The sequence below is a fragment of the Nocardioides renjunii genome (genome assembly GCF_034661175.1).
Lineage (GTDB): Bacteria > Actinomycetota > Actinomycetes > Propionibacteriales > Nocardioidaceae > Nocardioides > Nocardioides renjunii.
In genome coordinates, this window is sequence record NZ_CP141058.1 from 844884 (window position 1) to 899333 (window position 54450).

General features: G+C 71.9%; 60 protein-coding genes (2 of these 60 running past the window's edge). 41 read left to right on the forward strand and 19 right to left on the reverse strand.

What is annotated here, in order from left to right; translation table 11 throughout:
* From rplV to SHK17_RS04045, 19 genes are all read left to right on the forward strand, one after another.
* A protein-coding gene (rplV, locus tag SHK17_RS03955; RefSeq protein ID WP_172269877.1) for a 50S ribosomal protein L22 crosses the window boundary here: on the forward strand, positions 1–141 show its final stretch. Its footprint begins 303 nt before the window's first position; only the last 141 of its 444 coding nucleotides appear in the window; the start codon falls outside the window, past its left edge; it ends in the stop codon at positions 139–141.
* Positions 141–959: a 30S ribosomal protein S3 gene (gene rpsC / locus SHK17_RS03960; protein ID WP_322921139.1), complete on the forward strand. Its 819-nt coding sequence runs from the start codon at positions 141–143 to the stop codon at positions 957–959. The genes rplV and rpsC overlap by 1 nt, the downstream gene beginning before the upstream one ends.
* A 4-nt stretch (positions 960–963) precedes the next feature.
* Entirely contained in the window at positions 964–1383 is a 420-nt protein-coding gene (gene rplP, locus SHK17_RS03965; protein WP_172269881.1) for a 50S ribosomal protein L16, read from the forward strand.
* Positions 1383–1625 (forward strand): 50S ribosomal protein L29, encoded by a 243-nt coding sequence (rpmC, locus tag SHK17_RS03970; protein WP_322921140.1) that lies wholly within the window; start codon positions 1383–1385, stop codon positions 1623–1625. Before rplP ends, rpmC begins: the two co-directional genes overlap by 1 nt.
* Positions 1622–1915, forward strand: coding sequence for a 30S ribosomal protein S17 (rpsQ, locus tag SHK17_RS03975; protein ID WP_172269883.1), 294 nt, complete (start codon positions 1622–1624; stop codon positions 1913–1915). The genes rpmC and rpsQ overlap by 4 nt, the downstream gene beginning before the upstream one ends.
* 121 nt (positions 1916–2036) lie before the next feature.
* Positions 2037–2405 (forward strand): 50S ribosomal protein L14, encoded by a 369-nt coding sequence (gene rplN, locus SHK17_RS03980; RefSeq protein ID WP_056599693.1) that lies wholly within the window; start codon positions 2037–2039, stop codon positions 2403–2405.
* A 3-nt stretch (positions 2406–2408) separates the two neighbouring features.
* On the forward strand, positions 2409–2762 hold the full coding sequence (rplX, locus tag SHK17_RS03985) for a 50S ribosomal protein L24 (protein WP_216652108.1): 354 nt from the start codon (positions 2409–2411) through the stop codon (positions 2760–2762).
* 1 nt (position 2763) lies between these two features.
* Entirely contained in the window at positions 2764–3330 is a 567-nt protein-coding gene (rplE, locus tag SHK17_RS03990) for a 50S ribosomal protein L5 (RefSeq protein ID WP_172269887.1), read from the forward strand.
* Position 3331: 1 nt separating this feature from the next.
* The gene (locus SHK17_RS03995; protein WP_056151931.1) at positions 3332–3517 is read left to right on the forward strand and encodes a type Z 30S ribosomal protein S14; all 186 of its coding nucleotides are present in this window, start codon (positions 3332–3334) and stop codon (positions 3515–3517) included.
* A gap of 86 nt (positions 3518–3603) precedes the next feature.
* Entirely contained in the window at positions 3604–4023 is a 420-nt protein-coding gene (gene rpsH, locus SHK17_RS04000; RefSeq protein ID WP_322921141.1) for a 30S ribosomal protein S8, read from the forward strand.
* A gap of 34 nt (positions 4024–4057) precedes the next feature.
* Positions 4058–4600: a 50S ribosomal protein L6 gene (rplF, locus tag SHK17_RS04005; protein ID WP_172269890.1), complete on the forward strand. Its 543-nt coding sequence runs from the start codon at positions 4058–4060 to the stop codon at positions 4598–4600.
* 1 nt (position 4601) lies between these two features.
* Complete coding sequence (rplR, locus tag SHK17_RS04010) at positions 4602–4985, forward strand: 50S ribosomal protein L18 (protein ID WP_172269892.1); 384 nt, start codon at positions 4602–4604, stop codon at positions 4983–4985.
* A 46-nt stretch (positions 4986–5031) separates the two neighbouring features.
* Positions 5032–5652 (forward strand): 30S ribosomal protein S5, encoded by a 621-nt coding sequence (rpsE, locus tag SHK17_RS04015; protein ID WP_172269894.1) that lies wholly within the window; start codon positions 5032–5034, stop codon positions 5650–5652.
* Positions 5652–5834: a 50S ribosomal protein L30 gene (rpmD, locus tag SHK17_RS04020; protein WP_172269896.1), complete on the forward strand. Its 183-nt coding sequence runs from the start codon at positions 5652–5654 to the stop codon at positions 5832–5834. The genes rpsE and rpmD overlap by 1 nt, the downstream gene beginning before the upstream one ends.
* Position 5835: 1 nt before the next feature.
* Entirely contained in the window at positions 5836–6276 is a 441-nt protein-coding gene (gene rplO / locus SHK17_RS04025; protein WP_172269898.1) for a 50S ribosomal protein L15, read from the forward strand.
* 194 nt (positions 6277–6470) lie between these two features.
* A complete protein-coding gene (secY, locus tag SHK17_RS04030; RefSeq protein ID WP_172269899.1) occupies positions 6471–7766 on the forward strand; it encodes a preprotein translocase subunit SecY in 1296 nt (431 codons plus the stop codon).
* Positions 7767–8342 carry an adenylate kinase gene (locus SHK17_RS04035; protein WP_172269901.1) on the forward strand — a complete coding sequence of 192 codons (576 nt, stop codon included), beginning with the start codon at positions 7767–7769 and terminating at the stop codon, positions 8340–8342. It begins immediately after the preceding gene.
* A gap of 7 nt (positions 8343–8349) precedes the next feature.
* Complete coding sequence (map, locus tag SHK17_RS04040) at positions 8350–9174, forward strand: type I methionyl aminopeptidase (RefSeq protein ID WP_172269903.1); 825 nt, start codon at positions 8350–8352, stop codon at positions 9172–9174.
* Positions 9175–9393: 219 nt separating this feature from the next.
* Positions 9394–10425, forward strand: coding sequence for a TerC/Alx family metal homeostasis membrane protein (locus tag SHK17_RS04045; RefSeq protein ID WP_172269905.1), 1032 nt, complete (start codon positions 9394–9396; stop codon positions 10423–10425).
* A 15-nt stretch (positions 10426–10440) separates the two neighbouring features.
* On the opposite strand, the gene SHK17_RS04050 is transcribed toward SHK17_RS04045, so the two are convergent.
* Complete coding sequence (locus tag SHK17_RS04050; RefSeq protein ID WP_322424884.1) at positions 10441–11847, reverse strand: serine/threonine-protein kinase; 1407 nt, start codon at positions 11845–11847, stop codon at positions 10441–10443.
* Positions 11844–13004: an FHA domain-containing protein gene (locus tag SHK17_RS04055; RefSeq protein WP_322424883.1), complete on the reverse strand. Its 1161-nt coding sequence runs from the start codon at positions 13002–13004 to the stop codon at positions 11844–11846. Before SHK17_RS04055 ends, SHK17_RS04050 begins: the two co-directional genes overlap by 4 nt.
* Before the next feature lie 193 nt (positions 13005–13197).
* Between SHK17_RS04055 and SHK17_RS04060 the strand changes: the two genes are divergently transcribed.
* The 11 genes from SHK17_RS04060 (at position 13198) to rplQ (ending at position 28432) form a co-directional block, all read left to right on the forward strand.
* Positions 13198–19464 carry an Ig-like domain-containing protein gene (locus tag SHK17_RS04060; RefSeq protein ID WP_322921142.1) on the forward strand — a complete coding sequence of 2089 codons (6267 nt, stop codon included), beginning with the start codon at positions 13198–13200 and terminating at the stop codon, positions 19462–19464.
* 85 nt (positions 19465–19549) lie between these two features.
* Positions 19550–20521 (forward strand): AAA family ATPase, encoded by a 972-nt coding sequence (locus SHK17_RS04065; RefSeq protein WP_172269913.1) that lies wholly within the window; start codon positions 19550–19552, stop codon positions 20519–20521.
* 8 nt (positions 20522–20529) lie between these two features.
* Positions 20530–21711, forward strand: a complete 1182-nt coding sequence (locus tag SHK17_RS04070; RefSeq protein WP_172269915.1) for a DUF58 domain-containing protein — start codon at positions 20530–20532, stop codon at positions 21709–21711.
* Complete coding sequence (locus SHK17_RS04075; RefSeq protein WP_322921143.1) at positions 21708–24260, forward strand: transglutaminase-like domain-containing protein; 2553 nt, start codon at positions 21708–21710, stop codon at positions 24258–24260. The genes SHK17_RS04070 and SHK17_RS04075 overlap by 4 nt, the downstream gene beginning before the upstream one ends.
* A 202-nt stretch (positions 24261–24462) precedes the next feature.
* The gene (gene infA / locus SHK17_RS04080; protein ID WP_056599768.1) at positions 24463–24684 is read left to right on the forward strand and encodes a translation initiation factor IF-1; all 222 of its coding nucleotides are present in this window, start codon (positions 24463–24465) and stop codon (positions 24682–24684) included.
* Between the two features lie 63 nt (positions 24685–24747).
* A complete protein-coding gene (gene rpmJ / locus SHK17_RS04085) occupies positions 24748–24861 on the forward strand; it encodes a 50S ribosomal protein L36 (protein ID WP_004008316.1) in 114 nt (37 codons plus the stop codon).
* 244 nt (positions 24862–25105) lie between these two features.
* Complete coding sequence (gene rpsM / locus SHK17_RS04090) at positions 25106–25480, forward strand: 30S ribosomal protein S13 (RefSeq protein WP_172269919.1); 375 nt, start codon at positions 25106–25108, stop codon at positions 25478–25480.
* A gap of 73 nt (positions 25481–25553) precedes the next feature.
* Positions 25554–25949 (forward strand): 30S ribosomal protein S11, encoded by a 396-nt coding sequence (gene rpsK, locus SHK17_RS04095; RefSeq protein ID WP_056906616.1) that lies wholly within the window; start codon positions 25554–25556, stop codon positions 25947–25949.
* A 28-nt stretch (positions 25950–25977) separates the two neighbouring features.
* Positions 25978–26586: a 30S ribosomal protein S4 gene (gene rpsD / locus SHK17_RS04100; protein WP_172269921.1), complete on the forward strand. Its 609-nt coding sequence runs from the start codon at positions 25978–25980 to the stop codon at positions 26584–26586.
* A gap of 128 nt (positions 26587–26714) precedes the next feature.
* Complete coding sequence (locus SHK17_RS04105) at positions 26715–27731, forward strand: DNA-directed RNA polymerase subunit alpha (RefSeq protein ID WP_121141540.1); 1017 nt, start codon at positions 26715–26717, stop codon at positions 27729–27731.
* Between the two features lie 83 nt (positions 27732–27814).
* The gene (gene rplQ, locus SHK17_RS04110; RefSeq protein WP_172269923.1) at positions 27815–28432 is read left to right on the forward strand and encodes a 50S ribosomal protein L17; all 618 of its coding nucleotides are present in this window, start codon (positions 27815–27817) and stop codon (positions 28430–28432) included.
* A gap of 149 nt (positions 28433–28581) precedes the next feature.
* Here the strand turns inward: rplQ and SHK17_RS04115 are convergent, their stop codons facing one another.
* From SHK17_RS04115 to SHK17_RS04135, 5 genes are read right to left on the reverse strand one after another with little or no spacing between them, the layout of a single operon-like run.
* Positions 28582–29538 (reverse strand): ketopantoate reductase family protein, encoded by a 957-nt coding sequence (locus tag SHK17_RS04115; protein WP_322921145.1) that lies wholly within the window; start codon positions 29536–29538, stop codon positions 28582–28584.
* 49 nt (positions 29539–29587) lie between these two features.
* Positions 29588–30187 carry a dihydrofolate reductase family protein gene (locus SHK17_RS04120; RefSeq protein ID WP_322921146.1) on the reverse strand — a complete coding sequence of 200 codons (600 nt, stop codon included), beginning with the start codon at positions 30185–30187 and terminating at the stop codon, positions 29588–29590.
* Complete coding sequence (locus SHK17_RS04125) at positions 30184–30762, reverse strand: DinB family protein (protein ID WP_322921148.1); 579 nt, start codon at positions 30760–30762, stop codon at positions 30184–30186. The genes SHK17_RS04120 and SHK17_RS04125 overlap by 4 nt, the downstream gene beginning before the upstream one ends.
* Positions 30762–31283, reverse strand: a complete 522-nt coding sequence (locus SHK17_RS04130) for an SRPBCC domain-containing protein (RefSeq protein ID WP_322921149.1) — start codon at positions 31281–31283, stop codon at positions 30762–30764. The genes SHK17_RS04125 and SHK17_RS04130 overlap by 1 nt, the downstream gene beginning before the upstream one ends.
* The gene (locus SHK17_RS04135; RefSeq protein ID WP_172269931.1) at positions 31280–31651 is read right to left on the reverse strand and encodes a metalloregulator ArsR/SmtB family transcription factor; all 372 of its coding nucleotides are present in this window, start codon (positions 31649–31651) and stop codon (positions 31280–31282) included. The genes SHK17_RS04130 and SHK17_RS04135 overlap by 4 nt, the downstream gene beginning before the upstream one ends.
* A 138-nt stretch (positions 31652–31789) precedes the next feature.
* On the opposite strand from SHK17_RS04135, the gene truA reads away from it, so the two are divergent.
* Both truA and SHK17_RS04145 read left to right on the forward strand, forming a co-directional pair.
* On the forward strand, positions 31790–32626 hold the full coding sequence (gene truA / locus SHK17_RS04140) for a tRNA pseudouridine(38-40) synthase TruA (protein ID WP_322921150.1): 837 nt from the start codon (positions 31790–31792) through the stop codon (positions 32624–32626).
* Positions 32619–33215: a class I SAM-dependent methyltransferase gene (locus SHK17_RS04145; protein WP_172269935.1), complete on the forward strand. Its 597-nt coding sequence runs from the start codon at positions 32619–32621 to the stop codon at positions 33213–33215. The genes truA and SHK17_RS04145 overlap by 8 nt, the downstream gene beginning before the upstream one ends.
* On the opposite strand, the gene SHK17_RS04150 is transcribed toward SHK17_RS04145, so the two are convergent.
* The 3 genes from SHK17_RS04150 to SHK17_RS04160 are packed head-to-tail and all read right to left on the reverse strand — an operon-like array spanning position 33212 to position 36222.
* Positions 33212–34144: a phosphotransferase family protein gene (locus SHK17_RS04150; protein WP_322921151.1), complete on the reverse strand. Its 933-nt coding sequence runs from the start codon at positions 34142–34144 to the stop codon at positions 33212–33214. The genes SHK17_RS04145 and SHK17_RS04150 overlap by 4 nt on opposite strands.
* Positions 34145–34186: 42 nt before the next feature.
* The gene (locus tag SHK17_RS04155) at positions 34187–34933 is read right to left on the reverse strand and encodes a sortase domain-containing protein (RefSeq protein WP_322921153.1); all 747 of its coding nucleotides are present in this window, start codon (positions 34931–34933) and stop codon (positions 34187–34189) included.
* Positions 34934–34977: 44 nt separating this feature from the next.
* On the reverse strand, positions 34978–36222 hold the full coding sequence (locus tag SHK17_RS04160) for a cytochrome P450 (protein ID WP_322921154.1): 1245 nt from the start codon (positions 36220–36222) through the stop codon (positions 34978–34980).
* A 98-nt stretch (positions 36223–36320) separates the two neighbouring features.
* On the opposite strand from SHK17_RS04160, the gene mgrA reads away from it, so the two are divergent.
* The 4 genes from mgrA (at position 36321) to SHK17_RS04180 (ending at position 40745) form a co-directional block, all read left to right on the forward strand.
* Positions 36321–37355: an L-glyceraldehyde 3-phosphate reductase gene (gene mgrA / locus SHK17_RS04165; RefSeq protein ID WP_322921155.1), complete on the forward strand. Its 1035-nt coding sequence runs from the start codon at positions 36321–36323 to the stop codon at positions 37353–37355.
* Complete coding sequence (locus SHK17_RS04170) at positions 37352–38731, forward strand: FAD-dependent oxidoreductase (RefSeq protein ID WP_322921156.1); 1380 nt, start codon at positions 37352–37354, stop codon at positions 38729–38731. The genes mgrA and SHK17_RS04170 overlap by 4 nt, the downstream gene beginning before the upstream one ends.
* 43 nt (positions 38732–38774) lie before the next feature.
* The gene (locus SHK17_RS04175; protein WP_322921157.1) at positions 38775–39509 is read left to right on the forward strand and encodes an N-acetyltransferase; all 735 of its coding nucleotides are present in this window, start codon (positions 38775–38777) and stop codon (positions 39507–39509) included.
* Positions 39510–39641: 132 nt separating this feature from the next.
* Positions 39642–40745: a hypothetical protein gene (locus tag SHK17_RS04180; protein ID WP_322921158.1), complete on the forward strand. Its 1104-nt coding sequence runs from the start codon at positions 39642–39644 to the stop codon at positions 40743–40745.
* A gap of 75 nt (positions 40746–40820) precedes the next feature.
* On the opposite strand, the gene SHK17_RS04185 is transcribed toward SHK17_RS04180, so the two are convergent.
* Both SHK17_RS04185 and SHK17_RS04190 read right to left on the reverse strand, forming a co-directional pair.
* The gene (locus SHK17_RS04185) at positions 40821–42080 is read right to left on the reverse strand and encodes an Nramp family divalent metal transporter (RefSeq protein ID WP_322921159.1); all 1260 of its coding nucleotides are present in this window, start codon (positions 42078–42080) and stop codon (positions 40821–40823) included.
* 54 nt (positions 42081–42134) lie between these two features.
* Positions 42135–42365 (reverse strand): hypothetical protein, encoded by a 231-nt coding sequence (locus SHK17_RS04190; protein ID WP_322921160.1) that lies wholly within the window; start codon positions 42363–42365, stop codon positions 42135–42137.
* Positions 42366–42482: 117 nt separating this feature from the next.
* On the opposite strand from SHK17_RS04190, the gene SHK17_RS04195 reads away from it, so the two are divergent.
* Positions 42483–44171: an ABC-F family ATP-binding cassette domain-containing protein gene (locus tag SHK17_RS04195; protein ID WP_172269953.1), complete on the forward strand. Its 1689-nt coding sequence runs from the start codon at positions 42483–42485 to the stop codon at positions 44169–44171.
* A complete protein-coding gene (locus tag SHK17_RS04200) occupies positions 44168–45205 on the forward strand; it encodes a GNAT family N-acetyltransferase (RefSeq protein WP_172269955.1) in 1038 nt (345 codons plus the stop codon). Before SHK17_RS04195 ends, SHK17_RS04200 begins: the two co-directional genes overlap by 4 nt.
* 21 nt (positions 45206–45226) lie before the next feature.
* Here SHK17_RS04200 and SHK17_RS04205 read toward each other — a convergent pair whose 3' ends face one another.
* The 5 genes from SHK17_RS04205 to SHK17_RS04225 are packed head-to-tail and all read right to left on the reverse strand — an operon-like array spanning position 45227 to position 49991.
* Positions 45227–46564, reverse strand: a complete 1338-nt coding sequence (locus SHK17_RS04205; protein WP_322921161.1) for an ABC transporter substrate-binding protein — start codon at positions 46562–46564, stop codon at positions 45227–45229.
* Positions 46561–47634 (reverse strand): branched-chain amino acid ABC transporter permease, encoded by a 1074-nt coding sequence (locus tag SHK17_RS04210; protein WP_322424864.1) that lies wholly within the window; start codon positions 47632–47634, stop codon positions 46561–46563. The genes SHK17_RS04205 and SHK17_RS04210 overlap by 4 nt, the downstream gene beginning before the upstream one ends.
* The gene (locus SHK17_RS04215; protein ID WP_322921162.1) at positions 47634–48512 is read right to left on the reverse strand and encodes a branched-chain amino acid ABC transporter permease; all 879 of its coding nucleotides are present in this window, start codon (positions 48510–48512) and stop codon (positions 47634–47636) included. The genes SHK17_RS04210 and SHK17_RS04215 overlap by 1 nt, the downstream gene beginning before the upstream one ends.
* Before the next feature lie 13 nt (positions 48513–48525).
* The gene (locus tag SHK17_RS04220; RefSeq protein WP_322921163.1) at positions 48526–49230 is read right to left on the reverse strand and encodes an ABC transporter ATP-binding protein; all 705 of its coding nucleotides are present in this window, start codon (positions 49228–49230) and stop codon (positions 48526–48528) included.
* A complete protein-coding gene (locus SHK17_RS04225) occupies positions 49230–49991 on the reverse strand; it encodes an ABC transporter ATP-binding protein (RefSeq protein WP_322921164.1) in 762 nt (253 codons plus the stop codon). Before SHK17_RS04225 ends, SHK17_RS04220 begins: the two co-directional genes overlap by 1 nt.
* 148 nt (positions 49992–50139) lie before the next feature.
* Between SHK17_RS04225 and SHK17_RS04230 the strand changes: the two genes are divergently transcribed.
* Together SHK17_RS04230 and SHK17_RS04235 are read left to right on the forward strand one after the other, a co-directional pair.
* A complete protein-coding gene (locus tag SHK17_RS04230) occupies positions 50140–51339 on the forward strand; it encodes a helix-turn-helix domain-containing protein (RefSeq protein WP_172269967.1) in 1200 nt (399 codons plus the stop codon).
* A 310-nt stretch (positions 51340–51649) separates the two neighbouring features.
* Positions 51650–52606 carry an FAD-dependent oxidoreductase gene (locus SHK17_RS04235; RefSeq protein ID WP_322922010.1) on the forward strand — a complete coding sequence of 319 codons (957 nt, stop codon included), beginning with the start codon at positions 51650–51652 and terminating at the stop codon, positions 52604–52606.
* A 28-nt stretch (positions 52607–52634) separates the two neighbouring features.
* Here SHK17_RS04235 and SHK17_RS04240 read toward each other — a convergent pair whose 3' ends face one another.
* The gene (locus SHK17_RS04240; protein ID WP_322921165.1) at positions 52635–53351 is read right to left on the reverse strand and encodes an SDR family oxidoreductase; all 717 of its coding nucleotides are present in this window, start codon (positions 53349–53351) and stop codon (positions 52635–52637) included.
* Positions 53352–53437: 86 nt separating this feature from the next.
* Between SHK17_RS04240 and SHK17_RS04245 the strand changes: the two genes are divergently transcribed.
* Positions 53438–54025: a TetR/AcrR family transcriptional regulator gene (locus SHK17_RS04245; protein WP_322921166.1), complete on the forward strand. Its 588-nt coding sequence runs from the start codon at positions 53438–53440 to the stop codon at positions 54023–54025.
* An 18-nt stretch (positions 54026–54043) separates the two neighbouring features.
* Here SHK17_RS04245 and SHK17_RS04250 read toward each other — a convergent pair whose 3' ends face one another.
* Positions 54044–54450, reverse strand: the 3' portion of a protein-coding gene (locus tag SHK17_RS04250) for a Type 1 glutamine amidotransferase-like domain-containing protein (protein WP_322921167.1). It continues 256 nt past the right edge of the window; the window shows 407 of its 663 coding nt (coding positions 257–663); its start codon lies beyond the right edge, outside the window; the stop codon is at positions 54044–54046.

A 54450-nucleotide genomic window follows, 5' to 3' on the forward strand; every position in this document is an offset into this window, starting at 1 on the left:
ATGAAGCGTTGGCGTCCGCGTGCCCAGGGTCGGGCGACCCGCATCAACAAGCGCACCAGCCACATCACCCTGGCGGTGCAGCCGGCCGACGCGATCACCGTGAAGAACGGCCGCGCCAACAAGAACGGAAGGGGTGCCTGATGGGCCAGAAGATCAACCCGAACGGGTTCCGCCTGGGCATCTCCACCGACCACAAGAGCCGGTGGTACGCCGACAAGCTCTACAAGTCGTACGTCGGTGAGGACGTCGCGATCCGCAAGCTGCTCTCCAAGGGCATGGAGCGGGCCGGCATCTCCAAGGTCGAGATCGAGCGCACCCGCGACCGCGTCCGGGTGGACATCCACACCGCGCGTCCGGGCATCGTCATCGGCCGCCGCGGCGCCGAGGCCGACCGCATCCGCGGCGAGCTCGAGAAGCTCACGGGCAAGCAGGTGCAGCTCAACATCCTCGAGGTGAAGAACCCCGAGGTGGACGCGCAGCTGGTCGCCCAGGGCGTCGCCGAGCAGCTCTCGGGCCGCGTGCAGTTCCGTCGCGCCATGCGCAAGGCGATGCAGACCTCGATGCGCTCGGGTGCCAAGGGCATCCGGATCCAGTGCTCGGGTCGCCTCAACGGCGCCGAGATGTCGCGCACCGAGTTCTACCGCGAGGGCCGCGTGCCCCTGCACACGCTCCGTGCCGACATCGACTACGGCTTCTACGAGGCCCGCACCACCTTCGGTCGCATCGGCGTCAAGGTGTGGATCTACAAGGGCGAGGTCGCCGGCACCCGTGCCGAGCGCCAGGCCCAGCAGGCCGCCCGCGCCGGTGCCCCCGGCCGCGGTGGTCGTCCCAACACCCGTGGCGGCGACCGTCCGAGCCGTGGCTCGCGCGGCGACCGCGCTCCTCGCGCCGAGGGCACTGCTGATTCGTCAGCGGCCCCGGCCGCCGAGGCAGCACCGAGCACCGGACAGGAGGCCTGACCTCATGTTGATGCCCCGTCGCGTCAAGCACCGCAAGCAGCACCACCCCAAGCGCCGTGGCGTCGCCAAGGGCGGCACCACGCTGGCCTTCGGTGACTTCGGCATCCAGGCGATCGAGGGTCACTACGTGACCAACCGGCAGATCGAGTCGGCCCGTATCGCCATGACCCGCCACATCAAGCGTGGCGGCAAGGTCTGGATCAACATCTACCCGGACCGCCCGCTGACCAAGAAGCCGGCCGAGACCCGCATGGGCTCGGGCAAGGGCTCGCCCGAGTGGTGGGTCGCCAACGTCAAGCCCGGCCGCGTCATGTTCGAACTCTCCGGCGTCGACGAGATCACTGCCCGCGAGGCCATGCGCCGCGCGATGCACAAGCTCCCGATGAAGTGCCGGTTCATCTCCCGAGAGGCCGGTGAATTCTGATGGCTACCAAGCTGAACGCCCACGAGCTCGACGAGCTCACCGCCACCGACCTGGAGGCGAAGCTGCGCGAGGCCAAGGAGGAGCTGTTCAACCTCCGGTTCCAGGCGGCCACCGGCCAGCTGGACAGCCACGGCCGGCTGCGCACGGTCAAGAAGGACATCGCCCGCATCTACACCGTGGTCCGCGAGCGCGAGCTCGGCATCCGCACCACGCCGGGCACCAACGAAGAGGCGAAGGCATGAGCGAGAACTCGAGCGAGAACACGGCGACCGAGGCCGCCGAGCGCAACCAGCGCAAGGTCCGCGAGGGCCTCGTGGTGAGCGACAAGATGGACAAGACCATCGTCGTCGCTGTCGAGGACCGCGTGAAGCACGCGCTCTACGGCAAGGTGCTGCGCAAGACGTCGCGCCTGAAGGCCCACGACGAGACCAACCAGTGCGGCATCGGCGACCGGGTCCTGATCATGGAGACCCGCCCGCTGTCCGCCACCAAGCGCTGGCGGCTCGTCGAGGTCCTCGAGAAGGCCAAGTGATCCCGCGGTGAGGTGAGCCCCGCTCGCCCCACCGCCCCAGCACCACCAGAACCCCACCAGTTCGGCCAGGCTCCCGCCCCGCGAGGGCTGGGAGAACCAGCTCGACAACCAGGAGAAATCAATGATCCAGCAGGAGTCGCGACTCAAGGTCGCCGACAACACCGGTGCGAAGGAGATCCTCTGCATCCGTGTTCTCGGTGGCTCTGGCCGTCGCTACGCCGGCATCGGTGACGTCATCGTCGCCACCGTCAAGGACGCGATCCCCGGTGGCAACGTCAAGAAGGGCGACGTCGTCAAGGCCGTGGTCGTACGCACCGTCAAGGAGCGTCGCCGCGCCGACGGTTCCTACATCCGCTTCGACGAGAACGCCGCCGTCATCCTCAAGAACGACGGCGAGCCGCGCGGCACCCGCATCTTCGGCCCCGTGGGCCGCGAGCTGCGCGAGAAGCGCTTCATGAAGATCATCTCGCTCGCCCCGGAGGTGCTGTGAGAGATGGGTAAGGACATGAACATCAAGAAGGGCGACACCGTCAAGGTGATCGCCGGCAAGGACAAGGGTGCCCAGGGCAAGGTCATCTCGGTGCTCCGCGAGGAGAGCCGCGTGATCGTCGAGGGTGTCAACCTCGTCAAGCGCCACACCAAGTCCGTCCAGCAGACCAACACCACCGGCGGCATCATCACCCGCGAGGCGCCCATCCACGTCTCCAACGTGATGCTCGTCGAGGACGACGGCGTCACCCGCGTCGGGTTCCGCCGCGACGAGGTCACCAAGCGCCGTCCCGACGGCTCGACCTACGCCGCCAGCCGCTCGGTCCGCGTGTCCCGCAAGACCGGCAAGGAGATCTGAGATGGCCGAGACCCAGACCACTGAGATTCCCCGTCTCAAGGCGCGCTACCGCGAGGAGATCGTCCCCGCCCTGCGCACCGAGTTCGACATCGCCAACATCATGCAGGTGCCCGGCCTGACCAAGATCGTGGTCAACATGGGCGTCGGCGAGGCGGCTCGCGACTCCAAGCTGATCGAGGGCGCGATCCGTGACCTCACCGCGATCACCGGCCAGAAGCCGGCCGTCACTAAGGCCCGCAAGTCCATCGCGCAGTTCAAGCTGCGCGAGGGCATGCCGATCGGTGCGCACGTCACGCTGCGCGGCGACCGCATGTGGGAGTTCCTGGACCGGCTGCTGTCCCTGGCGCTGCCCCGCATCCGTGACTTCCGTGGGCTCTCGCCCAAGCAGTTCGACGGTCGCGGCAACTACACCTTCGGTCTCACCGAGCAGGTCATGTTCCACGAGATCAACCAGGACAGGATCGACCGGTCCCGCGGCATGGACATCACCGTCGTGACCACCGCCACCAACGACGACGAGGGCCGCGCGCTGCTCAAGCAGCTCGGCTTCCCGTTCAAGGAGAACTGACATGGCGAAGACTGCTCTCAAGGTCAAGGCCGCTCGCAAGCCGAAGTTCGCCGTCCGCGGCTACACCCGCTGCCAGCGCTGCGGTCGCCCGAAGTCCGTCTACCGCAAGTTCGGCCTGTGCCGCATCTGCCTGCGCGAGATGGCCCACCGCGGCGAGCTGCCCGGCGTGACCAAGTCCTCCTGGTGACCTCGGTCCCCTCGCTCACCACCTCAACACGTTGAAGGTCGGCCGGCCGCGAGCCGCTCGAAACCACGACGAGAAAGAACCACATCATGACGATGACTGACCCGATCGCAGACATGCTCACTCGTCTGCGCAACGCCAACCAGGCGTACCACGACGTGGTGTCGATGCCTTACAGCAAGATGAAGGCCGGCCTCGCGGAGATCCTCAAGCAGGAGGGCTACATCACCTCCTACGACGTCGCGGACAACGTGTCCGTCGAGGGCGAGCCCGCCGTCGGCAAGACCCTGACCGTCACCCTCAAGTACGGCCGCAACCGGGAGCGCTCGATCGCGGGTGTCCGCCGCATCAGCAAGCCCGGCCTGCGCGTCTACGCCAAGCACACCAGCCTGCCCAAGGTCCTCGGTGGCCTCGGCGTCGCGATCATCTCGACGTCGCAGGGCCTGCTGACCGACCGCCAGGCGAACCAGAAGGGCGTGGGCGGCGAAGTCCTCGCCTACGTCTGGTGACCCGGACCAACTGAGACCAGGAAGAGAGAGAAGCATGTCGCGCATTGGCAAGCTCCCCATCGCGGTCCCGTCCGGTGTCGACGTCGCGATCGACCAGTCGCTGGTGACCGTCAAGGGCCCCAAGGGCACCCTGTCGCACACCATCGCCGCGCCGATCACGGTCGCCAAGGGCGAGGACGGCATCCTCGAGGTCAACCGGCCCGACGACGAGCGCACCAGCCGCTCGCTGCACGGCCTGACCCGCACGCTCATCAACAACATGGTGGTGGGCGTCACCGAGGGCTACGAGAAGAAGCTCGAGATCGTGGGCGTGGGCTACCGCGTCCTGCCCAAGGGTCCGACCCAGCTGGAGTTCCAGCTCGGCTACTCGCACCCGATCATCTTCGACGCCCCCGAGGGCATCACCTTCACCGTCGAGGGCCCGACCAAGCTCGGTGTCGTCGGCATCGACAAGCAGCTCGTCGGCGAGGTTGCGGCCAAGATCCGCAAGCTCCGCAAGCCTGAGCCCTACAAGGGCAAGGGCGTGCGCTACGCCGGCGAGCACATCCGCCGCAAGGTCGGAAAGGCCGGTAAGTGACATGGCGATCTCGCTGTCCAACAACAAGCACACCGCCACGCGGGTCCGTGCGCGCCTGCGCCGTCAGGCGCGGGGCCGCAAGCGGATCCACGGCACCACCGAGCGTCCGCGCCTGGTCGTGACCCGGTCCGCGCGCCACATCACGGTGCAGGTCGTCGACGACCTCGCCGGCACCACGGTCGCGTACGCCTCCTCCATGGAGAAGGACGTCCGCACCGGCGGTGGCGACAAGACCGCCCAGGCCAAGAAGGTCGGGGAGCTCGTGGCCTCGCGCGCCAAGGCGGCAGGCATCGAGGGCGTCGTCTTCGACCGCGCCGGCAACAAGTACCACGGTCGCATCGCGGCCCTCGCCGATGCCGCCCGGGAGGGCGGATTGTCCTTCTGATCGCCCACCGCGACCAGAGAGAGAACTTAGATATGGAGCACATCTCATGAGCGGAGCCCAGCGCGGACAGCGCAGCGGTGGCTCGGGCGACCGTCGCGGACGCGACAACGGTCGTGGCCAGGCCGAGAAGTCTGTCTACATCGAGCGGGTCGTGGCCATCAACCGTGTCGCCAAGGTCGTGAAGGGTGGTCGTCGCTTCAGCTTCACCGCCCTCGTGATCGTCGGTGACGGTGAAGGTCTGGTCGGCGTCGGCTACGGCAAGGCCAAGGAAGTCCCCGCGGCGATCGCCAAGGGTGTCGAGGAGGCCAAGAAGCACTTCTTCAAGGTCCCCCGCATCCAGGGCACCATCCCGCACCCGGTGCAGGGCGAGAAGGCCGCAGGCGTCGTCCTGCTGCGTCCCGCCGCTCCCGGTACCGGCGTGATCGCCGGTGGCCCGGTGCGTGCGGTGCTCGAGTGCGCCGGCATCCACGACGTGCTGAGCAAGTCGCTCGGCTCGTCCAACCAGATCAACATCGTCCACGCGACCGTCGAGGCGCTGCGGATGCTCGAGGAGCCCGAGGCCGTGGCCGCTCGCCGTGGCATGCGGGTCGAGGACGTCACCCCGGCCGCGCTGCTCAGGGCGCGCGCCGAGGGCCAGCTCGAGGCTGCTGCGGGGGTGCAGAAGTAATGGCACAGCTCAAGGTCCAGCAGACCAGGTCCACCATCGGACGCAAGGCCAACCAGCGCGAGACCATGCGCTCGCTCGGCCTCAAGCGCATCGGTGACGTGGTCGTCAAGGAGGACCGCCCGGAGATCCGCGGCATGGTCCAGACCGTCCGTCACCTCGTGACGGTCGAGGAGGTGGAGTGACATGACGCTCAAGCTGCACCACTTGCGTCCCGCTCCGGGCGCCAAGACCGCCAAGACCCGCGTGGGTCGCGGTGAGGGCTCCAAGGGAAAGACGTCGGGCCGCGGTACGAAGGGCACCAAGGCTCGCTACCAGGTCCCGGTCGCCTTCGAGGGTGGCCAGATGCCGATCCACATGCGCCTGCCCAAGCTGAAGGGCTTCAAGAACCCCTTCCGCGTGGAGTTCCAGGTCGTCAACCTCGACCGCCTCGGGGAGCTCTTCCCCGACGGTGGCTCGGTGACGGTCGACGACCTCGTCGCCAAGGGCGCGGTCCGCAAGGGCCAGCCCGTCAAGGTCCTGGGCCAGGGCGACATCTCGGTCGCCGTTCAGGTCAGCGCCAACGCGTTCTCGGGCTCCGCCAAGGAGAAGATCGAGGCCGCCGGCGGCACCGCGACCGTGGCCTGAGGGCCCATCTGATCGCACACTCGGTGAAGGCCCGGCCGCACAGTGGGAACTGTCGGCCGGGCCTTCGTCGTTACCCGGGAAGCGGGTCGAACACCGGCTGTTAGGCTTCCCCGGGCCCTCCGCCCCACAGCGGTGAGGGGCCTCTCGTCCGCCCGCCTGATCCTGGGCCGGGCACCCTTACGAAAGAGGAACCAGTGCTAGGCGCGTTCGCCAACGCTTTCCGGACGCCGGACCTGCGGCGCAAGCTGCTCTTCGTCCTGCTGATCATCACGATCTTCCGGCTCGGCTCTCAGGTGCCCACCCCGGGTGTCAACGTGGCCAACGTCCAGGCCTGCATCAACCAGCTGGAGGAGGGCGGGCTCTACAGCCTCATCAACCTCTTCTCCGGCGGCGCGCTGCTCCAGCTGACCATCTTCGCGCTGGGGATCATGCCCTACATCACGGCCTCCATCATCCTGCAGCTGCTCGTCGTGGTGATCCCACGGCTCGAGGCGCTCAAGAAGGAGGGCCAGGCGGGGCAGACGAAGATCACCCAGTACACCCGCTACCTGACGCTGGGCCTCGCCGTGCTCCAGGCGACCGGCATCGTCGCGCTCGCCCGCAACGGCGCCCTGCTCCAGGGCTGTGAGCGCGACCTGCTGCACGACAACGGCACGGGCACCTTCCTCGTCATGGTCGTCACCATGACCGCCGGCACCGCCGTCATCATGTGGCTCGGCGAGCTCATCACCGACCGCGGCATCGGCAACGGCATGTCGATCCTCATCTTCACCCAGGTCGTCGCCACCTTCCCGGCGGCCCTGTGGAGCGTCCAGACCTCGCAGGGCTGGGTCGTCTTCGGCGTCGTCATGGTGATCGGCCTGATCCTGGTGGCCGGCGTCATCTTCATCGAGCAGGCGCAGCGCCGCATCCCGGTGCAGTACGCCCGCCGCATGGTCGGACGCAAGATGTTCGGCGGCAACTCGACCTACATCCCGCTCAAGGTCAACCAGGCCGGCATCATCCCGGTCATCTTCGCCTCGTCGCTGCTCTACCTGCCGGCGATGGCGGTCCAGTTCAACCCCGAGAGCCAGAACCCGGTGCTCGACTTCATCGGGACCTACCTCGTCGGCGGCGACCACCCGCTCTACATGGCGATGTACTTCGCCCTCATCATCTTCTTCACGTACTTCTACGTCTCCATCACCTTCAACCCTGTCGAGGTGGCGGACAACATGAAGAAGTACGGCGGCTTCATCCCCGGGATCCGGGCGGGCAAGCCGACCGAGGACTACCTGTCCTACGTCCTGTCCCGCATCACGTTCCCCGGAGCTCTCTACCTCGGCCTGATCTCGCTGGTGCCGCTGATCGCCTTCGCCGCGATCAACGCCAGCCAGAACTTCCCGTTCGGTGGCACGTCCATCCTCATCATGGTGGGCGTCGCGCTGGACACGGTGAAGCAGATCGAGAGCCAGCTCCAGCAGCGCAACTACGAAGGATTCCTGAAGTAGATGAGACTCATCCTCATGGGCCCGCCGGGTGCGGGCAAGGGCACGCAGGCCCGCTTCGTGGCCGACCACTTCGGGGTCCCGGCGATCTCCACCGGCGACATCTTCCGCGCCAACGTCTCGCGGGGCACGCCGCTGGGGATCGAGGCCCAGCGCTACATGGACGCCGGTGAGTACGTCCCCGACGAGGTCACCAACAAGATGGTCCGCAACCGGATCGACGAGGACGACGCCAAGCCCGGCTTCCTGCTCGACGGCTACCCGCGCACCCTCGCCCAGGTCACCGAGCTCGACGGGATGATCGCGTTCACCGGCCACCGCCTCGACGCGGTCGTCGTGCTGACGGTCGACCCCGAGGAGCTCGTCCAGCGCCTGCTCCACCGGGCGCAGACCGACGGCCGCGCCGACGACACGGAGGACGTGATCCGTCGCCGCCAGGAGGTCTACGCCGAGCAGACCGCGCCGCTCATCGAGGTCTACCGCGGTCGTGGCATCTGCATCGAGGTCGACGGGATGGGTGAGGTCGACGACGTGACGACCCGCATCTTCGACGCCCTCGACGTGGTCCCGCAGAGCTGAGCCACCCATGGCGCTCCGGGACCGCGGGCTCGAGATCAAGACCCCCGACCAGATCGGGCTGATGCGCGTCGCCGGGCGGCTCGTGGGGGAGACCCTCGAGCTGCTCCGTGACGCTGTCCGACCGGGTGTGACGACGCTGGAGCTCGACACGCTCGCCGAGACCCACATCCGCGACCACGGCGGCGTCCCGTCGTTCAAGGGCTACAGCCAGCCGCCCTTCCCCGCCACCATCTGCGCCTCGGTCAACGACGAGGTCGTGCACGGCATCCCGGGTGCCCGCGCGCTGGTCGAGGGCGACGTCGTCTCGATCGACTGCGGCGCCATCGTCGAGGGCTGGCACGGCGACGCGGCCATCACCGTCCCGGTCGGCGAGGTCGCCGACGACGTGCGCGAGCTGCTCCGGGTCACCGAGGAGTCCCTGTGGCGCGGCATGGCCGCGGCGCGGCTCGGCGGGCGGGTGACGGACATCAGCCACGCGATCGAGACCTACGTGCGCGCGCAGGGGCGCTACGGCATCCTCGAGGACTACACCGGCCACGGCATCGGCACCGAGATGCACATGGCCCCCAACGTGCCCAACTACGGCCGACGGGGCCGCGGTCCCTCGATCGTCCAGGGCCTCGCCCTGGCCGTGGAGCCGATGGTCACGCTGGGCAGCAAGCACACCGACCTCCTCGAGGACGAGTGGACGGTCGCCACCGTCGACGGTTCCTTCGCCGCCCACTTCGAGCACACCTTCACCGTGACCGAGCGGGGGGCGTGGGTGCTCACCGCCGTGGACGGCGGCGAGGCCCGCCTCGGGGCGCTCGGCGTCCCATTCGGCGGACGCTGAGTCCCGTTTCGCCCGCCACCGGGCGGGCGTGGGAGACTGGCCTGCGTTGGAGGGGAGTATTCCCCGGCAGTGGTGTCGTCAGTACGGCGTCCGCGCGAGCGGCGTCCGGTGCCACTGGTTCGCCGCACTGCTGTTGTCCCACGGCGCGCGAGCGGAAGAGACCTCCGGCGTCCGCGTGCTGCGCGGACTCCGACTCGCCTCATCCCTAGGAGCAACAGAGTGGACGTCCCCACCTGGGTCTGGATCGCCACCGGCGTGGTGACCCTCGCGATCTTTACCTTCGACCTCGCCGTGGTCGGCCGCCGGCCGCACGAGCCGAGCATGAAGGAGTGCGCGACCTATCTCTCGATCTACGTCGGCCTGGCCGTGCTGTTCGGGCTCGGTGTCTGGTACACCTCGGGCGGCACGTACGCCCTGGAGTTCTACTCCGGCTGGCTGGTGGAGTACTCGCTCTCCATCGACAACCTCTTCATCTTCATCATCATCATGGCCAAGTTCGCCGTGCCGCGTGAGCTGCAGCAGTACGCCCTGATGATCGGCATCGTGATGGCGCTGGTCATGCGCGCCATCTTCATCGCGGTCGGCGCGGCGGCGATCGAGCAGTTCAGCTGGGTGTTCTACCTGTTCGGCCTGTTCCTGGTCTACACCGCGTTCAAGCTGGCCAAGGAGGGCGGCGAGGACGAGGACGACGAGTTCGAGGAGAACAAGCTGGTCGCCTTCATCGAGCGCCGCTTCCCGGCGACCTCGGAGTGGCACGGCAAGAGCCTGTTCGTCCACGACAGCAACGCCAAGCGGATGATCACGCCGATGTTCATCGTGATCATCACCCTCGGCACGACCGACCTGCTGTTCGCGCTCGACTCGATCCCGGCGATCTTCGGCATCACCAAGGAGCCCTACCTGGTGCTGACCGCCAACATCTTCGCCCTGATGGGGCTGCGCCAGCTCTACTTCCTCATCGGCGGGCTGCTGCAGCGCCTCATCTACCTGTCCTACGGCCTGGCGTTCCTGCTCGCGTTCATCGGCGTCAAGCTCTTCTTCCACGCGCTGCACGAGAACGAGCTGCCGTTCATCAACGGTGGCGAGCACCTCGACTACGCGTGGCTCGAGATCCCCATCTGGCTCTCGCTGGTGGTCATCATCGCCACGCTCGCCGTGACGGCCGTGCTGTCCCTGTGGGTCTCGAGCCGGATGAGCCCCGAGGAGCAGGACGCGGCCACCGGTCCGCGCCGCGACTGGGAGGACGACTGAGCGTGGCTCGACCGCTCAGGTCACGCACTGGCTGTCGCTGGGGGAGTTGTCGGACCCCCGCGTCATCCGCAGGTCGAGGCACACCGGCTCGTCGGTGCGCACCAGCAGCTGTCGCTGCCGGGTGCTGCCGTAGGTCCGGGTGTCGTCGCGGTAGTAGCTGAAGGAGTCGCCCGGCTCGAGGGGCACGGGCGGTCGCCACTCGAACAGCACGCCGCGGGCCGTGCGGCTGCCGGTGAGCGTGGGCGCCTCGGTGAGCACGTCGGGCACGACGTCGGCCGGCGTCTGCGACTCGGTCGGGACGACCACGCCGGGGTCCTCGCCGCGCCCGTCACCGCGGACCAGCAGGAAGCCGACGACCAGCGCCACCACCGCGGCCCCGATGCCGGCCCACACCAGCGTGGAGGTGCGGCCGGTGTCGTCGTCCTCGTCGGTGGCGGGCTCGGCGACCTGCGCGGCGATCCGCCGCGGGCCGCTGGCCGAGATCACGGTCACCGGCTTCATCGCGGTGGCGTCCTCGGGCGCCTCCGGGACCTCCGGCGCCATGACGGAGGCGTCGGGGCGGTCGCCCTCCACCGCCACGGAGGTGCGGGCCCAGCCGGCGGCCGACTCGATCCGCTGCAGGGCGCGGGCCAGCTCCAGGGCGCTCGCCGGACGGTGCTCGGGGCGCTTGGCGAGGCACTGCTGGAGGAGCCGGTCGAGCGCCGGTGGGACGTCGGGCCGCTGGGTCGCCGGGGGAGCGGCGTGCAGGATCCGCGCGCTCAGCGCCCGCGTGGAGTTGTCGCCGGAGGGGATGGAGAACGGCGAGCGGCCGACGAGCAGGTGCCAGATCGTCGCGCCGAGGGAGTAGACGTCGGAGGCGACCGAGCCGTTGCTGCGGCCGTCGAGCAGCTCGGGTGGTGACCACGGGTAGGAGATGCGGACGTCGTTGTCGCCCTCGATGTCGGCGATGTGGCCGGCTATGCCGAAGTCGGTCAGGGCCGGCTCGTGGTAGGTCGTCACGAGGACGTTGCTGGGCTTGATGTCGCGGTGCAGGATGCCCGAGCGGTGCGCGGTCTCGATGGCGCTCGCGAGCTTGATGCCGGTCGCCACCGCGTCGACGGGCGCCATCGGGTTGGAGCGCACCCGGATGCCGAGGTCCGGCGGCGGGCAGTAGCGCATCACCAGGAACGGGCGGCCGCCCTCGGCGGTCACGCCGGCGGTGATGACCGAGACGATGTAGGGGTGGTCGGCCAGTCGCGCCATCGCGTTGGCCTCGGCGGTGAAGAGGTACTTCTCCCGGTCGGTGAGCGGCACGTCGGGCCGGACGACCTTGACCGCGACGCGCTGGCGCGGCCACTGCTGCTCGTAGAGGAAGACGTCGGCGAACCCGCCGCTGCCCAGGTGCTCGACGAACGCGAACCCGGGGATGTCAGGGGCGCTCACCGGGCGACCGCTCCGGTCTCGAACCGCACGGCGTAGACGTGCGCCATGTCGAGGACGGTGCCCGGCTCGAGGACGTAGGCGTCGCCGGGCCGCATCCGCTGCGGGTCGCGACCGGGCGGGGCCACGGTGGTGCCACCGCGGCTGTCGAGGTCACGCGCCACGACGTCCCAGCCGTCGAGCTCGATCTGCAGGTGCCTCCGGGACACGAAGGAGTGGTCGGCGGGCAGGTGGACGAGGTGGGGCCAGTCGGTGCTGCCCTCGGCGGGCGCGGGCTTGCGGCCGAGGATCACGCCGCGGTCGAGCGGCACGACCTCGCCGGTCGGCAGGCGCAGCCCGCCCAGCGACGGTCGCTCGACGCGACGCGGCTCCTGCGGGGCGACCCGCTGGTGACAGACCCGGCACTGCGGCGAGACGGGCGGCGTGAGGTGGCCCAGCGGGCAGCTCACCGCCAGCACGGTCGGCGCGGTGCTGTGGGACAGGTGCGCCGGGCGCATCGAGGTCGAGCCGTCGTGGTCGTCGGGGGCGGGACCGGGCTCGGGGGCGCGGTGCGGCGCGGACGCCGGCCGGATGGTCGTGTGGGAGCCCTCCTCGATGCGCTGGATGGCCAGCGGGTCGGGCTCCGAGGTGTCCATCAGCGACCCGGTGTCCTCGACCGGGCGGCGCGTGCGGGTGCGCGGGGGAGGGCCGTCGGGGCCCTTGGCGGCGAGGATCGCGGCCGGGATGCCGTCGATGAGCGCACCTCCCGGCGCGGCGGGTGCGGTCGCCTGCGCCGTCGGCTGGGCAGGTGGGGCGGTGCGGGTGGAGATCGGCGCGAGCTCGACGCGGTCCGCGGCGACCACCCCGCCGACGAGGCGCCGGGTCGGGACCAGGCGGTCGGGGTCGTCGCCGCCGTCGAGGCTGAGGATGCGCGACGGACCGGCGAGGCGTACGTGCCCGGCGCCGCGTGACAGCGCGGTGGAGGCCCCAGAGGTGAAGTCGACGAGGGCGAGCCCCGGGGGATCGCCGGCGAAGGACTTCTCGACGATGGCCATCACCCGCTCCACGACGGAGGATCCGGAGGGTGCGGTCATGGCCAGGACGTCCCAGATCTCCTGGACGACCTGCTCGTCACCGGGGTCGGTCAGCAGCACCCAGTGGGCCCCGCTGCCCAGAAGCACACCGGTCCCCCCGGCGTACCTCGCCTCCACGATCAACGTCGGCTCCCCTCGTACGCGCCCACCGCTCCATCATCACCCATCGCGCCGTTCCGGCGCAGGCAGTCCCGACTTGTCGTAACGTCGCTCCATACTTACCCTCCTCTGGGTGAGTGCGGCGGGCGCACGTCATCCGCGGGGGCCAAGGGGGGCTGGCGTGGCACGTGCGACGTTCGTGCGTCGACACCGGGCGGGCATCGCCTCGGGCCTCGCGCTGAGCGTCGCTGCCGGAGCCGTCGTCGCCTACGCCGTCACCGCCAGCGGCTACAAGGCCCACGAGGCCGAGCTCAACGACGGCGGCGTGTGGGTCGTCAACGGCAAGAAGGGCTGGTCCGGCCGGCTCAACAAGCCCGTCAACCAGCTCGACGGCGTCGTGCCCAACCCCGACGGCAAGGCCCGCCTCGACGTCGTCCAGGACGGCGCGGCCGTCGTCACGCTCAACACCGACGCCGCCCGCGGCCAGGCGCTGGAGACCAGTCGCCTCGAGCTGCAGGACGGCGGCGCGGCCGCGGTCCCCACGCTCGGTGACGTGCAGATGGCCGGCGGCACCCTCGCCAGCGTCGACGCCGAGACCGGTGCGATCTGGGCGGTCCGCTACGACGACCAGCTCGGCAAGCCCGTGGTGAGCGCCGTCGACCGGCAGGCCGACCCGCTCGCCGAGGTCGGCGAGCAGGCCGCCCTGGCGGTCAGCACCACCGGCACCGTCGTGGCCACGTCGGCCGTCGACGGCACGGTGACCACGCTCGCCCCCGACGACACCGTCCTCGGCGAGCCCGTGACGCGCGACCTCCCGCGTGCCGCCGGCCAGGTCTCGTCGGTGACCACGGTCGGCGAGCGCGTGGTCACCCTCGACGAGGACGCCGGGGTGCTGCGGGTCCTCGACGGCGCCGAGGCCACGGTCCCGCCCGGCAGCGTCCTCCAGCAGCCCGGACCCGCCTACGACGCCGTGCTGGTCGCGGCGGCCGACGGGCTGCTCAGCGTCGACCTCGACACGGGGGAGACGACGACCGTGTCCACCCAGTCCGGCGAGCCGGTCGAGCCGGTCCGGCTCGGCGCGTGCGTCTTCGGGGCCTGGTCGGGAGGGGTCGGCGCGCTCGCGGTGCAGTGCGGCGCCCAGGAGGTCAACGAGAGGTCCCTCGGTGGCGACGCGACGAGCCTGGCGTTCCGGGTCAACCGCGGCGAGATCGTCCTCAACGACGCCGACAGCGGGGCGGTGTGGGACGTCGAGCAGGAGAAGCCGGCCCGCATCGACAACTGGGACGCCTTCACGTCGAAGAAGCAGAAGGACGACGACGACGACCAGAACGACAACGAGACCGACGCCGACCGGCGACCGCCCCGCGCCAAGCCCGACTCCTACGGCGTGCGCGCCGGTCGCACCACGGTCCTGCACCCGCTCGACAACGACTCCGCGCCCGAGGGCCGGCTGCTGAGCATCGTCGACGTCGTCCAGCCCTCCGGCGGCGCCCGCGTGGAGATCAGCCCGGACGGGCAGACCCTCGTGCTGCAGATGCCGGAGGAGGCGCGCCCCGCGACGTTCGACTACGTCATCGACGACGGCCGCAACGGCCTGTCGGCCAGCGCCACGGTCGACGTGGAGGTCCGCGGCCAGGAGGAGAACGAGCCGCCGGACCTGCGCGAGGGCTACCGCAAGCCGACCTACCGCGTGCCCCACGGCGGCGCGCTGTCGGTCCCGGTCCTGGCCGACTGGCGCGACGACCGTGACGGCGACACCCTGCTCCTGGACTCCGCCGTCGCGGTCGACGGAGCGCAGAACGGCGCTGCTGCGCGCACCACCTCGGACGGCCGGATCCGATTCACCGCGCCGACCACCGCCGCGTCCGGCCCGCAGCTGGTCCGGGTCGACTTCGCCGTCACCGACGGCTCGACGCCGGTGCGGAAGTCGCTGAGCTTCCAGGTGCAGGCCCCCAAGGACCAGAAGGCGTTCGCCCCGAGCGCCGAGCCCGACGTCGTACGCGGTGAGGTCGGCAAGCCGATCAAGATCCGCCCCCTGCTCAACGACCTGCCCGGCTCGGACCCCAACACGCCCGACGCCGAGCTCGCGCTCGGGGGCAAGGTGCCCCAGCAGCCCAACGCCAGGATCGTCTCCGACCTCGACGGGGGACAGCTCACCTTCACCGGGGAGCGCGCCGGCACCTACTTCCTCAGCTACGACGCGGCCTACGGCAACGCCCCGCTCGACCAGGGCACGGTTCGCGTGGACGTGAAGCCCAAGCCCAAGCGTGCCGCCGAGCCGGTGGCGATGCCCGACACGCTGACCGTCTTCGGCCAGGCGCCCGGGATCGTCGACGTGCTGGCCAACGACCTCGACCCGGCGGGTGGCCTGCTGGTGGTCCAGCGTGCCGCCGCGGACCGCGAGGGGCAGCTCGACGTCGCGATCATCGACGGTCGGTGGCTGCGGATCTCCGCCGTGCAGCCGGCGCTGTCGCCCCGCACGCAGACCATCTCCTACACGATCAGCAACGGGGCCAGCTCCGGCGTCCGCGGCGAGGTCGTCGTCACCCAGCGCCCCCAGCCCGCGGACAACACCCCGATCACGGCGGCCGACAAGGTGGTCGTGCGCGCAGGCGGCGCCGTGGCCGCCCCGGTCCTCGACAACGACGTGTCCCCGGCCGGCGACCGCCTGACGCTGCTCAACGACCTGGTCGACAGCGAGACGCCCGGCCAGCTCGAGGTCGTCCCCCCGATCGACGTCACGGGTGACGTGGGCCGCGCGTTCGTCTCGGGTCGCGTGGTGCGCTACGTCGCCCCCGAGCAGGTCGAGGAGCGCGACACCTACACCGTCACCTACGTCGCGCAGAACCTCGAGGGAAAGCGAGCCCAGGGGGTCCTCTCGGTGACCGTCGTGCCGGCCGACGACCCCAACGACCCGCCCGAGCCGCCGACCCTGGAGGGTCGCGTGGTCGCCGGCGACGCGATCAAGGTCCGCGTCCCGGGCGTCGGCGTCGACCGCAACGGCGACCCGGTCACCGTCACCGGCATCACCTCGGCGCCCCGGCTGGGCCGGATCGTCTCCTACGGCGGCAACTTCCTCGAGTACCAGGCCTACCCCCGCACGGTCGGCACCGACGAGTTCACCTACTCCCTCGTCGACTCGCAGGGCGCCTTCGCCACCGGCACCGTCCGCATCGCGGTCGTCGAGGTGGGCCAGCCCCAGCCGCCGCTGGCGGTCGCGGACCGGCTCACGGTCGAGCCCGGAAGGACGGCGACCTTCGACCCGCTGGCCAACGACTTCATCGCCGCCGGCGACTCGGTGGAGGTCGAGCTGGTCGACGCCCCGGCGGGCGTCGAGCTGGACCCCCGGACCAACCTGGTGTCGGTGCCCGCCCCCGGGGAGCTCACGGCCCCGCCGGTGGTGGTCGTCTACCGCGTGACCAACGGCCTCCAGGAGTCCCGCGCCACGATGACCCTGCAGACGGCCGAGGGCTTCAACAACCCCCCGATCGTCTACGACGCCTTCGGCCGCGCCGACGACAGCGGCAGCGTCGTGGTCGACGTCCTCGAGGGCGCCTACGACCCCGACGGGCCCGCCAAGGGCCTCGAGGTGACCGACGTGAGCGGCGACGACTCGGCGCGTGTCGTCGACGGCGTCGAGGTCCGCGCCAACCGCGGGGCGGCGCCCAAGGTGCTGCCGTTCGAGGTCCGTGACGCCGACGGCGCCGTGGCCGTCGCATCCGTCTACATCCCGCCCACCGGCAACGGCCTGCCCTACGTGGTCGACGACGCCCTGATCGAGCTCGAGCCCGGTGCCACCACGACGGGCAAGCTCTCCGACTACGTCGCGGCACCCGGGGACGCCGAGGTGCGCCTGGCGTCGGGTCGGCGCTCGTGGTCCGCCTCGCCGACGTCCCTCGCGGTCGGTCCCGACGGCGACAACCGCTTCACCCTGTCGGCCCCCGCCGCGTTCCGCGGACCGGGTGCCGTGCTCGTGGAGGTCACCTCGGCGACCGACGCCAGCGGGAACGAGGACACCTCCACCACCGACGACGGTGCGACGGTCCTGCTCTCCATCCCGGTCCAGGTGGGTGACGACAAGCCGGAGCTCACGTGCCCCTCCACGGTCGTCCCCATCTCGGCCGGGCAGGACTACGCCCTCGACATCGCCACGTTCTGCAAGGTCTTCACCCTCGACCCCCGGGACGCGGCCGGGCTCTCCTACACCGCCGACTGGAGCCAGCCCCTCGACGGGCTCGCTGTCGGCAGCCCCGAGGGCTCCGTCGTGTCGGTGACCGCCGCGGAGACCGCGACCGAGGGCGGCCAGGCGGCCCTCACGGTGCAGGCGGGGGACAGCAACACCCAGCTGGTGCGCTTCCAGCTGGCCCAGGCGCCGTCCCCGAGGCTGCTGCCCATCCGGGTCGAGACGATGGAGGCCGGGCAGAGCCGCAGCTACGACGTCGGCTCTTACCTCGAGGCCGGCGTGTCCGACCCGGACCCCACGATCGTCTCCGTGCAGAGCACCGGCAACCCCGGTGTCCGTGCGTCGGCCGACGGCGGCAGGCTGACGCTGACGGCGACCGACGACGCCCGCGGCGCCCGTGCCAGCTTCCGGCTGGTGGTCAGCGACGTCTCGTCCGACGACCCGCCCGCCTCGCGGACCGCCGAGGGGCGCATCGAGTTCCAGGTCGTCGGGACCCCCGAGGCGCCCGGCGAGCCGCGTCCGTTCCCGCGCACCGACCAGATCGGCGCCGTGGAGATGTCGTGGGCGCCGCCGCGCGACGACGGCGGCGCGCCGATCCTGCACTACCTGGTGCGCGAGGAGAAGACCGGCGCCACGCAGCGGTGCGACACCAACGTCTGCGTCTTCCGCAAGCTCAAGAACGGCGGCAACTACAGCTTCCGCGTGCAGGCCGTGAACCGCGTCGGCAAGAGCGACTGGAGCGGTCTCTCGAAGACGGCCCGGGCCGACACGGCGCCGGGGCGCGTCGAGAACATCCGGATGGTCGACCGGGGCGACGGCTACATCACCATCGCCTGGGACAAGCCGACCACCAACACCTCGCGGATCCTCGACTACACCATCACGTGGCCCGGTGGCCCGGTCGGCGTCGTCGCCGGGGACAACCCCCGCTACACCGCCACCGGCCTCGACAACAACACCCAGTACGCGTTCACGGTCAAGGCCCAGAACGTCGTCGACTACTCCGCGCCCCGCACGTCGGTCGAGATGCAGCCGCTCGGCACGCCTCCGGCGCCGGCGGCGCCGGCCGTCGCCGACCTCGAGTCGGGTGCCAACCAGACCTCCGTCCGCATCGCGTGGCAGGCCGTGCTCCCCGAGGGGCCGGGACCCACCTCCTACACCGTCAGCTACTCCAACGGCACGTCGTCCGGCACGGTGCCCGGCTGCCAGAAGCTGGTGGCGCTGTCCTGCACCCACGCCGGCATCCCCTATGACGGCACCACCTACACCTACCGGGTGGTGGCCGCCAACGAGCCGGGCAAGCGCTCCCAGCCGAGCGAGGGCACCGCGATCCAGGCCGTGGGCCGGCCCGCGCCGTGGGGCAGCTTCGACGTGTTCGCGACCGGCGCCAGCCAGGAGGCCGAGGTCCGCTACACGGTCCCCGACTCGCGCGGCAACGTCAGCAAGGTCGAGGTCCTCGTCAATGGCGGGGTCGTCAAGCAGTTCGGGCAGCAGACCGGCTCCTTCACCACCCGGATCCCGACGCCCGGCAACGAGCAGCCCTACCCCGTCCAGCTCCGGGTGTGCAACGAGCGCGCGCCCACGGGCTGCACGCTCAGCGGCGTGCAGAACGTGCAGACCTACGGCCGCCTCGAGGGGATGCTCAGCGACATCAGCGACCCCGTGGTCAACGGCAAGACCGTGACCTGGACGGTGACCGGTTCCAGCAACGGCGACCCGGCCGAGCTGGCCTACTGGATCGACGGCGCCCAGCAGCCGACGATCCAGCTCGGCGGGGTCGGTGCCTTCAGCCAGTCGATCTCGACCACGACGGCCGACTTCGGCCAGGAGACCCGGCTCGAGGTGCGCCTGCGCGACTCCTCGCCCGGAGGGCGCGGCGAGACCTACCAGGACGACCGCGCCCGGAGCGGCGTGCCGCAGCCGGGTGTCAGCGTGGAGAAGCTCTCGGCCTGCCGCGACGACAACGACAGCCCCGACGACAACTGCTGGCAGGGCAACGGCTCGGGCAAGCCGCCGCCGTGCGAGGTCGAGTCCTGCGGGTTCATCCGGTTCAACGTCAACGGCTTCTACGAGGGCTTCACCTGCCGGGTGAGCATGACCTGGAACGGCTACACCGGCTGGCGCACCTACTCCTTCGGCGCCAACGGGCAGAACACCAACACCCAGGACACCGACTGGTACGCCCCCAGCGGCGGCGGAGCGACCGTCACCTGCCAGGGCAACGGCTTCTGGCAGCGCACGTCGAGCGGCTCCCAGACCTGGTAGACCCGGCGCCGGCACGGCCGCCCCATCCCGCCCTCGATCCCCCCTCACCGCCCCGCCCTGCCCCACCCCGCGACAGGAACAGCACATGACGATCAGCCCCGAACAGGCCGAGTGGTTCAGGTCCACCTTCGACCAGCTCACCGACAACATGGAGAAGGCGGTCCTCGGCAAGCGTCACGTCGTACGCCTGGCGCTGACCTGCCTGCTCTCGGAGGGCCACGTCCTGCTCGAGGACTTCCCCGGGACCGGCAAGACGATGCTCGCGCGGGCCCTCGCCAACACCGTGCAGGGCAGCCACGCCCGCATCCAGTTCACCCCCGACCTGCTGCCCTCCGACGTCACCGGCGTGACCGTCTACGACCAGCACAAGGGCACGTTCGAGTTCCACCCGGGCCCGATCTTCCACACCATCGTCCTCGCCGACGAGATCAACCGGGCCTCGCCCAAGACGCAGTCCGCGCTGCTCGAGGTGATGGAGGAGGGCCGCGTCACCGTCGACGGCGTCGCCCACCCGGTCGGCAAGCCGTTCCTGGTCATCGCCACCCAGAACCCCATCGAGCAGGCCGGCACCTACCGCCTCCCCGAGGCGCAGCTCGACCGCTTCCTCATGAAGACGTCGGTCGGCTACCCCGACCGGCAGGCCACCGTCGAGCTGCTCAACAACGCCGCCGTGCGCGACCGGGCCGCGCTGGTGACCCCCGTGATCACCGCCGCGACCATCGCCCAGATGAGCGGCCTGGCCGACCAGGTCTACGTCGACCCGGCCGTCATCGGCTACGTCGCCGAGCTGGCCGAGGAGTCGCGCCGCCAGCCCCACGTGAAGCTCGGCCTGTCGCCGCGCGGCTGCCTGGCCCTCGTCCGCGTCGCCAAGACGTGGGCCGCTGCCGACGGGCGCGACCACGTCGTCCCCGACGACATCAAGGACCTGGCCGAGCCGGTGCTCTCGCACCGCCTGCTGCTCGACGCCGAGGCGCAGTTCAGCGGCGTGGACGTGCAGACGGTCATCTCGCGCCTGCTCGACGCCGTGGCACCCCCGACCGACCGCGTGGGGGTCTGACCCAGGCCATGAGGCAGCGGTTGAACGATGCGCTCGAGGTGATCAAGCCGATCGGCTGGTTGATCCTCGGGCTCGGCCTGGGTGCGCTCCTGGTCGCCAGCGTCACGCTGTGGCGTGAGCTGGCCGTCCTCGGCTGCGCCTGCCTGGCCCTGCTCGTCCTCGCCCTGCCCTTCCTCGTCGGCCGCACCTCCGTCTCCGTCGACCTGCGGCTCCAGCCCGAGCGGGTCGCGGCGGGGGAGTCCGTGGCCGCCGGCGTCATCGTCGTCAACCGCGCCTCCTCCCGCCTGGTCCCCACCACGCTCGAGGTGCCGGTCGGCTCCGCGATCCACCGCTACGGCATCAGCTCCCTGGCGCCGAGCGCCACCCACGAGGAGTCGTTCACCATCCGCACGGAGCGGCGCGGTGTCATCCCGGTCGGCCCGGCGATGACCCGGCGCGGCGACCCCGTCGGGATCTTCTCCCGCGACGTGGTGTGGACGCCGGTGCGCGAGGTGCTGGTGCGCCCGCACCTCGTGCCGATGGAGTCGCTGGGCGCCGGCCTGCTGCGCGATCTCGAGGGCGTCTCGACCGACGCCGTCAGCCAGAGCGACCTCGCCTTCCACGCGCTGCGCGAGTACGTCCCCGGCGACGACCTGCGCCACATCCACTGGCGCTCCTCGGCCAAGGTGATGGCCTCGACGGGTGAGTCGTCGTTGCTGGTGCGCCAGTACCTCGACACCCGGCGCAGCCACGCCACGATCGTGGTCGACGACCGGCTCTCCGCCTGGGCCGACCCCGAGGACTTCGAGACCGCGATGGCGGTCGCCGCCTCCATCGCCGTCCGCGCCGTGCTCGACGAGTTCGACGTCTCGTTCGTCTGCGGCGCCTCCGCCTCGTCGGGCTCCGACGGCCACCTCGCGCTCGACGCGGTCTGCCGTGCCGAGACGGGCGAGCGCGGGCTGGTCGAGTCGGGCCGGCAGGCCAGCATGCTCGCGCCCGACACCAGCCTCGCCTTCTTCGTCAGCGGCAGCGAGGCGCCGTTCACCGACCTGCTCCGCTCGGCCGCGGCGTTCCCGCCCGAGGTGCGCCGCTTCGCCATCGTCGTCGACCCGGCGGGCAACAGCCGGGTCACCGAGACCGGCGGTCTGCCGGTCCTGCACCTGGCCGCCAAGGAGGACCTCGGCGGCCTCCTGCGCTGGAGCGTGCGATGAGCCCGTCGACCCGCGCGGCCTCCCGCCACGCCGCCCGGGAGCGCGGTCCCGGCTCCGGCAGCACCGGCACCCGCACCCGCGTACGCCCCCACGCGCTGCTGCCCGACCGGCACACCTGGACCGACATCGGCTTCACGCTCGTGCTGGCCGCGGTGGTGCTGAGCTCGTTCGGCACCTCGTTCACCGGCTCGACCTACCTCGTCGTCGGCATGCTCGGCGCGGTCATCGCGGTCGTCGTCACCCACCTCACCCGTGCGGCCGGCTGGCCGATCGTCTCGGCCGTGGTCATCTGCCTGGTGCTCTTCTTCTTGCTCGGCGGGCCGCTGTGCCTGCGCTCGCTGGGCGACACGTCGTTCCTCCCCGGCGCGTCCACGCTGGGCCGGGTGGCCGACCAGGCGGTGTTCGGGTGGAAGGACCTGCTCACGACGCTGCCCCCGATCGACGGCGAGGGCCCGCTCCTCGTGCTCCCGTGGATGGCCGGGATGCTCGCCGGGCTGGTCGGCCTCGCGCTCGCCGGGCTGCCGGTGCGCCGCGCCTGGCTCGCCGCCGCGCTCCCGGTCATCGGCATGACGGTCGTCCTGTCCGGCGCGATCGTGCTGGGTGTGCGCCGTCCCCAGTCACTGGTGGTGCAGGGGGCCGTGTTCGCCGCGCTGTCGCTGGCCTGGCTCGCGCTGCGGGCGCGTCGCGCCAGCGCGTCGGTGCAGGGCGGCAGCACCTCCTGGCTCCGCGGCGCCGGCGCCCTGGCGATGCTGGCGCTGGCCGCCGGCGTCGCCCTGCCCGCCAGCGGTGTCATCGCCGGCGACGAGGACCGCCGGGCGGTGGCCCGCAACTGGGTCGAGCCGCCCTTCGACATCGGCCGCTACCCCTCGCCGCTGGCCGGGTTCCGCAAGTACGTCGACCTCAAGGGCCGCACCGACCCGACCAACGTCTACGACAAGACGCTGCTCGACGTCGACGGCGTGCCGGCCGGCACCCTCGTCCGCTTCGCGGCCATGGACCGCTACGACGGCATGGTGTGGGGCGCGACCGACAACGCCCTCCCGGGCCCGGCCGACGACTCCTTCCAGCGCGTCTCCTCCACCATCGACAACCCCGTCGACGGTGAGGAGGTGGACGTCACGATCACCCTCGGCGAGGGCTGGAGCGGTGTCTGGCTGCCCACGGTCGGGGCGCTGCGGTCGATGTCCTTCGAGACCGCCGACGCGCGCGCCAAGGCCGAGGTCTTCCGCTACAACCTGGCCACCTCGACGGCGGTGGTCCCCACCGGGCTGCAGCCCGGCGACCGCTACACCTTCACCGCGGTCGAGCCCGACGACGAGCTGACCGAGGAGACGGTCGGCTCGGCCGAGCCGACCGTCCTGTCCCCGGCGGCCGCCTTCATCCAGCAGCCGACGGAGAAGTGGACCGAGGGCGCCGGCACCGACCCCATGGACCGGGTGCTGGCCGCCGCCGAGCACCTGCGGAGCGAGGGCAAGTACTCCGACGGCGTCGGACGCACCGAGCGCGTCTACGTCGCCGGGCACAGTTCCTGGCGGCTCTCCGACGAGTTCGTCAACGCCCCGCAGATCGTCGGCAACGACGAGCAGTACGCCGCCACGATGGCGCTGATCGCCAACGAGATCGGCGTACCCGCCCGCGTCGTCCTCGGTGCGGTCGTGCCCGAGGGCGGCCGCGTCACCGGCAAGGAGGTCGCGGCGTGGGTCGAGCTCCGCGCCGCAGACGGCTCGTGGCGCACCCTGCCGACCGAGTCGTTCACGCCGATCACACCACCCGCGGACCAGGTCCCCGAGACCAACACCCCGATGTCCGGCACCGTCATCCCTCCGCCCAACCCCATCCCGCCGCCGTCGGACGCGGGGGAGCAGAGCGACGCCGACCTCAAGGAGCGCAGGGCCACCCGCAAGAAGGCCGAGCAGGACGAGGAGGACGGGCTGATCCCGGACGTGCCGGGGTGGTTCGGGGTCGTGCTGACCTACGTCGGCGTGCCGCTGCTGGTGGTCGCGCTGCTCCTCGGTGCCGTGGTCGGCATCAAGGCGTGGCGCCGGCACCGCCGCCGCAGCGCCGACTCCGCCTCGGCGCGCTTCGTGGGCGCGTGGCGCGAGCTGGTGGACCACGCCCGTGACCTCGGCCAGGTCGTGCCGCTGGGACCGAGCGTCACCCGTCGCGAGCAGTCCGCCGGCATCGTCTCCGGCCAGGCCGGCGCGCTGGCCCGTCGCGCGGACAGCTTCGTGTTCGGGCCCCGCACGCCCGAGGTGGCCTCCGCGACGACCTACTGGGAGTCGGTCGACGCCGAGCGCCGCGCCATGTCGCGCGAGGTCGGGCGGTGGCAGCGCGTCCGCGCCGCGGTCAGCCTCCGCTCGCTGCGCCCGGGCGGCCGGGGGCAGGCCGCCGCGGCCGCCCCGTCCGCCACTGGCACCGCTGCGGACGGGGCTGCGGACGCCGCTGCTGGGGGCCAGGCGGACGGCGCGGGGGAGCCACGGCACACGCCCGGCCGTGCCGCCCGGCTGCGCAGGCTCGCAGATTGGCGTTCTCGAGGGACGCCTGACTAAACTGGTGCGTCGGCCCAACGTGGGCTGTGTTTCGTGGTGCCTCGCGGCTGCCCGCAAACGCCTCCGACTCGTCCCAGACGGTGCGGAGCGTGCCCGGGAAGAGGCTCCCGGATCCGCCCCCGAGGTCCACCGGTCTCCTGCTCGCAGGAGCCGGGCGGTTCCCGGGCCACGGTAGACAACCAGACAACAGATTGTGGAGGACATGCCGAAGAAAGAAGGCGTGATCGAGATCGAGGGCACCGTCGTGGAGGCCCTTCCCAACGCCATGTTCCGTGTGGAGCTCGCCAACGGACACAAGGTGCTCGCCCACATCAGCGGCAAGATGCGCCAGCACTACATCCGGATCCTCCCCGAGGACCGCGTGGTGGTGGAGCTCTCGCCCTACGACCTCACCAGGGGTCGGATCGTCTACCGCTACAAGTGACCGATCCCCGCGAGGGACTCGTCGGTCAGCGTCCAGCCAGCCGAGTAGCAAGGATTCGTTGACATGAAGGTCAACCCCAGCGTCAAGCCCATCTGTGACAAGTGCAAGGTCATCCGCCGTCACGGCCGGGTCATGGTCATCTGCGAGAACCCCCGCCACAAGCAGCGGCAAGGGTGATGTGAGGTCGCTGAGACCGGGCGCAGCCCGGGCACAGCGACCGAGCGAGCCGCGCAGCCGCTTGCGGCAAGCGGGCCTGAACCCCAGCAGGACCACAGCACCAACTGAAACCCACAACGTGATCGCTAGGCCAGGCACCGCCTGACCGAATCCACCTCCGGCGCTTTGGCCGGAGCTCACCCGAGGCGGGATGAGACGCGACACGACCAGAAACCAAAGCGACGAACAGACAAGGAAACGCCACATGGCACGCCTCGTTGGTGTCGACCTCCCGCGCGACAAGCGCATCGAGATCGCGCTCACCTACATCTACGGCATCGGCCGTACCCGCGCCCAGCAGCTCCTGGCTGCCACCGGCGTCGACCCGAACGCCCGGGTCCACACGCTCGGTGACGAGGAGCTGGTCAAGCTTCGCGACGAGATCGAAGCCAGCTTCAAGATCGAGGGTGACCTCCGACGTGAGGTTCAGGCGGACATCCGCCGCAAGATCGAGATCGGCAGCTACCAGGGTCGCCGCCACCGCATGGGCCTCCCGGTCCGCGGCCAGCGCACCAAGACCAACGCGCGCACCCGCAAGGGCCCCAAGCGCACCGTCGCCGGCAAGAAGAAGGCGAAGTGACCTGCGCCCCGGCGCAGTGATCACCGCACTCTTCCCAGAAGCTTTTCGACCAGACCTCATCAGGAGTTAGTGAATGCCTCCCAAGAGCCGCGCGACGAAGGTCCGCCGCAAGGAGAAGAAGAACGTCGCTCAGGGCGAAGCCCACATCAAGAGCACGTTCAACAACACGATCGTCACCATCACCGACCCGACCGGCGCCGTCATCTCGTGGGCCTCCGCCGGCACCGTCGGCTTCAAGGGCTCGCGCAAGTCGACCCCGTTCGCCGCGCAGATGGCCGCCGAGGCCGCCGGCCGTCGGGCGATGGACCACGGCATGAAGAAGATCGACGTCTTCGTCAAGGGCCCGGGCTCGGGCCGCGAGACCGCCATCCGGTCGCTGGGTGCCATCGGCCTCGAGGTCGGCACCATCCAGGACGTCACGCCCACTCCCCACAACGGATGCCGGCCGCCCAAGCGCCGCCGCGTCTGACCCGAGACTGAGAAAGAGAGACTGACACATGGCCCGCTACACCGGTCCCATGACCCGCAAGTCGCGCCGTCTCGGTGTCGACCTCGTCGGTGGCGACGCTGCCTTCGAGAAGCGTCCGTACGCCCCCGGCCAGCACGGCCGCGGTCGCATCAAGGAGTCCGAGTACCTGCTGCAGCTCCGTGAGAAGCAGAAGGCTCGCTTCACCTACGGCGTGATGGAGAAGCAGTTCGTCCGCTACTACAAGGAAGCCAGCCGCCGCCAGGGCAAGACCGGCGACAACCTGCTGCAGCTGCTCGAGTGCCGCCTCGACAACGTGGTCTACCGCGCCGGCTTCGCCCGTACGCGTCGCCAGGCCCGCCAGCTCGTCGTGCACGGCCACTTCCTGGTCAACGGCAAGAAGGTCGACATCCCGTCCTTCCAGGTCACCGACCACGACATCATCGACGTGCGCGAGAAGTCGCTCGAGCTGACCCCGCTGATCGTGGCTCGCGAGACCCACGGCGAGCGCGTCGTCCCCGCGTGGATGGAGGTCATCCCGTCGCGGATGCGCGTCCTCGTCCACCAGGTCCCGGTCCGCGCGCAGATCGACGTGCCGGTCCAGGAGCAGCTCATCGTGGAGTACTACTCCAAGAAGTGACTCACGGCCGGTGGTCGTCCGAGACATCGGACGGCCACCGGCGCCCGCTCTTCCAAGTCCTCTTCTCCGCCAACTCCATCAGGTTCGGATCCGTCAAATAGTGGGTGGATCCGGAAAGGAAAACCTCCGTGCTTATTGCTCAGCGCCCGACCCTCACGGAAGAGACCGTCGACGAGTTCCGCTCGCGGTTCGTCATCGAGCCGCTGGAGCCGGGCTTCGGCTACACGCTCGGCAACTCCCTGCGGCGTACGCTCCTCAGCTCGATCCCGGGTGCCTCGGTCACGAGCATCAAGGTCGACTCCGTCCTCCACGAGTTCTCGACCATCGAGGGCGTCACCGAGGACATGACCGAGATCATCCTCAACCTCAAGGGCATCGTGGTGTCCTCCGAGCACGACGAGCCGGTCGTGATGTACCTGCGCAAGTCCGGTGCCGGTGACGTCACCGCCGCCGACATCACCCCGCCCGCCGGTGTCGAGGTGCACAACCCCGAGCTGAAGATCGCCACGCTGTCCGACAAGGGCAAGCTGGAGATGGAGCTCGTCGTCGAGCGCGGCCGCGGCTACGTCTCCTCGGTGCAGAACAAGGGCGCCGACAACGAGATCGGCCGCATGCCGGTCGACTCGATCTACAGCCCCGTGCTGAAGGTGACCTACAAGGTCGAGGCGACGCGTGTCGAGCAGCGCACCGACTTCGACAAGCTCGTCATCGACGTCGAGACCAAGCCGTCGATCCGTCCCCGCGACGCGATCGCCTCGGCCGGCAAGACGCTCGTCGAGCTGTTCGGCCTGGCCCGTGAGCTCAACGTCGAGGCCGAGGGCATCGACATCGGCCCGTCGCCGGTCGACGAGCAGCTCGCCGCCGACCTGGCCCTGCCGGTCGAGGACCTGCAGCTCACGGTCCGCAGCTACAACTGCCTCAAGCGCGAGGGCATCCACACCGTGGGTGAGCTCATCTCCCGCTCGGAGCAGGACCTGCTCGACATCCGCAACTTCGGCGCCAAGTCCATCGACGAGGTGAAGGCCAAGCTCGTCGAGATGGGCCTCTCGCTCAAGGACAGCGCGCCCGGCTTCGACCCGCACGCCGCCCTCGCCGCCTACGGCGACGACGACGACGACGCGTTCATCGAGGACGAGCAGCTCTGACCTCGGCTCCACCACCCAAATCGGCCCTGACCGGGGTCGTCTACCCGGGTACCTGACACGGCCCGAGAGAAGGAACCACCACCATGCCCAAGCCCAAGAAGGGTCCCCGCCTCGGCGGTAGCCCGGCCCACCAGCGCCTGATGCTCTCGAACCTGGCCACCGCCCTGTTCGAGCACGGCCGGATCACCACCACCGAGACCCGGGCGCGCCTGCTGCGCCCGGTCGCGGAGAAGCTGATCACCAAGGCCAAGCGGGGCGACCTGCACAACCGTCGCGAGGTCCTCAAGACCATCCGCGACAAGTCGGTCGTCCACACACTGTTCACCGAGATCGCGCCGACGTTCGCCGAGCGTCCCGGTGGCTACACCCGCATCACCAAGATCGGCCCCCGCAAGGGCGACAACGCCCCCATGGCGGTCATCGAGCTGGTGACCGAGGCCTACAGCCCGAAGGCCCCGTCGGACAGGAAGACCCAGGCCGCGGCCGCTCCGGTTGCTGCTGAGCCTGCCCCGGCCGAGGCCGCCCCGACCGAGGTCGAGGCGGAGAACGTCGACGGCGAGACCGAGGTCGTGGCCGTCGAGCCGCAGGCCGAGGGCGACGCCGCCGAGGTCGAGACCGCGGACACCGCGTCCGAGTCCACCGAGGAGTCGACCGAGGAGCCGGCCGCCGAGGCCGACGCCGAGGACGAGACCAAGGCCTGATCCGGGTCACCTGCACCATCGCGAGGCCCGCCACCCCCACGGGGTGGCGGGCCTTCGTGCGTACGACGACACCGCGGCGCTGCCCGAGCGGTGAGTGAGGCAGGTTCTCGGGGCGGCAGAAGGTGCCTCACCCACCGCCCGCCGGGGGTTCAGAGGCGGGCGAGGACGTCCGAGGCCTGCAGGCTGCGGGGCTCGCCGCCGGTGCGGGCGAGGTGCCGGGTGGCGGCGACGACGGCCTCGTTGACCGGGGTGGGGAGGCCGAGCAGGCGGCCCTGCAGGACGATCTCTCCGCCGAGGTAGTCGATCTCGGAGTCACCGGTGCCGCGGGTGAGGCTCTGCCAGGTGGACCCGCCGCGGCGCTCGAGGTCGGTGCGTCGCTGCAGGACCGACCCGCGCCGCTCCCGGTCCTCCTCGGCGGTGACCAGGCTGACGCCGGCGGCGGCGAGCACGCGCTCGCCCTCGGCGACCGCCCGCTCGGCGAGCTCGTCGGCGGCCTCGTCCTGGGCGAAGGAGGCGTCGACACCGTTGCCGAGGTTGAGCAGGAGCTTGCGCCGCTTCCACGCCATGATGTCGGCGCGCTCCTCCGAGGCGATGCCGGCGGCGTGGAGGTCGGCCGCCACGGCCGCGGTGGTGGCGTCCGTGCCGTGCGGGATGCGGCCGATGTCGAGGATGGCCGTCGTCGGGTGGCAGCCCGCCACCACGACGCCCGGCTCGAGGTGCGTGGCGGGGAGCATCACGCACACGGCGTACGTCCGCGCGAAGAGCCGGAGCGTGGCGAGCTCGGTGGCGATGCCGTTGGTGGCGCAGACGACGGCTGTGTCCGCGGGCGCGTGCGCGCGCAGGTCGGCGAGCGCCGCGGCGGCCTGGTGGGACTTCACCGCCAGGAGCACCACGGTGTCGTCGGTCCACGCGACCTCGGCGGCGGTGTCGGTGGCCGGCGCGTCGATGCGGTGCCGGCCGTCGCCGGCGTCGAGCACCAGTCCGCCTGCACGGATGGCGGCGAGGTGCTCACCGCGGGCGACCAGCGTGACCCCGCGGCCCGCGAGGTGGAGGTGCCCGCCGATGACCCCACCGACGGCACCGGCTCCGTAGACGACGTACTCCATGTCCTCGACCCTACGAGGACGGCTCGGCCCGTCAGCCGGAGGGCGACGCTCAGCGGCGGACGCGGAACCGCAGGTGCAGCACCCGGTCGCCCTGGATGACGACGTGCGGGTCCTCGAGCAGCTGCTGGGCCTCGAGCGAGCCGAAGAACCGCTTGCCCGTGCCCAGCACGACGGGTGCGACGTCCATCGCCACCTCGTCGACCAGGCCGAGGGCGAGTGCCTGCCCACCCACGTCGCCCGCTGCCACCGCGACCGTCCCGTCGCCGGCGAGCTCCTGCGCCGTGCGGAGGGCGGCGGTCACGTCGTCGACGAAGTGGTAGGACGCCTCCGGGTGCCAGCCGTCGGGCCTGGAGCGGTGGGAGACCACGACCACGTGGTCGCCGGTCGGTGGCCGGCCCTCCCACCCGTCGGTGATGTCGAAGAGCCGTCGGCCGATCACCATGCACCCGGTGGCGTCCCACTCGGGCCTGACGTAGTCGTACGACGTCCGGGACACCCGCAGACCGCCCGGCGCGGGATCGGCCATGTCCTGCGCGGTCAGGGGCTGGTCGCCGTTGAAGTACCAGTCGAACAGGGGGCCGGGATCGTCGTGGGGGTCGGCGACGAAGCCGTCCACCGAGACGACCGCGTGCAGCACCACCCTGCTCACGACGTGCCTCTCGCGGGCGGGCGCCATGCCGGGTCGCGGCCGACGAAGCCCATCAGCTGCTCGACGGGGGCCGCGTCGTCGGGCACGGGCACCGCGGGGCCGTACTGCCCCGAGTCGCGGAGCATCGCCTCGATGGGCCGCATCCCCTCCAGCATCTGCCCGGCGACGTCCTGGTCGAGCCGCGGCTCCTGGTCGGTCGCGCGGGCGAGGTCCCACGAGTGCATGAAGACGTCGGCGGTGTAGAACCGGTCGACCGCATCCCCGACCGGGTGCGTGCCGGCGCGGGGGTGGCTGAACTCCTCCTCGCCGCGCTCCTCGACGAGCGCCTGGACGGCGCCGGCCTGGTGGTGCCAGGCGGCAGCGGGGTCGTCGGCGACCGGCGGGCCGGACGGCAGCTCCACACCACCTCCGGCCAGGAACCCGGGGAACCACGTGACGAGGTGCTCGACGACGTCGAGGGCCGTCCAGCCGTCGACCGGCGCGGGCGCCGCCCAGTCGGTCGTCCGATCCACCAGCCGGGAGAACTCCCCGGCCACCGCCTCGTGCCGGGCGGCCGGGGACTCGGGCAGCGACATCAGAGCGAGCCCTCCGCCAGCATCCGGTCGATCGCGGCGTAGCCGTCGTTGACGCCGGTCTCCATGCCGCTGCGCAGCCAGGCGTCCCGACCCTCGAAGGAGTCGCAGAGGCTGAACGCGTGCAGCCGGGTGCGGCCGTCACCGAGGTCCTCGAAGGTCATGGTCTCCAGCGAGACCGCGTCGGGCATGCCGTCCCACGTGAAGGTCTGGACGAGGCGGTCCTCGCGCACGGTGTGGAAGCAGCCGCGGAAGGAGGTCTCGAACTCCTGGCGCCCGTCGGTGCCGCGCACGGAGTAGCTCCAGCTGCCGCCGTCGCGAGCATCCCAGTGGGTGACGTCGGCGCCGACGTCCTGGGGGCCGACCCACTGCGCGAAGATCTCGGCCTCGGTGTGCGCCCGCAACAGCTGCGCCGGAGTGGCGTCGAAGTCGCGCCAGATGTGGATCGCGGGCACGTGCTCGTCGGCCAGGATCTGCGCCTCCGGGAAGCGGGTGGTCGTGTCGGGGGTCTGCATGGTGGTCATGATGCGGTTCCTTCCGTGGGGTTGTCGCCCTCGTGGGCGGGGTCGTCGTCGTCCTGCATCCGCGCGAGCACGGCGTCGAGGCGCGAGAAGCGCTCCTCGGCCCGTCGGCGGTAGCGCTCGATCCATCTGGTCATGAGGTCGAACACCTCGGCTTCCAGGTGCACCGGCCGCCGTTGCGCCTCCCGGGTCCTGCTCACCAGGCCGGCGTCCTCGAGCACCTTGAGGTGCTTGGAGACCGCCTGGAGGCTCACGTCGTAGGGCGCCGCCAGGTCGTTGACGGTGTGGTCGGCCTCGGTGAGGCGGGCCACCATGTCGCGGCGGGTCGGGTCGGCGAGAGCGGCGAAGACACGGGAGAGCTGGTCGGTCACGGAGCACCTTCTTCAACTGATTGGTTGAATAGACGGTAGGCCGCTGGTCCGCTGGTTGTCAACCCTCGGGTTGAATACGGGTCCCGACGGCGGCCGGGCGCCGCGGGGCCGGCCGGCGCCCCCGCCTAGGATCGCTGCGTGCGCCTGCGGATCGACTGTGCCTACGACGGCACCGACTTCTCCGGCTGGGCCGCCCAGCCGGGGCGGAGGACCGTGCAGGCGACCCTGGAGGCGGCCCTCGCCACCGCCCTGCGGCTGCCGGAGCTGCGGGTCACCGTGGCGGGGCGGACGGACGCAGGGGTGCACGCCCGCGGGCAGGTGACCCACGTCGATGTGGACCGGGAGGTCGTCGAGGCGTCCGCCGGCCGGTCGACCGATCCGCCGCTGGGGGCCCTGGCCCGCCGGGTCGACGGGATCCTGCCGCCCGACCTGCGCGTACGCCGGGTGCGCGAGGCGCCGGTCGGCTTCGACGCCCGCTTCTCCGCGACCTGGCGCCGCTACGCCTACCGGATCGCCGACGACCGCGAGCTCGCCGACCCGCTCGTGCGCGGCCACGTGCTGGAGTGGGGGCGCCGGCTCGACGTCGCCGCGATGAACGAGGCGTCCGCCCCGCTCGTCGGGCTGCGCGACTTCGCCGCCTTCTGCAAGCAGCGCGAGGGCGCCACCACCGTGCGGACCCTGCTCGAGCTGGGCTGGAGCCGCGACGCGTCGGGGCTGGTGGTCGGAGCGGTGCGTGCCGACGCCTTCTGCCACAACATGGTGCGGGCACTGGTCGGCAGCCTCGTCGCGGTCGGCGAGGGACGACAGCCGGCCACCTGGCCGGCCGAGGTGATGGCCGGCCGTCGGCGCGACGCGGGCGTACGCGTGCTGCACGCCCACGGCCTCACGCTGGAGGAGGTCGGCTACCCCGACGACGACGAGCTGTCCGCGCAGGCCGACCGGGCCCGCGCCCGACGAGAGGCGATCGATGCCTGAGCACTACTTCTCCGCCGACCCGAGCGTCCCGTTCGAGCGGGAGTCCTTCACCGCCGAGCTGTGGGGCCACGAGCTGACGTTCGACACCGGCTCGGGCGTGTTCAGCAGGGGCCACCTGGACCACGCGACCGCGGTGCTGTTCCGCGAGCTGGAGCCCCCGGTGCAGGGGCAGTTCCTCGACCTCGGCTGCGGCTACGGCGTGATCGGCCTGGCCATCGCCGCCGCGGTGCCCCTGTCGTCGGTCATCGGCGTCGACGTCAACGAGCGGGCGCTGCTCCTGGCCAACGACAACGCCCGCGCGGCGGGGCTCGACCCCCGCTTCGTGGCCTGCCTGCCCGCGCAGGTGCCCGGCAACCAGGTGTTCGACGAGATCTGGTCGAACCCGCCGATCCGCATCGGCAAGGAGGCGCTGCACGAGCTGCTCCTCACCTGGCTGCCGCGCCTGGCGCCGGGTGGCCGGATGGTGATGGTGGTCGGCAAGAACCTCGGGGGCGACTCGCTCCAGCGCTGGCTCACCGAGCAGGGCTGGCCGACCGAGCGGCTGGCCAGCAGCAAGGGCTTCCGCGTGCTGGAGACGCGCCGCGGCTAGGGCTTGCCGTCGAGGAACATCCGCAGCCGGGTGCGGGTGCTGCCGGGGTCCTGCGGCAGCGCGCCGTTGACCGCGCGGCACACCCAACCCAGCCTCGTCCCGATCCGGGCGGCCTCACGCAGGTCGGCGGAAGCCAGGTCGTACGCCGCCTCGTAGGGGCGCAGGTAGGCGTCGAGGTGCGGCCCGAGGTCCTCGGAGTCCTCCTCGTCGTCCACGCCCCAGGCGATGACGCCCTCGAGCGTGACGGCGAGAGTGAAGAACGGGTGCGAGACGCACGCGTCGCCCCAGTCGTGCAGCAGGTGCGTGCCGGTGCCGAGGAAGACCTGCCCGTCGTGCAGGTCGTCGTGCTGCACGGTCTCGCGGATGCCGAAGGCGGCGAGGCGGTCGCAGAGGTCCTCGATCGCGTCGGGGCCCGGCAGCCGGGGGTCGGTGTCGTCGACGGCCGCGAGCAGGTCGGCGTACGCCCCCGGCAGCGTGGGGAGGCGACGGTCCGGCAGGCCGAGGTCGAGCAGCGCGTCGACGTCGCCCTCGCAGGCGATCTGGATGCGCGCACAGGCCTCGAGCACGTCGTGCCAGCGCTCGAGGCTGCGCTCCTCGGGGATGACGTCGCGCAGCCGCGTCCCGGCGTCGGCGAGGAGCATCCACCCGGAGGCGGGGTCGTGTGCGAGCGGCGCCGGCACACGACCGTGCGAGCGGGAGGCGACCAGGTCGAGGACCGCGGCCTCGTGGACCATGGCCTCGTCGTTGGCCTTGAACCACACCACGTCGTCGCCGGTCGGGACGCGCATCGCGGTCGACCACCCGGTGACGTGCGGCTGCGAGACCTCCCCGGTGCGGGACCGGCCCAGCTCGCGCAGCCTCGCGTCGATCCAGGTGTGCGCGGCGGCGAGGAAGGCGGGGTCCCGCCAGCGCTGCTCGAGAGCGTCCATGCCGCATCCAACCGCGCGGGCGGAGCGCCGGACAACGGGATTTCAGGCGGGCCGGGTCGCGACGAGGACGCCGATCTTGTCGATGCGGTGCTCGGGGTTGTCGAACCGGTCGGACCAGTAGTTGCCGTTGGCGTGGTCCTCGAGGGTGGCGCAGGTCGACACGGTGATCATCGGCCGGCTGGCGGCCTGCCCCGGCCGACCGGGGACCGGTGCCCGCTGCGCGCGCAGCGACGCCGGCTCACGGAACGACGTCCAGCGGGTGCGCCGGACCTCGTAGACGTGGACCGTGTCGCCGGTGCGGACCAGGATCCGGTCACCGGGGCGCAGCGAGGGGGACTGGCGCAGGGGAGCGGTCCCGGTGAGCCGGTGGCCGGTGACGATGAAGTTGCCGACCTCGCCGGGTCCCGTGCCGCCGCGCGGCCCGCGCGGCGAGGCCATCTCGCCCGCGTTCTGCAGCGCGGTGCCGGGCGCGTCGTCGGGGGAGCCCCGGTAGCGGACGACCGGGAAGTCGCGCAGGCCGATGGCCGGGATGGTGACGAAGGAGCGCCGTGGCTCGGGGCGCTCGGGCTCGGGCTCGGCGGTCGGGCTCGCGCTGGGACCGGCGGTGGGGGTGCTGCCGGGAGCCGGGGCCTCCGGGGACGCCGGGGCCGCCGGGGGTGCGCTCGTCGTACGCCGCTCGGCGGGCGACGGCGACGACTCGCGGGTCCCGTCCGCCGCGCAGGACGTCACGGCCGCGGCCACGACCACTGCCACGACCGCGGCGAGGAGGACGCCGAACCTGCCTGCCACCCGCTCCACGGTACGGAGCGGGTGGGCAGCGCGCGGGTGGCCGGTCAGCCGAGGTGCACGGGCAGCCGCTCCACGCCGTGGACCACGGCGAGCTCGGTGAAGGCGAGGTCGGCGGGGTCGCAGGCCAGCGCGAGGTCGGGGAACCGCTGCGCGAGCGCGACCAGCGCCGTCCGCAGCTCCATCCGGGCGAGCTCGGCGCCGACGCAGCGGTGCAGGCCGTGCCCGAAGGCGAGGGTGCCCGCGGCGGCGGTCGTCGGGTCGAAGCGGGCGGGGTCGACGTGGCGGGCCGGGTCGCGCCCCGCGCCGGTGAGGGAGACGACGACGATGTCGCCCTCGCGGACCGTGCGGTCCCCGACGCGCAGCTCGCGGCGGGCCACGCGGGGGAAGGCGACCTGCACCGGGCACACGAAGCGCAGCAGCTCCTCGACGACGAGGTCGACCTCGCGCGGGTCGCCGCGGCGGAGCACCTGCCACGACTCGGGGTGCTGCAGCAGCACCCACGTGCCGAGGGAGAGCATGCTGGCGCTGGTCTCGTAGCCGCCCAGGAAGACGCCGTCGGCGAGGCCGCCGAGCTCCACGTCGTCGAAGTCCGCTCCGTGGTCGGCGACCATCCGCGACATGATCCCGTCGGGGAGGTAGGGGTCCCGGCGCTCGGTGGCGACGAGGTCGATGAGGAACTGCCGGGTCCCGGCGGCGGTGTCGAAGATGCCGGCGCCGGCGTCGCGGAGGTCGAAGCGTGCCGCGCCCTGGCGCCGGAAGGCCTGCCGGTCGACGTCGGGCATGCCGAGCAGGTCGCAGATCACGCCGAAGGGCACCTGGAAGCCGAAGCGCTCGACCAGGTCGACCTCGGGGCCGTGGGCGGCCATGTCGTCGAGCGCGGCGCCGACCACCCGGTCGATGTCGTCCTGCAGCTCGGCCAGCCGCCGACGGGTGAAGTAGGGGGTGAGGACCTGGCGCAGCCGACCGTGGTCGGGCTGGTCGGTCATCCCGAGACCGCCGATCCGCTCGGCGGGTGCGCGGTCCTGCCGGCCGATGAGGGCACGCACGTCGTTGGCGAAGGCGTCGGAGTCCGCGAGCACGGACCGGGCGACGTCGTAGCCGGTGACGAGCCAGACGCGGGTGCCGAGCAGCCGCGCGAGCTGGACCACGTCGCCCTCGCGCCGGCTCTCCTCCAGCCGCGGCACCGGATCCACGCCGTCGCGCTGCAGCGGGTAGCGGATGCTCGCCGGCACCCGGCGGGCCGACGAGACGGCCACCCGGAGGGCCGCACGGCGCAGGGAGACTGGCATGGGGCAAGTCAACCGTGTCGCGGCGCCTCGTGCCATCAGGCATGACCCCGAGTCGCGCTCGGGGAGACCCCCGACCCCGGACCCGGCAGGATGGGGCCATGGCCTACGAAGCAGCGGAGAACAGGTACGACGACGCCACGGGCATGCACTACCGCGCCTCCGGGAGGAGCGGCCTCAAGCTGCCGGCCATCTCGCTGGGGCTGTGGCAGAACTTCGGCACGGACCGGTCCGAGGAGACGCAGCGGGCGATCCTGCGGCGCGCCTTCGACCGCGGGGTGACCCACTTCGACCTGGCCAACAACTACGGACCGCCCTACGGCCGCGCCGAGGAGAACTTCGGCCGCTACCTCAAGGACGACTTCAAGCCCTACCGCGACGAGCTGGTCATCTCGACGAAGGCCGGCTGGGACATGTGGCCCGGCCCCTACGGCCAGGGCGGCGGGTCGCGGAAGTACGTCCTCGCCTCGCTCGTCCAGTCGCTCGAGAGGCTCGGCCTCGACTACGTCGACATCTTCTACAGCCACCGCTTCGACCCGGAGACGCCCGTCGAGGAGACGATGATGGCGCTCGACGCCGCGGTCCGGTCGGGGCGGGCGCTCTACGTCGGCATCTCCTCCTACTCCGCGGCGCGCACGCGCGAGGCGGCCGCCATCGCCCGCGACCTCGGCACGCCGCTGCTGATCCACCAGCCGTCGTACTCGCTGCTCAACCGGTGGATCGAGGGCGGCCTGCTCGACGAGCTCGAGCAGCAGGGCATGGGCTGCATCGTGTTCAGCGCGCTGGCGCAGGGCCTGCTCACCGACCGCTACCTCGACGGCGTCCCGGAGGACTCGCGCGCCGCGCGCGCCGACTCGACCATGACCGGTCTGGACGACGACGTGCTCGAGCGGGTGCGCGCGCTCGACGGCATCGCCCGGAGCCGCGGCCAGGAGCTCGCCCAGCTCGCGCTGCAGTGGGTGCTGCGTGACGAGCGCGTCACCAGCGCGGTGATCGGCGCCTCCAGCGTGGAGCAGCTCGACACCAATCTCGACGCGCTCTCCGGGCCGCCGCTCACCGGCGTGGACCGCGCCGAGATCGACCGCTACGCCGTCGAGTCGGGGATCAACCTCTGGGCGAAGCAGACGGAGCAGTGAGCGCGAGCGCTCCCACCCGGGTGCTCGTGCTGGGTGCCGACGCGGCCGGCATGTCGGCGGCCCACCAGGCGCTGCGCACTGCGCGCCGGACGGGGCGCGAGCTCGCCGTCACCGTGCTCGACAAGGGCACCCACACGTCCTACAGCGCCTGCGGGATCCCCTACTGGATGGCCGGGGACGTCGGCAGCGGCGACGACCTGGTGGCCCGCACCGCGGACGAGCACCGCGAGGCGGGGATCGACCTGCGCCTCGGCGTCGAGGTGGTCGCCGCCGACCTGGCCGCTCGGACGGTCACCACCGCCGACGGCGAGCGGGTGGCCTACGACGAGCTCGTCGTCGCCACGGGGGCCCCGGCCTCCGTGCCCGACTGGGCGCTCGGACCCGACGGCGCGTGCTGGGACGGCATCGGCGTCGTCAAGACGCTGGACGACGGGGCGGCGTGGCGGGAGCGGTTCGCCGCTGCCGGCGACGGCGCGCACGTCGTCGTGGTCGGTGCCGGCTACGTCGGCGTGGAGGTCGCCGAAGCGGCCATGCGGCACGGCTTCGGCGTCACCGTCCTCACCCGCGGCCGCGGCATGTCGATGCTCGAGGACGAGCTGGCCGAGCGCGTGGACCTGGCCCTGTGCGAGGCGGGCGCGGAGGTGGTGCTCGGCGTCGAGGTGACCGGTGTCGACGTCGTCGACGGCCGGGTGGCCGGGGTGCAGTGGGAGGGCGGCAGCCGGGAGGCCGACCTGGTGGTGGTGGCGATCGGCGTGCGCCCCGCGACGGGCTTCCTCGCGGGCAACGGCGTCGAGATGGCCGACAACGGCGCGCTGCGACCCGACCCCCACGGTCGGGTGGCCGAGCACCTCTGGGCGGCGGGCGACTGCTGCGAGGTGCGCCGCCGCATCGACGACACGTGGGTGTTCCGCCCGCTCGGGACCCATGCCGCCAAGCACGGCCGGGCGCTCGGCGACAGCCTCGCCGGGGGCACCCTCTCCTTCGACGGCATGGTCGACTCCTCCATCACCCGCTTCGCCCTCGGCGAGGTCTACCTCGAGATCGCCCGGACCGGGCTGTCACGACGCGACGCCGAGGCGGCCGGGCTCGACCCGGTGGCGCTGCTCACCGAGGGCACGACCGCGAGCGGCTACATGCCCGAGGCCGAGCCGATCGCCATCTGGGTGATGGCCGACCGGTCGTCGCGACGGCTGCTCGGCGTGCAGGTCGTCGGGGGCCACGGCGCCGGCAAGCGGGTCGACGCGGCGGCCGCCGTGCTCTGGGCCGGTGGCACCGTGGACGACCTGGCCTGGATGGACCTGGCCTACGCGCCCCCCTTCGCGACGGCCTGGGAGGTCCTGCAGATCGCGGCGCGCCGGGTCGCCGAGCGGCTCTGAGATCGAGGGGCGCCGCGGCGCCCGGCTCGGCGAGGATGGCGCCATGCACCTCGAGATCGTCACCCTCGCCGCGCGCCCGGACCTCAGGGACACCTTCTGGGACATGGAGACGTCGTGGCCGGAGTTCATGAAGCACGACCCGATCGGCAACGCCTACTACGACGCCCTCGACGCGTTCGACGAGTTCGTGCTGGTCTGCCTCGACGAGACGGGCCGGCAGGTCGCGAAGGCGCACTCGGTGCCCTTCCGGCTCGGTGACGGCGAGCTCCCGGACGCCGGCTGGGACGGCGCCATCCAGGACGCGTTGTTGACCCGGCTCCGCGGGGAGGAGCCGGACGTCGTGTCGGCCGTCGAGATCGCCGTCGAGCCGGCCCTCCAGGGCGCGGGCCTCTCCGGGCGCATCGTCGCCGCGCTGCGCGACAACGCTGGCCGGCTGGGCTTCCGCGAGCTGGTGGCGCCGGTGCGGCCCAACGGCAAGACCGACGTTCGCGAGCCGATGGCGGCGTACGCCGCCCGCACCCGCGACGACGGGCTGCCGGTCGACCCCTGGCTGCGCGTCCACGTGCGCGCGGGCGGTCGCATCGACCGCGTGGCGCCCCGCTCGATGGTCATCCCGGGCACGGTCGCGGAGTGGCGCGCGTGGACCGGCCTGCCCTTCGACCGGACGGGGCCGGTGGAGGTGCCGGGCGCGCTGGCGCCGGTGCTGTGCGACGCCGAGCACGGCACGGCGACGTACGTCGAGCCGAACGTCTGGGTCCGGCACCCGACGGGCGCCTGACCTGCCTCCGGGAAAGGACGCACCCCCTCCCTAGGGGGTCTCGCCACCCCGCCGGGCCCGACCTACGTTGGGTCGACCACCCGTTCCGCCCGGCCGCTCCCGGCGACCGGGAACATCTCGAGGAGACCCCCTGTGAAGAGAACCCTCCAGTGGTCCGCGGCGCTCGCCGCCGGGACCCTCCTGCCGCTTGGCATGGTCGCGACCACCGCCACCGCTGCCCCCGCGCCGAGCAGCGCCGCACACTCCCAGCACCGCCTCGTCGACCTCCCGGCGAAGGATGCCCTCCAGGATGCCGTCGCGCCCAGCGAGTGCGCACCGACGCTCCTCGACGGCTACATCGACCAGCTCTTCGCCGAGATGTCGGACGCACAGTTCGCCTTCCTCGTCGCCCACCAGGACGTCCTGCTGTCGGTGCCGACCTACGACGCCCTGTTCTTCGGCACCGCCGGCGACCCGGACTACGCGCTCGACTCCCACGCCGCGCAGCTGCGCAACACCTACCGCGACCTGCAGCGGTTCTGGAACATCGAGTCCGACGACATCCAGCTGATGGCGATGCACAGCGACTCGTTGCTCGACCCCGTCCGCATCGCGCGGACCCTCGAGGCGATGGTCGACGCCGGCGAGCTGCCGCCGATGACCGACGCGGCGATCGCTCAGGAGGCCCAGACCGTCGCCACCTTCATGCAGGCGCAGGACGAGGCGTTCCAGGACAACCCGCTCTGGACGCTCAACGCGTACGCCTTCTCCGCCGAGGGCGAGACCGACCCGGTCATCGCCGCCCTGCCCGACAAGCTGGTCTTCGGCGACGGCATCCTCGAGGCGTACGACGCCATCGGCCTCGGCGACGTGGGGCCGCGCGTGATCATGGCCCACGAGTTCGCCCACCACGTGCAGTTCGAGCTCGGCACGTTCGACACCGGCCCGACCGACCCCGCCGAGGCGACGCGTCGCACCGAGCTGATGGCCGACGCCATGGCGTCCTACTACGCCACCCACAAGAAGGGGCTGGCGCTCAACAGCAAGCGGGTCACCGACGCGCTGCTCAGCTTCTACAGCGTCGGGGACTGCTCCTTCGCCAGCCCGGGCCACCACGGCACCCCGCTGCAGCGTGAGCGCGCCGCGGACTGGGGCGCCGACCTGGCGGCCGCTGCGAAGCCGAGGAGCCTCGTGCTCTCCGCGGAGCGCGTCATCGAGCTCTTCGAGGAGGACCTCGCGGAGATCATCGCCGGCTGATCCGCGGCACCACCCGCAGCACCCTCACCGAACCCCCACCGCGCTGCCCCCGACCGTCACCGGTCGGGGGCAGTGTCATGCAGCGCCGACGGCCTTGCGCACCTCGTTGACGCACAGCGCGACGAAGGCCAGCGCGATGATCACCATCAGCACGTTGGAGTGCAGCTTGTTGCGCCACTGTGCCGGGGTCCGGTCGGTGTTGAGCAGCCACAGCAGCGTGACGGCGAGGAACGGCATGAAGAACGCGCCGAGCACGCCGTAGGCGAGGATCAGCCACACCGGCTTGCCGAGGAACATCATGGTCATCGGCGGGAACGTGAGCCACAGGATGTAGAGGCGGTACCACTTGCCGCCGGCGCGGGCGTCCGGGTCGTCGCTGTCGCCGCCGGTCACATTGGTCATGAAGTCGGCGAACATCAGGCTCACGCCGTTCCACACCCCGACGAGCGACGACATCGCGGCCGCCCAGAAGCCCAGCAGGAACAGCTTGCCGGCCCACTCGCCGTAGCGGTCCTGCAGGACGACGCCGAGGTCGAGCAGGCCCGCGTCGCCCTCCTCGATCGCGACGCTGGTGGAGTAGAGCAGCTCGGCGCCGACGACCAGGGTGGCCAGGACGAACAGCCCCGTGACGACGTAGGCGACGGTGTTGTCGATGCGCATCACCCGCATGTGCGTCGGGGTGACCCACCCCTTCTCCCGCAGCCAGTAGCCGTAGGCGGCCAGCGTGATGGTGCCACCGACGCCGCCGGCGAGCGCGAGGGTGTTGACCAGGCCGCCGTCCGGGATGCGCGGTGCGAGCCCGGCCAGCAGGTCGGCGAGGTTGGGCAGGGTGAGCAGGGCGGCGCCCACCATCGTGACGAACATGATGCCGACGAGGGCGGCGAGCACCTTCTCGAAGACGTTGTAGCGGCCGGTCCACACGAGCGCGAGGCCGAGCAGGCCGGACAGGATGCCCCACCAGGTCACCGAGAGCCCGCCGAGGAGCCCGGCGAGCGCGAGCCCGGTGCCCGCCATGGCCGCAGCGCCGTAGACGAAGCCCCACAGCACGATGTAGGGCGCGAAGTACCACGTCGTCCAGGCGCCGAGGGAGCGCCAGCCCTGGAAGATCGTGCGCCCGGTCGCCAGCGAGTAGCGCCCGGCGCCCTCGACGAGCACGATCTTCATGACGCAGCCGACCACGACGCACCACAGCAGCGCGTAGCCGAACTTCTGCCCGGCGATGAGGGTCGCGACGAGGTCGGCGGCACCGACGCCGGTGGCCGCGACGACGAGGCCGGGGCCGATCACCTTCCACCGCGGGACGGTGGCCTGCTCCTCGGGGGTCTGGGTAGCCATGCGCTTCACCCTAGGACCGGTCCAGACCAGTTGTCAGCGCCCCGCTCCCGGGACCTAGTCCGGACCGATGGTCGGGTCCGGGCCCTCGGTGGGGATGGCGCCGTCGTCGGCGGACTGCCCGCCGGAGCCGCCGGAGTCGTCGGAGCCCACGGCGCCGGCGCTGCCTGCGGCCGCGGCGCCGTCGCGGGCGCCGACGTCCTCCGGGCGCCCGCCCTCGTCGGCGTGCTGGTCGGTCGTGCCGTCGCGCTGCTCGGGGGCAGCGCCCTGCCCGGATCCCTCGCCCATGTGCCCTGCTCCTGTCGTGGGGTGTGGCCGGGAAGTACCCGCGCCCCCCGCTCCCATGCCGACGGTCGGCGGAAACCGGATGACGCGGTCCCACCCGGCATAGGAGAATCCTGCGACGTGGGACACGTCGACGTCGCTGGAGTGCGCTACGAGCTGCCGGACGGGCGGGTGCTGCTCGACGACGTCAGCTTCCGCGTCGGCGACGGGCAGAAGGTCGCCCTGGTCGGCGCCAACGGCGCCGGCAAGACGACGCTGCTGCGCATCGTCACCGGCGACCTCAAGCCGCACGCGGGGGTCGTGACGCGCTCCGGAGGGCTGGGGGTGATGCGTCAGTTCGTGGGTCACGGGGGTGCCGACGAGACGGTCGCCGACCTCCTGCTCTCCGTCGCGCCGGCCGACGTACGTCGCTGGTCGGAGGAGGTCGCGGCGCAGGAGCTGCGGCTGATGGACGACGACAGCGAGCCGGTGCAGATGGCCTACGCCGAGGCGCTGGGCCACTACGGCGACGTCGGTGGCTACGACCTCGAGGTGGTGTGGGACAAGGTCACCACGGCGGCGATGGGGCTGCCCTTCGACCGCGCCCGCCACCGGTCCCTGACCACCCTGTCCGGCGGCGAGCAGAAGCGGCTGGTGCTGGAGTACCTCCTCCAGGGACCGGACCAGGTGCTGCTCCTCGACGAGCCGGACAACTACCTCGACGTGCCCGGCAAGATCTGGCTCGAGCAGCGCATCCGCGAGTCGGCCAAGACGATCCTGTTCATCAGCCACGACCGCGAGCTGCTCAACAACACCGCGACCCGCATCGTCACCGTCGAGCTCGGCAGCGCCGGCAACCGCGTGTGGACGCACCCGGGCGACTTCGCGTCCTACCACGAGGCCCGGACCGACCGGTTCGCGCGCTTCGAGGAGCTGCGCCGGCGCTGGGACGAGGAGCACGAGAAGATCAAGGCGCTCGTGCTGCGGCTCAAGATCAAGTCGGAGTACAACGACGGGATGTCGTCGCAGTACCGGGCCGCGCAGACCCGGCTGCGCAAGTTCGAGGAGGCCGGGCCGCCGATCGAGCAGCCCCGCGAGCAGCAGGTGACGATGCGCCTCAAGGGCGGCCGCACCGGCAAGCGCGCGGTCGTGTGCACCGACCTGGAGCTCACCGGGCTGATGAAGCCGTTCGACCTCGAGGTCTGGTACGGCGAGCGGGTGGCCGTGCTCGGCTCCAACGGCTCGGGCAAGTCGCACTTCCTGCGCCTGCTGGCGGCCGGTGGGTCCGACCCGGACGTGGAGCACCGGCCCGTGACGGATCCCCCCAAGCCGGTGCCGCACGCGGGCACCGCCAAGCTGGGTGCCCGGGTCCGCCCGGGCTGGTTCGTGCAGACCCACGAGCACCCGGAGCTGCGCGGGCGCACGCTGCTGGAGATCCTGCACCGCGGGGACGGCTCGCCCGACGGGCGTGCCGGCATGGGGCGTGAGCAGGCCAGCCGGGTCCTGGACCGCTACGAGCTGGCCCACGCCGGCGAGCAGACCTTCGACTCGCTCAGCGGCGGACAGCAGGCGCGCTTCCAGATCCTGCTGCTCGAGCTGTCCGGAGCCACCCTGCTGCTGCTCGACGAGCCGACCGACAACCTCGACGTGCAGTCGGCCGAGGCCCTCGAGGCGGGGCTCGAGGCCTTCGACGGCACCGTGCTTGCGGTGACCCACGACCGGTGGTTCGCCCGCGGCTTCGACCGGTTCCTCGTCTACGGCGCGGACGGCGAGGTCTACGAGTCCGACGGGCCCGTGTGGGACGAGGGCCGGGTGGCGCGCGCGCGATGAGCACCTCACCGGCCGCGCCCGAGATCCACGAGCTCGACCCGTTCGACGACGCCGCGCTCGACGCCTGGCACGGTGTCTACGCGGTGGCCGAGACCTTCGAGCTCGGAGCGGCCGCGACGGCATGGCAGCTGGAGGAGGTGCGCGCGATGATGCAGCGCACGACCACCCAGGCGTGGCTGGGGGGCTGGTCGGCCGTCCTCGACGGCGAGGTGGTCGGCGCCGGCTGGATGCGGACGCCGCTGCTCGACAACCTCGAGCTCGCCGAGGTCGCCGTCCACGTGCTCCCGGTGCACCGCCGGCGCGGCGTGGGGTCGGCCCTGCTCGCCCGGCTCGAGGAAGTGGCCCGGCAGCGCGGTCGGCGGATCCTCACCGGCCTCGCCTCCTGGGCCCACGACGCGGGCTCGGACGGCGCCGGCGGCTCCGGGCCGGGCTTCGCGGCGGCGCGGGGCTTCGAGCTGGCGCTGTCGGAGGTGCAGCGCGAGCTGGCCCTGCCCGTGGACGACGCGCTGCTCCGACGGTTGGCCGACGAGGCCGCGGCGCGCCACACGGCGTACACGCTCCGCTCCTGGGCCGGGCCGGTGCCCGACGAGCTGCTCCAGGGCTGGGCCGAGATCACGTCCATGCTCGTCACCGAGGCGCCGACCGGCGCGCTCGAGGTGGAGCGGGAGGCCGTGAGCACCGACGCCGTGCGGGACCGGGAGGAGACCGTGCGCCGGCAGGGCCGCACGAAGTACAACACCGTCGCGCTCGACGCCTCCGGAGCGGTCGTCGCCTACTCCGACCTCGCGACCACCGTCCACGAGCCGGGTCGGGCCTACCAGTGGGGGACGCTGGTGCGGCCGGCGCACCGCGGGCACCGCCTGGGGGTGGCGACCAAGGTCGCCAACCTCCGGCTCCTGCAGCGCGAGCGTCCCGACATCGTGCGGGTGACGACCTACAACGCCGAGGTCAACACGCACATGGTCGGCGTCAACGAGGCCCTGGGGTTCCGCCCGGTGGCGCGGCTCGGGGACTTCCAGAAGAAGCTGGGCTGAGGGTCCCCGAGCCGGCCGTGCTCAGCTGGTCGGCACCCCGCCCTCCGGCGGTGCGTCGTCGGCCTGCCCCGAGTCGTCGGTGGTGATCTCCGCGTCACCGATGTCGGTCACCAGCACGTCCGTGAGCGGCTCGCCCACACCGCCCTGCAGCTCCACCAGGCGCATCCCGGCGATGCCCATGTGGCTGTCGGCGCTGTAGCGGAAGGGCGCGAGCTGCGGTCCCTCCCAGTCGGCGCCACCCTCCTCGATCGCCGCCACGAGTCCCTCGCGGGTCAGGTCCTCGCCGGCCGCCTCGAGCGCCTGCACGAAGGCGTACGCCTGGGACATGCCGTAGATGCGGTAGTTGGTGAGCTCGCCCTCGCCGCCGTGGGCGTCCCACACCTCCTGCCAGAGCTGGACCCACGGGTCGTCGGCGCTGTCGATGCCGGGGATGTACTCACTCGTCATCACCCCGTCGAGCGCCGCCGAGTCGCCGGCGACCGCGCCCTCGGAGAACCGCTCGAGCAGCGAGCCGACCAGGGCCGGGTCGGAGCCGATGTTGGCGTAGAACCACGTCGGCGTGAAGCCGGTCTTGAGCGCCACGAGCTGGCTCAGCGCGGTGTAGGAGGGCGTGTTGAAGGCGAGCACGAGGTCGACCTTCTCGGCCTGCAGGCCGGTGACCTGGGGGGCGACGTCGGTGTTGCCGGAGGTGTAGCGCTCCACGGCGACGATCTGGTCGTCGACGAACTGGCGCACGCCCTTCTCGGCGTCCTCGCCGAGGTCGTCGTCCTGGAGGAAGAGGCCGACCCTCGCGTCGGGCATGTTCTCCGCGACCCACTGGCCGATGATCTTGCCCTCCGACTCGTAGTCGGGCTGCCACCCGAACGTCAGCGGCCGTGCCTCGACGTCGTCGCCCCACTGGAGCGAGCCCGAGGAGACCATCAGCTGCGGCACGCCCTCGTCGTTGAGGTAGTCGGCGACGGAGGCCTGGGTCGGCGTCCCGAGCGAGCCGACGGTGGCGAAGACCTCGTCCTGCAGCACCAGCTCGTTGGTCACCGTGCTGGTGTTGGTGGGGTTGTAGGCGTCGTCCTTGACGATGTAGTCGATCGTGCGGCCGTGCACGCCGCCGGCCTCGTTGACGTAGTCGAAGTACGCCTGGGCGCCGGTGGGGATCTCCGAGTAGCCCGGGGCTGCCACGCCGGTCAGCGGGAAGGTCCCGCCGATGGTGACCGAGTCGTCGGTGACGCCCGGATCGGGGGCGCCGGTGCTGCCGTCCCCGTCCTCGGAGTCGTCGCGCCCGCCGGCGCCGCACGCCCCGAGTACGAGCGAGGCCGCCAGGGCGACCGCCAGGGGTCCTGCGACCCGGTTGTGTCTGCTCATGCTGCTGTTCCCTTCGATGAGGTGCTGCGGTGGGTGCTGCGTCGATGCGCGAGCGCTCCCCGGAGGGAGCCGACGATGCCGGCGGGGGCGAGGAGGACGACCGCGACCATCACCAGCCCGTAGACCAGTGGCGCGAGCTCGGCCGCGCGGATGTCCCCGAGCCCGGCCGAGCGGCCGAGGTCGGTGACCACGCCGGGGAGGAAGGTCAGGAGCGCCGCCCCGATCAGCGCTCCGGTCAGGCTGCCGAGGCCGCCGAGCACGATCGCGGCGAGCAGCGTGAGGCTCAGGGTGAGCGTGAACGCGCTCGGCGCGGCGAGCTTGACGGTGAACGCCAGGATCGCGCCCGCGGCTCCCGCCGCGGCGGCGCTGACCACGAACGCGGAGACCCGGGCCCGGCCCAGGTCGATGCCGGCGAGCTCGGCGGCGACCTCGTCGTCGCGCACGGCGCGCCACCGGCGTCCGGTGCGCCCGGCGCCCAGGTTGGCGAGCAGCAGGTAGACGACGACGAGCGTCAGCCATGCGACGTACGCCGTGAAGCGCGAGCGGGTGAGGTCCTGACCGGTGACGAAGAAGGCCAGGTCGAGCACCCAGACGGGGATCTCGGGCATCACCACCGGCAACCCCTGCTCGCCGCCGAGGGTCTCCTTGAAGTAGAGCGCGATGCCCGGGACGGCGACGGCCAGCGCCAGGGTCGCGCCGGCGAGGTAGGGCCCGTGCAGGCGTGCGGCGGCCAGCCCGACCACGGTGCCGACGAGCAGCGTGGTCAGGACGGCGGCGACGATGACCACGCTCAGCGGCACCGACGTGTCCCTGTCGGGCAGGAGCAGGGCCGCGGTGTAGGCGCCGACCGCCATCAGCGCGCCGTGGCCCAGCGACAGCTGGCCGTTGGTGCCGGTGAGGACGGTCAGGCCGCCGGCCGCGATGCCGAGGTAGGCCATGGCGGCGAGCTGCGTGTTGCGGTAGTCCGAGACGCTCTCGAGCACGACGACCAGCACCACGAGCGCGGCCAGCGCCACCACCAGGTGCCTGCCGAGGGTGGAGCGCCAGAGCCCTCCGAGCCGGGCGCGCATCAGACCCGCCGCTCCGGCGCGTGGGCGAACAGGCCGCCGGGGCGCAGCGTCAGGACGAGCATCAGGATGGCCAGCGCCGCCAGCGGCACGAGCTGGGAGCCGACGTAACCGCTGACGAAGCTCAGCGAGACGCCCAGCACCAGCCCGCCGATCACCGATCCGAGGGGGCTGTCCAGCCCGCCCAGGACGGCGGCGACGAAGCCGAAGACCACGACGGAGTCCATGTAGGAGGGGTGGACCAGGCTCCCGCCCGCGATGAGCAGGCCGGCGAGCGAGCCGACCAGCGCCGCCAGCGCCCAGCCGAGCGTGAGCATGTGCCCCACGCGTACGCCGAGCAGTCGCGCGACCTCCTGGTCGAGGGCGGCCGCCCGCATCCGCAGGCCCACGTCGGTGAACCGGAAGAGTGCGACGAGCGCGCCCATCACGACCAGCACCGAGACGATGGTGAAGACGCCGAAGCCGTTGAGCGCGATGGTCGTGGCGCCGACCTCGAACCCGCGCAGCCCGAACGGCGCGGGGAACGACCGGTAGCGGTTGCCGAAGACGACGGCCGCGACGCCGTGCAGCACGATGAACAGGCCCAGCGTGAGGATCACCGCGTTGATCTCGGGGCCGCCCTCCGCCGGGCGGATGACCAGGCGCTCGAGGACGGCGCCCAGCACGAGCCCGGACAGCAGCGCGGCCGCGAACCCCAGCCAGTAGCCGTACCCGGCGTCGATGACCACGAGCGCCACGAAGGTGGTGGCCATCGCCATCGGCGCCTGCGCGAAGTTGACGATGCGGGTGGAGCGCCAGATCAGCACCAGCGCCAGGGCGAAGGCCGCGTAGACCATGCCGAGCGTCAGGCCGGTGAGGGCGGTGTTGAGCAGCTGCTGCACAGGGTCTCCCGACTCAGAATCCGAGGTAGGCGTGGCGGAGCTTCTCGTCGCCGGCGAGCTCGTCGGCCGGCGCGTCGGCGACCACGCGACCGAGGCTCAGCACGACGCCCCGATCGGCCACGGACAGGGCGCTGCGGGCGTTCTGCTCCACGAGCAGGACGGTGAGGCCGTCGGCGCGGACGAGGTCGCGGACCAGCCCGAAGATCTGCGCGACGATCCGCGGCGCGAGTCCCAAGGAGGGCTCGTCGAGGAGCAGCATCCTGGGCCGCGCCATGAGCGCGCGCCCGACCACGAGCATCTGCCGCTCGCCGCCGGACAGCGTCGTGGCCAGCGCCGACCGGCGGTCGCCCAGCACCGGGAAGAGGTCGTAGACCCGGTCGAGGTCGTCGCCGCCGACCTTGCCGCCGCGCCCGAGGCCGCCCAGGCGCAGGTTCTCCTCGACGGTCAGCTCCGTGATGACCCCGCGGCCCTCGGGCACGTGCGCCATCCCGAGCCCGGGCATCCGCTCGGCCGGCACGCGGTGGAGGGAGCGCCCGGCCAGCTCGACCGTCCCGGAGCGGGCGCGGTGCAGCCCCGAGACGGTGCGCAGGAGCGTGGTCTTGCCGGCGCCGTTGGCGCCGAGCACGGCGGTGATCTCGCCCTCGCGGGCGGTGAGGGTGACGTCGTCGAGGGCGGTGATGGGGCCGTAGCCCGCACAGAGGCCGGTGATGGCGAGCATCAGCCGACCTCCTCCCCGAGGTAGGCCGCCAGCACGGCCGGGTCCTCGCGCACCTGCTCGGGCACTCCCTGCGCGATGACGCGGCCGAAGTCGAGCACGGTGATCTGCGTGCAGACCTGCATGACGAGGTCCATGTGGTGCTCGACGAGGAGCACCGAGGTCGTCGCCGCGAGCGCCGTCACCAGCTCGCCGAGCTCGTCCATCTCGTCGGCCGACAGCCCGCTCGCCGGCTCGTCGAGGAGCAGGACGTCGGGCGCGGAGACCAGCGCGCGGGCCAGGGCGACCCGCTTGCGGACGGGGTAGGGCAGGCTCGGCGGGTAGCGGTCGGCGTACGCCGCGACGCCGAGGTCGTCGAGCACCGCCCGGGCCCGGTCGCGCAGTGCCTGCTCGTCCCGGCCGGCCCGTGGCAGGGCCAGTAGCGAGCCGAGGAAGCCGGAACGGGCGTGGTGGTCGGCCCCCACCATCACGTTGTCCAGCACCGACATCCGGTCGAACAGCCCGAGCCCCTGCAGCGTCCGGGCCATGCCGAGCGCGGGCAGGTCGCGGGGACGCAGAGGGTCGATGCGCTCGCCACGGCGGCGGACCTCGCCGCTGTCGGGCTGGACGAAGCCGCACGCCACGTTGAACAGCGTCGTCTTGCCGGCGCCGTTGGGCCCGATCACCCCGTGCACCTGCCGCGGACCGACCTGCAGGCCGACGTCGTCGAGCGCGGTGAGCCCGCCGAAGGTCACGGTGATGGCGTCCATCTCGAGCTCGTCCACGTGCAGCCGACCCTCCCCGGTCCGGGACCTGACGTGGACCACTGTCACCGGATCGGGCTGCCAGCACATTGGGCGGGCAGCACAGAACCGGAGGCGATTTCGGGCCCGGTGGTGGCTATGTGTGTGCACCGGGTGCCACGGTGGGCTCGTGGACACCCGGGCGATCGACGAGCCGACGGTGGCCGCCGAGCGCGTCGAGCGGGCGTGGCGCTCGATCCTGCACCGCTCCGACGAGGTGGCCGACATGATCTCGGCCCGCTTGCTGGCCCGTGACCTCGACGCCTACGCCGAGATGAGCGAGCACCTGCCCGACGACATCCGGCACTCCTGCCGCGAGCACATCCGCCGCGGACTGCAGGTGCTGTCCGGGATCGACTCCGCCAAGGCGTCGGCCGTCGAGCTGTGGCGCGAGACCGGACGGCGGCGCGCGCGCCAGGGCGTGCCCCTCGAGCTCGTCCTCAACGCCTACACGATGGGGGCGCGGGTGCTGTGGGAGGCGCTCACCGAGGCGGCCGGTCGCGCCGGTGCCGACGACGTCCCGGACACCGACCTCCTCGTGGCGGCGCGTGCGGTGTGGTCGAACCTCGACGTGCAGAGCGCCGTGCTGATCGAGGCCTACCACCGCGAGCGCGACCGGGTGCACCGCCGGGACCAGCAGCGCCAGCAGACGGTCATGGACGGGCTCGCCGACGGGCGGGGCGGCGACCCCACCTTCGCCGAGGCGGCACGCGCGGCTCTCGGCCTCGGCCCCGGCGACGCCGTCGCCTGCGTGGTGGTCATCGCCGAGCCGGGGGACTGCGACCCCGTCGGCCGGCTCGAGGACCAGCTGCAGCGCCAGGGCATCAGCTCGCACTGGCACGTGCGCTCCGGCGTGGCCTACGGCCTCCTCTCCGGTCGCCTGCCGGACGAGCCCGGCCTCGTCGCCCTCATCGAGCCGGCGGCCGAGGGGCGGATCGCCGTCGCGTCGAGCAACGGCGTCCACGGCTTCGGCACGGCGTTCCAGCTGGCGATGCGCTCGGCACGGACGGTCCCGGTCGGCGGCGGTGTCGTCGGGGTCACCGACCGGCTGCCCGAGGTGCTGCTGGCCGGCGACTCGCACGTGACGCCGCTGCTCATCCACGAGGCGTTCGGTGCGCTGCTGGACCACCCGCAGGCCGACACCCTGCTCAAGACCCTGCGCTCGCTGCTCGCCCACGACGGCTCGCCGACGCACGCCGCGGAGGAGCTCTACTGCCACCGCAACACCGTCATGTACCGCATCAAGCAGATCGAGCGGCTCACCGGTCGCGACCTCACCGACCCGCGCGACAAGATGCTGCTCTGGCTGGCACTGACGGCCCAGACCTGAGGGACCTTGTCGCGAGCCGGCTGTGTCGAGCCGGGCGCGCTCCACGGCGTCCGCGACCGGAGCGAGGTCCTCGACGTCGGCCGCAAGCGCCGCGTCGTCACCCCGTCCCAGCGGGTCGCCCTGGCGATCCGGGACAGGGGATGTCGCAGCATTCTCGAGCGGGGCATGCTGCTCTGCTCCTACCACCACCACCTGATCCACGACCCGGGCTACCGGCACACGCTCACGCCCGAGAGGCGGGTGCAGCTCACCCGGATCAACGGGCGGACCTGGAGAGGTTGCGTGCCATCATCCAGAGGTGCGCGTGGTGGTGGTCGGAGCCGGGGTCAGCGGTCTGAGCTGTGCCCGCTTGCTGCTCCAAGACGGCCACGACGTCGCCATCGTGAGCGGCGACCCGCTCGACCGCACGACCTCCTACCTCGCAGCGGCGGTGTGGTTCCCCACCGCGGCGGGACCGGCGGACGCCGTCGCGCGCTGGAGCGCGACGACGTACGACATCCTGTCGGAGGAGGCCAGGGCCCTCGTCCCCGGCGTGGTGATGCGCGAGTCGCTCGTCCTCTACCGCGATGCGCGCGACCCCGCGCGTCCCGAGCCTGCGTGGGCGGCAGCGGTCGGCGAGGTGCGCGAGGCGGACCCGGACGAGCTGCCTCCCGGCTATGCGCGGGGGCTGCGGTTCGCCGTTCCCCTGGTGGAGATGCCGGACTACCTGCCGCACCTGCACGAGCAGGTGCTGGCAGCAGGAGCCAGCCGGGTCATGCGGCGGGTGGCACGACTGGACGACGTGCTGGACCTCGCCCCGGACGTCATCGTGAACGCGGCCGGCATGGGTGCCGGCGCGCTCGTGCACGACGACACCGTCTACCCCGTCCGCGGGCAGATCGTCCGGGTCACCAATCCTGGCCTGACGCTCTCCGTCCGCGACGAGCAGCACCCCGGTGGTCGGGCGTACGTGCACCCCCGGTCCGCGGACTGCATCCTCGGTGGGACGCTGGACGTCGGCAGCTGGAGCACCGAGCCGGACCCTGCCGAGACCGCGGCGATCCTCCGACGGTGCACCGACATCGCCCCCGGACTGGCGGGCGCAGAGGTCATCGACACAGTCGTGGGCCTGCGACCTGGGCGACCGGAGGTCCGGGTCGAGCTGGTCGAGGACTCGATGGAGGTGCCGGTCGTGCACAACTACGGCCACGGCGGCTCGGGGATCACGATCGGGTGGGGCTGTGCGCGCGAGGTGGCCGCACTGGTGGCGGAGGTTGCCGGGGACTAGCCCGCCCAGCCCTGTCAGGAGACGTCGCTCACGACCCCAGGGCAGCAAGGATCCGCTCGTAGCGCGCCTGCGGGTCCAGGGCCAGTCCGGACTTCACGAACCGCGCCCAGTCGTCGGCCAGCACCTCCTGCACGCCCGACTCGACGGCATCGAGGCCGGCGTTCGCCAGGTCCGCGGGCGAGATCTTCGGGGCGTCGACGCCCTTGGCCATGTCGGTGTCCACGAGCCCCATGTGGACGCCGACGACGTGCGTCCCCTGCCCGGCGAGCTCGAGCCGGGTGCTGTCGGTCAGGGCCCACGCCGCAGCCTTCGAGGCGGCGTACGCACCCGCGCCGGGCAGGGTGAACCACGACAGCGCCGACACCACGTTGACGATCGCCCCTCCTCCGTTCGACGCGAGGATCGGGGCGAACGCGCGCGTCATCAGCAGCGGACCGTAGAAGTTGGTGTCCATCTCGCGCCGGATCGTCGACTCGTCCCCGGTCACGAGCGGGGTGCCGGTCGAGACGCCCGCGTTGTTGACGAGCACGTCGACGTCGGTCGCGACCGACGCCGCCGCGTCGACCTGGGCCGGGTCGGTGACGTCGAGCTGGAGCGCGTGCACGCCTTCGGCGTCGATGGCGCCTGCATCGCGGCTGGCCGCGTAGATCTTGGCCGCTCCGCGTGCCTTGAGCTGCTCGACGAACTCCGCGCCGATGCCGCGGTTCGTGCCGGTGACGAGCACGACTGCGCCGTTGATGTCCATGGAGATCCATTCCGTAGTGATCACTATTGATTGTCGACCGTGACCGTAGCACATTTCGTAGTGATCGATACGTTATGATGGTGCCCATGGCCGGCCGTCCACGGAGCTTCGATCGGGAGGCAGCGTTGGCGGTCGCCGTCCGGGAGTTCTGGCGAGCGGGCTTCGACCGGACGTCCGTGGCGACGCTGACCGCGGCGATGGGCGTGACGCCTCCGAGCCTCTACGCCGCCTTCGGCGACAAGGTCCGCCTGTTCGACGAGGCGTCGACGGTCTACTTCGAGCGCACCCGCGAGGCGGTCGAGCGCGCCCTCGCGCTGCCGACCGCACGCGACGCGGTCGCCCAGGTCCTCAGGGACACCGCCCATGCCCACACCGGTGCCGCGACTCCTCCCGGGTGCCTCATGCTGACCGAGCCGCGACTCGACGCGCAGCGCGAGGTCCTCCGCCAGCGACTCGAGGACCGCCTGGAGCAGGGAGTGCGGGACGGGGACCTTCCCCCCGGGACCGACGCCGGGCACCTCGCGTCGTTCGTCGTGGCCGTCCTCCGCGGCATGTCCGGCTGCGCCCGCGACGGCGGCACCACCGAGGACCTGCTCGGCATCGCCGAGACGGCACTGGCGGCGCTGCCGGCACCGGTCGGCCCACACGACGCCGGAGCGTCCGCGGGGGAGTGAGGCAGTCCCCGGGAGGTCCTACGGCGCCAGGAGGCGCCAGCTGCCCTCGGAGACGACCTCCACGGCCTCGCCGTCGACGCTGATCGCCGTCTGGTCGTCGATGACGTAGGCCGGGCCGTCGATCCCCTCGGCCCAGCGCTCGGCGTCGGCGATCGTGTTCTCCGGGAAGACGTCGAGGTGCGGGAAGATCGAGAAGTCGATGACCCCGAGGGTGCGGTCGTCCGGCGCCGACGCCCACTCGACGAAGTCGGTGCCGATGCGAGGGGTCAGCACCATGCTGCCGGCGCTGATGCCCACCCAGACCGTGTCGGTGAGGTCCGGGAGGAGGTCGGCCAGGCCGGACTCGCGCATCCAGTGGCACAGGTAGGTGGCGTCGCCGCCGTCGACCAGCAGCACGTCGGCCTCCCGCACCCACGGCACCCATC

Bases quoted from the DNA above. Each gene is read 5' to 3' on its own strand.
- SHK17_RS04205 (WP_322921161.1), bottom strand. From the start codon at position 46,564: ATGAGCAGACACAACCGGGTCGCAGGACCCCTGGCGGTCGCCCTGGCG.
- rpsE (WP_172269894.1), top strand. From the start codon at position 5,032: ATGAGCGGAGCCCAGCGCGGACAGCGCAGCGGTGGCTCGGGCGACCGT.
- rplO (WP_172269898.1), top strand. From the start codon at position 5,836: ATGACGCTCAAGCTGCACCACTTGCGTCCCGCTCCGGGCGCCAAGACC.
- SHK17_RS04070 (WP_172269915.1), top strand. From the start codon at position 20,530: ATGAGGCAGCGGTTGAACGATGCGCTCGAGGTGATCAAGCCGATCGGC.
- rpmJ (WP_004008316.1), top strand. From the start codon at position 24,748: ATGAAGGTCAACCCCAGCGTCAAGCCCATCTGTGACAAGTGCAAGGTC.
- rplR (WP_172269892.1), top strand. From the start codon at position 4,602: ATGGCGATCTCGCTGTCCAACAACAAGCACACCGCCACGCGGGTCCGT.
- SHK17_RS04175 (WP_322921157.1), top strand. From the start codon at position 38,775: ATGCACCTCGAGATCGTCACCCTCGCCGCGCGCCCGGACCTCAGGGAC.
- SHK17_RS04210 (WP_322424864.1), bottom strand. From the start codon at position 47,634: ATGCGCGCCCGGCTCGGAGGGCTCTGGCGCTCCACCCTCGGCAGGCAC.
- SHK17_RS04220 (WP_322921163.1), bottom strand. From the start codon at position 49,230: ATGCTCGCCATCACCGGCCTCTGTGCGGGCTACGGCCCCATCACCGCC.
- rplN (WP_056599693.1), top strand. From the start codon at position 2,037: ATGATCCAGCAGGAGTCGCGACTCAAGGTCGCCGACAACACCGGTGCG.
- rpsD (WP_172269921.1), top strand. From the start codon at position 25,978: ATGGCCCGCTACACCGGTCCCATGACCCGCAAGTCGCGCCGTCTCGGT.
- SHK17_RS04035 (WP_172269901.1), top strand. From the start codon at position 7,767: ATGAGACTCATCCTCATGGGCCCGCCGGGTGCGGGCAAGGGCACGCAG.
- rpsK (WP_056906616.1), top strand. From the start codon at position 25,554: ATGCCTCCCAAGAGCCGCGCGACGAAGGTCCGCCGCAAGGAGAAGAAG.
- SHK17_RS04240 (WP_322921165.1), bottom strand. From the start codon at position 53,351: ATGGACATCAACGGCGCAGTCGTGCTCGTCACCGGCACGAACCGCGGC.
- SHK17_RS03995 (WP_056151931.1), top strand. From the start codon at position 3,332: ATGGCGAAGACTGCTCTCAAGGTCAAGGCCGCTCGCAAGCCGAAGTTC.
- SHK17_RS04200 (WP_172269955.1), top strand. From the start codon at position 44,168: ATGAGCACCTCACCGGCCGCGCCCGAGATCCACGAGCTCGACCCGTTC.
- mgrA (WP_322921155.1), top strand. From the start codon at position 36,321: ATGGCCTACGAAGCAGCGGAGAACAGGTACGACGACGCCACGGGCATG.
- SHK17_RS04065 (WP_172269913.1), top strand. From the start codon at position 19,550: ATGACGATCAGCCCCGAACAGGCCGAGTGGTTCAGGTCCACCTTCGAC.
- SHK17_RS04115 (WP_322921145.1), bottom strand. From the start codon at position 29,538: ATGGAGTACGTCGTCTACGGAGCCGGTGCCGTCGGTGGGGTCATCGGC.
- infA (WP_056599768.1), top strand. From the start codon at position 24,463: ATGCCGAAGAAAGAAGGCGTGATCGAGATCGAGGGCACCGTCGTGGAG.
- rpsH (WP_322921141.1), top strand. From the start codon at position 3,604: ATGACGATGACTGACCCGATCGCAGACATGCTCACTCGTCTGCGCAAC.
- rplF (WP_172269890.1), top strand. From the start codon at position 4,058: ATGTCGCGCATTGGCAAGCTCCCCATCGCGGTCCCGTCCGGTGTCGAC.
- rpmC (WP_322921140.1), top strand. From the start codon at position 1,383: ATGGCTACCAAGCTGAACGCCCACGAGCTCGACGAGCTCACCGCCACC.
- rpsM (WP_172269919.1), top strand. From the start codon at position 25,106: ATGGCACGCCTCGTTGGTGTCGACCTCCCGCGCGACAAGCGCATCGAG.
- SHK17_RS04245 (WP_322921166.1), top strand. From the start codon at position 53,438: ATGGCCGGCCGTCCACGGAGCTTCGATCGGGAGGCAGCGTTGGCGGTC.
- SHK17_RS04075 (WP_322921143.1), top strand. From the start codon at position 21,708: ATGAGCCCGTCGACCCGCGCGGCCTCCCGCCACGCCGCCCGGGAGCGC.
- rpmD (WP_172269896.1), top strand. From the start codon at position 5,652: ATGGCACAGCTCAAGGTCCAGCAGACCAGGTCCACCATCGGACGCAAG.
- map (WP_172269903.1), top strand. From the start codon at position 8,350: ATGGCGCTCCGGGACCGCGGGCTCGAGATCAAGACCCCCGACCAGATC.
- rpsQ (WP_172269883.1), top strand. From the start codon at position 1,622: ATGAGCGAGAACTCGAGCGAGAACACGGCGACCGAGGCCGCCGAGCGC.
- rpsC (WP_322921139.1), top strand. From the start codon at position 141: ATGGGCCAGAAGATCAACCCGAACGGGTTCCGCCTGGGCATCTCCACC.
- rplE (WP_172269887.1), top strand. From the start codon at position 2,764: ATGGCCGAGACCCAGACCACTGAGATTCCCCGTCTCAAGGCGCGCTAC.
- rplQ (WP_172269923.1), top strand. From the start codon at position 27,815: ATGCCCAAGCCCAAGAAGGGTCCCCGCCTCGGCGGTAGCCCGGCCCAC.
- SHK17_RS04150 (WP_322921151.1), bottom strand. From the start codon at position 34,144: ATGGACGCTCTCGAGCAGCGCTGGCGGGACCCCGCCTTCCTCGCCGCC.
- SHK17_RS04125 (WP_322921148.1), bottom strand. From the start codon at position 30,762: ATGTCGCTGCCCGAGTCCCCGGCCGCCCGGCACGAGGCGGTGGCCGGG.
- SHK17_RS04185 (WP_322921159.1), bottom strand. From the start codon at position 42,080: ATGGCTACCCAGACCCCCGAGGAGCAGGCCACCGTCCCGCGGTGGAAG.
- SHK17_RS04130 (WP_322921149.1), bottom strand. From the start codon at position 31,283: ATGACCACCATGCAGACCCCCGACACGACCACCCGCTTCCCGGAGGCG.
- rplX (WP_216652108.1), top strand. From the start codon at position 2,409: ATGGGTAAGGACATGAACATCAAGAAGGGCGACACCGTCAAGGTGATC.
- rplP (WP_172269881.1), top strand. From the start codon at position 964: ATGTTGATGCCCCGTCGCGTCAAGCACCGCAAGCAGCACCACCCCAAG.
- SHK17_RS04160 (WP_322921154.1), bottom strand. From the start codon at position 36,222: ATGCCAGTCTCCCTGCGCCGTGCGGCCCTCCGGGTGGCCGTCTCGTCG.
- SHK17_RS04145 (WP_172269935.1), top strand. From the start codon at position 32,619: ATGCCTGAGCACTACTTCTCCGCCGACCCGAGCGTCCCGTTCGAGCGG.
- SHK17_RS04190 (WP_322921160.1), bottom strand. From the start codon at position 42,365: ATGGGCGAGGGATCCGGGCAGGGCGCTGCCCCCGAGCAGCGCGACGGC.